Genomic DNA, 44,690 nt, shown 5'->3' with positions numbered 1-44,690 from the left:
TGGCACGCTGTTGAGTTCTCAAGGAACGGACGCTTCCTTCGTACTCACCCGAGAGACTCTCTCAGGCTTTCCTCCGGGCGCTTCCCTTCGGTGTTCCCGACTCTATCAGATCTTTTTCCGATCCGATTTCCTCGGCGCTTTCCAGGTTCCCGCTCTCGCGTTTCCCTTTCCGGCTTTCCCGACTTTATCAGAGATTCTGAGTCAGGTTTTCCGCCCTGCCGGGGCCGGTCCCTGACGCTCGGTGGCGCCGGGCTCCCCCGCTGGCGGAGCCGTAAACGTACTGGAGCGGGGCCCCTCGATGCAAATCGAGGGGCCCCGCTCCAGGTTCACCCGCGTGTGGACTTGACCGGGTGTCAGACCTCAACCACCACAGGCAGGATCATCGGCCTGCGCCGGTATGTGTCCGAGACCCACTTGCCCAGGGTCCGCCGGATCAGCTGCTGGAGCTGGTGGGGCTCGACGACCCCGTCCTGGGCGGAGCGCTCCAGCACCTCCGTGATCTTCGGGATCACGGCGCCGAAGGCGGAGTCCTCGATACCCGAGCCACGGGCGTGCACATGGGGACCGCCGGTGATCTTGCCCGTCGAGGCGTCCACCACCACGAAGACCGAGATGATGCCCTCGTCGCCGAGGATCTTGCGGTCCTTGAGCGCCGGCTCCCCCACGTCGCCGACCGAGAGGCCGTCGACGTACACGTATCCGGCCTGGACCTTGCCGGAGATCTTCGCCTTGCCCTCGATGAGGTCGACGGCGATGCCGTCCTCGGCGATCACGATCCGGTCGTGCGGGACACCCGTGAGCGCGCCCAGTTCGGCGTTCGCCCGCAGATGGCGCCATTCGCCGTGGACCGGCATCAGGTTCTTCGGGCGGCAGATGTTGTAGAAGTACAGCAGCTCGCCCGCGGACGCGTGGCCCGAGACGTGCACCTTGGCGTTCCCCTTGTGCACGACGTTGGCGCCCCAGCGGGTCAGGCCGTTGATCACGCGGTACACCGCGTTCTCGTTGCCGGGGATCAGCGACGAGGCGAGGATCACCGTGTCGCCCTGGACGATGCGGATCTGGTGGTCCCGGTTCGCCATCCGCGACAGCGCCGCCATCGGCTCGCCCTGCGAGCCCGTGCACACCAGCACGATCTCGTCGTCGGACAGGTCGTCCAGCGTCTTGACGTCCACCACCAGGCCCGGCGGCACCTTCAGATAACCGAGGTCCCGCGCGATGCCCATGTTGCGGACCATGGAGCGGCCGACGAAGGCGACCCGGCGGCCGTATTCGTGCGCGGCGTCCAGAATCTGCTGGATGCGATGGACGTGGCTGGCGAAACTCGCCACGATGATCCGCTTGCGGGCGCCCGCGAAGACCTGGCGCAGGACATTGGAGATGTCGCGCTCGTGCGGGGTGAACCCGGGAACCTCGGCGTTGGTGGAGTCGGTGAGGAGAAGGTCGATGCCTTCCTCGCTCAGCCGTGCGAACGCATGGAGGTCGGTCAGACGGTTGTCCAGCGGGAGCTGGTCCATCTTGAAGTCGCCGGTGTGGACGACCATGCCGGCCGGGGTCCGGATGGCGACCGCGAGGGCGTCCGGGATGGAGTGGTTGACCGCGATGAACTCGCAGTCGAAGGGGCCGACCCGCTCCCGCTGGCCCTCCGCGACCTCGAGCGTGTACGGGCGGATGCGGTGCTCCTGGAGCTTCGCCTCGATCAGGGCGAGGGTCAGCTTGGAGCCGATCAACGGGATGTCGGGCTTCTCCCGCAGCAGGTACGGGACACCGCCGATGTGGTCCTCGTGACCGTGGGTGAGGACGATGCCCTCCACGTCGTCGAGGCGATCGCGGATGGACGAGAAGTCCGGCAGGATCAGGTCGATTCCGGGCTGCTCCTCCTCGGGGAAGAGCACTCCGCAGTCGACGATCAGCAGGCGGCCGCCGTACTCGAAGACGGTCATGTTCCGGCCGATTTCCCCGAGGCCGCCGAGTGGGGTGACCCTCAGGCCGCCTTCGGGGAGCTTCGGCGGCGAGCCGAGTTCAGGATGCGGATGACTCAAAAGACTCTCCTCACCACGCACGCCACGTACCTGTAAGGGCACGTGGCGCGCGTGACGTTCGTGCAAAAGCAGTTGTCGTGTGGGATGCAGGCACCTGGGTCCTGCCTATTCAGTTGTGAAGTCTGTGTCAGAGCTCTACCCCGCCGACGGCAAGATCGATCTTGAGCTGGGCGGTCTCCTCGGGCGAGAGCTCGACCATGGGCGCGCGCAGCGGTCCGGCGGGCAGCCCCTGGAGCGCGAGCGCGGCCTTCGTGGTCATGACGCCCTGGGTGCGGAACATGCCGGTGAAGACCGGGAGCAGCTTCTGGTGGATCTCCAGCGCCTTCTGGACGTCACCGCTGACGTAGGCCTCCGCCATCGCGCGCAGCTCCGGAGAGACGACATGGCCGACGACCGAGACGAAACCGACCGCGCCCACCGAGAGCAGGGGCAGGTTGAGCATGTCGTCGCCGGAGTACCAGGCCAGGCCGGACTGGGCGATGGCCCAGCTGGCGCGGCCGAGGTCGCCCTTGGCGTCCTTGTTGGCGACGATCCGCGGGTGCTCGGCGAGACGGACGAGGGTCTCCGTGGTGATCGGGACACCGCTGCGGCCCGGGATGTCGTAGAGCATGACCGGCAGCTCGGTGGCGTCGGCGATGGCCGTGAAGTGCCGGTACAGGCCCTCCTGCGGGGGCTTGTTGTAGTACGGCGTCACGGTCAGCAGTCCGTGTGCGCCGGCCTTCTGCGCCTCGCGCGCCAGCTCGATGCTGTGGCGGGTGTCGTTCGTGCCGACACCGGCGACGATGTGGGCGCGGTCGCCGACCGCCTCCAGGACGACTCGTACCAGCTCCGATTTCTCCGCATCGCTGGTGGTGGGCGACTCACCGGTGGTGCCGTTGATGACCAGGCCGTCGTTGCCTGCGTCCACCAGGTGGGTGGCGAGCCGCTGCGCGCCGTCGAGGTCGAGTGCGCCGTCCGCCGTGAACGGCGTGACCATGGCGGTGAGGATCCGCCCGAAGGGGATCTGCGGAGTGGAGGTCGGAGCCATGGCATACACGCTACTCGCTGCTCAGGGCGAGGTCTGCCCTCGGGGTATGGGGAAAGATCCTGACAAAAGTGGAACCCGGCACTGCCTGCTCGGGGGTTCAAGCAGTGCCGGGTCCGTTTGATCAGGCTAGATGAACTTCTCGAAATGCCGCAATACGGACACTTCGCTCGGCTGACCGTACATCTGTGCCTGACCGGTGAACAGGCCCGCGATTACGGCGCCACGCGCCCGTTGGCATTGAAGGCGGCATGGGTGAGGGGCATGAGCCTGGCCCACTCCTCCTCCATCCTCTCGCCGACCATCTCGATCTCCCGCTGCGGGAACGACGGCACCTGGGCCAGCTCGTGCTGGGTGCGCAGGCCGAGGAAGTGCATGAGCGAGCGCGCGTTGCAGGTCGCGTACATCGACGAGAACAGGCCGACCGGGAGGACCGAACGGGCGACCTCGCGGGCCACGCCCGCGGCGAGCATCTCCTGATACGCCTCGTAGGCGTGCACGTACGCGTCCTCCATGACCCGGCCGACCAGCTCCTGCTGCGCCTGGGTGCCCTCCACGAACCGGTACTTGCCCGGGCGGCCTTCCTGGACGAGCTTGCGGGACTCGCCGGGGACGTAGAAGACCGGCTGGAGCTCGCGGTAGCGCCCGCTCTCCTCGTTGTACGACCAGCCCACGCGGTGCCGCATGAACTCGCGGAAGACGAAGATCGGGGCGCTGATGAAGAACGTCATCGAGTTGTGCTCGAAGGGGCTGCCGTGCCGGTCCCGCATCAGGAAGTTGATCAGCCCCTTGGAGCGCTCCGGGTCCTTCTTCGACTCGTCCAGGGACTGCTCGCCCGCGGTGGAGACACGGGCGGCCCACAGCACGTCGGAGTCGGCCGCGCTGTGCTTGACCAGCTCGACGGTGACGTCGCTGCGGAAGCTGGGCTTGAGGTCGTCGGCGGGGGTGTCGGTCACGGCGTGGAAGATCCTTCCCATCACAGGCTCGGGCGGCGCCCACTCTACGGCCCGGCACTGACAACGGGGCGTTCGGTGCCGGGCCACGACATTCACCTGCGAAGTTCGGCGAAATCGGCGAAACAGGGCACCTTTTGCCGATCTCGCGCGTCTGTATGGGTGACGACGCCCCGTTCGGGTCACCCGGTCGTCAGCAAGCCCCGGGTACCCACGAGCCACCAGAGGAGGAGCGCTCCCCATGTTCCGCCGGCGCGAACCCGTACCGTTCGCCTTCCTCGCCGAAACCGACTCCTTCCGCAGCAATGTCACCCGCCCGCCCCGCGAGCGGGCCACGGCCGGCCAGATAGCCGGGCGCTGGCTGATGGGGCTCACCATCGTGGCCGGGCTCGTGGGCGCGCTGGTCATCGGCATGCCCTCGATGTCGCACCAGTCGCCCGCGGCGACACAGCACTCGGAGGCCTCCGACGGACGCTGAGGCGTGCCCCGCCCACCGAGTGGCCCACAGGCGCACTCCCTCGGCCCCCCGAGGGTGGTGAGCCGGGACCCGGCTCGATAGCCTCACCGGGCACAGCCCCGTGACCGAGTGAGGATCAGCCGTGCCCCTGCCCTTCCTGACGGCCGACCGTGCTTTCCAGCAGGCAGCGGACGACACCCCGCTGCCGTACGACGACCGCGACCGCTGGCGACGCCCCTACCGTCCCGGCCCCTGGCGGGTGGGGGCGGCCGCGCTGCTGCTGCTCCTGGCCTCGTACGTGTTCTTCGCAGCCGTCATCATCGCGTTCACCGGCGCGGTGTCCGGCGCCGTCACGATCCTCGCCATCGGGCTGGTCATCCTGGCCGGGGCGCTGCGGCTGCTGCGCATGGGCATCTGGGTGAGCGCGCGCGGGCTGCGCCGGGTGAGCTTCGTCGCGACGCGTACGACGCCCTGGGAGCGGGTCGTCTCGGTGCGGACGGTGCAGCAGCCTGTGCGCTGGCTCGGGCTCCCGCGCACGGTGCAGGGACAGGCGCTGGTCCTCGTCCGCAAGGACCACGCGGCCGAGGGGCTGCCGCCCCTGCTGACCACGCACGGCGCCGACTTCCTGGCGCGTGCGCAGGCCTTCGACCGGGCGGCGGACACGGTCGAGGCATGGGCCGCGGAGTACAGCCGGGCCTGACCCCCTACGACACCGCCCCGGACGCGTCACGATGTCGGCCGAGGCGCTACCGGACCCGACGCTCGACGCCGCAGGGGCCGCCCGCGGATGGATGCGGGACGGCCCCTTCTGCGTCCGTACGGCCCCTCATCCGCCCCTACGGCCGTCGTCCCCCATCGGGCCGCGTCCCGCCCGTACGGCCGATCGTCAGGGTGCGACCGGCTTGCCCTCGTGCAGGGCGATCGCCCGCTGCATCGCCTTGCGGGCTCGGGGCGTGTCGCGGGCGTCGTGATAGGCGATGGCCAGCCGGAACCAGCTCCGCCAGTCGTCCGGGGCCGCCTCCGTCTCCGCCCTGCGCCTGGCGAAGACCTCGTCGGCCGAGTTGCGGTCGATCCGGCCACCGGGAGTGCGCCTGAGTTCGTCCACCGGCAGGCCGCCCTCGGCGTCCAGCTCGGCGGCGAGCCGGTTGGCCTTGCGGACGAACTGGGTGTTCTTCCACAGGAACCAGACGCCGATGACCGGCAGGATCAGCACCGCGATACCGAAGGGGACGGTGACCGCGGTGCCGGTCTGGATCAGGAGCACTCCGCGGCTGCCGACCAGGAGGAAGTAGACGACCAGGACGGCGGCCGTGATGGCGTAGGTGAGCTTCGCGCGCATGGCCGCCGTCTACTTCAGATCGAGGAAGTGTTCCAGGCCGAAGGTGAGGCCCGGAGCGGTCACGACACGGCGGACACCGAGCAGGATGCCCGGCATGAAGCTGCTGTGGTGCAGCGAGTCATGGCGGATGGTGAGGGTCTCGCCCTCGCCGCCGAGCAGCACCTCCTGGTGGGCGAGCAGACCGCGCAGCCGGACCGCGTGCACCGGTACCCCGTCGACGTTCGCCCCGCGGGCGCCGTCCAGCGCCGTCACCGTGGCGTCGGGCTGCGGGGCGCTGCCCGCCCTCTCCCGCGCGGCGGCGATCAGCTGCGCGGTGCGCGTGGCGGTGCCGCTGGGGGCGTCCACCTTGTTCGGGTGGTGCAGCTCGACGACCTCGACGGACTCGAAGTACGGGGCGGCCACCTCGGCGAACTTCATGGTCAGCACGGCGCCGATGGAGAAGTTCGGGGCGATGAGGACGCCCGTCTCCGGCGACTGCGCCAGCCGGCTCCTCAGCTCCGCGAGACGCTCCTCGGTCCAGCCCGTGGTGCCCACCACGGCGTGGATGCCGTGCCGTACGCAGAAGTCGAGGTTGCCCATCACCGAGGCCGGCGTGGTCAGCTCCACCGCCACCTGGGCACCGGTGTCGAGAAGGGTCTCCAGCTTGTCGCCCCGGCCGAGGGCGGCCACCAGTTCCATGTCCCCGGCGGCGTCGACGGCCCGTACCGCCTCCGCGCCGATCCGGCCCTTGGCGCCCAGGACCGCCACCCGCAGCTTGCTCATCTCTCGTGCTTCCTTACCGGAGGGGATTACGCGACCGCGTCGTGCAGACGGGACGCCTGCTTGTCCTTCAGCGGGCCGATGACCGACAGCGAGGGCCGCTGTGCGAGGACGTCCCGGGCCACGGACCGGACGTCGTCCGGGGTCACCTCGGCTATCCGGGCCAGCATGTCGTCGACGGACATCTGGTCGCCCCAGCACAGCTCGCTCTTGCCGATACGGTTCATCAGCGCGCCCGTGTCCTCCAGCCCGAGGACCGTGGACCCGCGCAGCTGACCGATCGCGCGGGCGATCTCGTCGTCGGACAGGCCCTGCTCGGCCACGTGGTCCAGCTCGTCACGGCAGATCCTGAGGACGTCGTGCACCTGGCTGGGGCGGCAGCCGGCGTAGACGCCGAACAGGCCGCAGTCGGCGAAACCGGACGTGTACGAGTACACGCTGTACGCGAGGCCCCGCTTCTCGCGGACCTCCTGGAACAGCCGGGACGACATCCCTCCACCCAGCGCCGTGTTCAGCACTCCGAGGGCCCAGCGGCGCTCGTCGGTGCGGGCCAGGCCGGGCATGCCGAGGACGACATGCGCCTGTTCCGTCTTGCGGGACAGCAGCTCGACCCGGCCGGCCGTGCGGATGGTCCGGCGGCCGTCGCGCGGCCCGAGGGGTACGGCATCCGACCGGGTGAGCGCGCCGGCCTTCTCGAAGGCGGCACGCACCTGGCGTACGACCTTGTTGTGGTCGACGTTGCCGGCGCACGCGACCACCAGGTGCGTGGGGTCGTAGTGCTTGCGGTAGAAGCGGCGGATCCGGTCGGCGGTCAGGGCGTTCACCGTGTCGACCGTGCCGAGGACCGGGCGGCCGAGCGGGGTGTCGCCGAGCATCGTGTGCGCGAAGAGGTCGTGCACGCAGTCGCCCGGGTCGTCCTCCGTCATCGCGATCTCCTCGAGGATCGCGCCGCGCTCGATGTCGACGTCCTCCTCGCGGATCATCGAGCCGGTGAGCATGTCGCAGACGACGTCGATCGCCAGTGGCAGGTCGGTGTCGAGCACGCGCGCGTAGTAGCACGTGTACTCCTTCGCCGTGAACGCGTTCATCTCACCGCCGACCGCGTCGATCGCGGACGAGATGTCCAGCGCACTGCGCCGTTCCGTGCCCTTGAAGAGCAGGTGCTCAAGGTAGTGCGTGGCGCCGTTCAGGGCCGGCGTCTCGTCACGCGAGCCGACGTGCGCCCAGATGCCGAACGTGGCGGAGCGCACCGAGGGCAGGGTCTCGGTGACGACGCGCAGTCCACCCGGAAGGGTGGTCTTACGGACGGTGCCGATGCCGTTCGCCCCCTTGATCAGGGTTTGGGTACGGGCGACGGCCCGCGCCTCCGAGGAGGTGCGGGCCGTCGCCCTGAGGTCACGGGACGTCACTTGTCGGTGTCGTCCTTCGCGTCGTCGCCCGCGTCCTCGCCCTCGATCACGGGGATGAGGGAGAGCTTGCCGCGGGAGTCGATCTCGGCGATCTCGACCTGGACCTTCTGGCCCACGGCCACCACGTCCTCGACGTTCTCCACGCGCTTGCCGCCGGCGAGCTTGCGGATCTGCGAGATGTGCAGCAGACCGTCCTTGCCCGGGAGCAGCGAGACGAACGCGCCGAAGGTGGTCGTCTTCACGACCGTGCCCAGGTAGCGCTCGCCGACCTCCGGCATGGTCGGGTTGGCGATGCCGTTGATCGTGGCGCGGGCGGCCTCGGCGGACGGGCCGTCGGCGGCACCGATGTAGATCGTGCCGTCGTCCTCGATCGTGATCTCGGCGCCGGTGTCCTCCTGGATCTGGTTGATCATCTTGCCCTTGGGGCCGATGACCTCGCCGATCTTGTCGACCGGGATCTTGACGGTGATGATCCGCGGGGCGTGCGGGGACATCTCGTCGGGCCGGTCGATGGCCTCCATCATCACGTCGAGGATGTGGAGACGAGCGTCGCGGGCCTGCTTGAGGGCCGCGGCCAGGACGGAGGCCGGGATGCCGTCCAGCTTGGTGTCGAGCTGGAGGGCGGTCACGAACTCCTTGGTGCCGGCGACCTTGAAGTCCATGTCGCCGAAGGCGTCCTCGGCGCCGAGGATGTCGGTCAGCGTCACGTAGTGCGTCTCGCCGTCGATCTCCTGGGAGATCAGCCCCATGGCGATACCGGCGACCGGGGCCTTCAGCGGCACACCGGCGTTCAGCAGCGACATGGTGGAGGCGCACACCGAGCCCATGGACGTCGAGCCGTTGGAGCCGAGGGCCTCGGACACCTGACGGATCGCGTACGGGAACTCCTCGCGCGAGGGCAGGACCGGGACCAGGGCGCGCTCGGCGAGGGCGCCGTGGCCGATCTCGCGGCGCTTCGGGGAGCCGACGCGGCCGGTCTCGCCCGTGGAGTACGGCGGGAAGTTGTAGTTGTGCATGTAGCGCTTGCGCGTCACCGGGGAGAGGGTGTCGAGCTGCTGCTCCATGCGCAGCATGTTCAGCGTGGTGACGCCCAGGATCTGGGTCTCGCCGCGCTCGAACAGGGCCGAACCGTGCACCCGCGGGATGGCCTCGACCTCGGCGGCCAGGGTGCGGATGTCGGTGACACCGCGGCCGTCGATGCGCTTCTTCTCCTTGATGACGCGCTCGCGGACCAGCTGCTTGGTCAGCGCGCGGTACGCCGCGGAGATCTCCTTCTCGCGGCCCTCGAACTCCGGCAGGAGCTTCTCGGCGGCGAGCTGCTTGACGCGGTCCAGCTCGGTCTCGCGCTCCTGCTTGCCGGCGATGGTGAGCGCCTGGGCCAGCTCGGGGCGGACGGCGGCGGTCAGCGCCTCCAGGACGTCGTCCTGGTGGTCGAGGAAGATCGGGAACTCGGTGGTCGGCTTGGCGGCCTTCGCGGCGAGGTCGGCCTGAGCCTTGCACAGCACCTTGATGAAGGGCTTCGCGGCCTCCAGACCGGCGGCGACGACCTCCTCGGTGGGGGCCTCGACGCCGTTCTGGGTGAGCTTGACGGTGTGCTCGGTGGCCTCGGCCTCGACCATCATGATGGCGACGTCGCCGTCCTCCAGGGCGCGGCCCGCGACGACCATGTCGAAGACGGCGTCCTCGAGCTCGGTGTGCGTCGGGAAGGCGACCCACTGGCCGTTGATCAGCGCGACGCGGACGCCGCCGATCGGGCCGGAGAAGGGCAGACCGGCCAGCTGCGTGGACGCGGACGCGGCGTTGATCGCCACGACGTCGTACAGGTGGTCGGGGTTGAGCGCCATGACGGTGGCGACGACCTGGATCTCGTTGCGCAGGCCCTTCTTGAAGGACGGGCGCAGCGGGCGGTCGATGAGCCGGCAGGTGAGGATGGCGTCCTCGGACGGACGGCCCTCACGGCGGAAGAAGGAGCCGGGGATCTTCCCGGCCGCGTACATCCGCTCCTCGACGTCGACCGTCAGCGGGAAGAAGTCGAGCTGGTCCTTGGGGTTCTTGGACGCGGTGGTGGCCGACAGGACCATCGTGTCGTCGTCCAGGTACGCGACGGCGGAGCCGGCGGCCTGCTTGGCCAGGCGGCCCGTCTCGAAGCGGATCGTACGGGTGCCGAAGGAGCCGTTGTCGATAACGGCCTCGGCGTAGTGGGTCTCGTTCTCCACTAGCGTTTTCTCCTCGTCTTCGTCCCTCTCTGCCCGTGTGACAGGGGGACGGTGGCGGAGAAGCGCGCCATCTGGGCGGGCCGGTCTTCGATCGAAGCACCCGGGGTTCGCTCTCTCCCGGGGGCCACTACCGAGGACCGGCGGCGGCGAGGTGCGCTTCTCCTCGTTCGGTGTGCGGCCGCGTCCGGGGCTCCGGACGCTCCTCGCACGGTGTCGTACGTCTTGCGTTGTGCTTCCACACTACAAAGCGGTGGTGACAGTCCGCACGTACAGCAAAGGGAGCGGTCCCCTTCCCTTGGGAACCGCTCCCTTCACGGCGTCTTACCTGGCGCCCGCCGCACCACGGCGGATGCCGAGGCGGTCGACCAGCGCACGGAAGCGCTGGATGTCCTTCTTGGCCAGGTACTGCAGCAGGCGGCGACGCTGACCGACCAGGATCAGCAGACCACGGCGGGAGTGGTGGTCGTGCTTGTGGATCTTGAGGTGCTCGGTCAGGTCCGAGATACGGCGGGACAGCAGCGCGACCTGGACCTCGGGGGAGCCGGTGTCGCCCTCCTTGGTACCGAACTCGGTCATGATCTGCTTCTTCGTAGCGGCGTCGAGCGACACGCGTACTCCTCGTAGTCTTTCTGATGCCACCGAGTGCCCCTGGTCTTCTTCTCAGGGAAGCTTCCGTGACTCGGGAGGCGGGGCTCGTGGGCGCGTCCTGTGGATCCCGGGCGCGCAACTGCTCGCGTAGGGATCCCGTAGGTGCGTACACACACGGCCGTGGCCCAGAGTACCAGCCGGGCAGCAGTGTCCCGGCCCGGGTCCGGCAGGGGCGGGGCGGGCGGGCGGTCCTCAGACGCCTCCGCGCACCGTGCCGTAGACGTCGAGGACGGCCAGGCAGACCGGGACGAGCGAGAGCAGCACCAGGGAGTCCGCGAGGTCCAGCATGCGGCCCCAGAACGGGGAGAGCCCCTTCTGCGGCACGATCAGTGCGATCGAGATCAGGAGCAGCACACCGACCGCGACCGAGGCCCCGAGCCACAGCGTCCGTACGTCGACGGGACCGGAGTTGCCCTTCGCCAGTTCGAGGAGGATGTCGGCCGGGGGCGAGATCGCCAGGCCGAGCACCAGCAGACCGAGGGTGCTGACGCCGGCCACGAACAGGCACGTGACCTGGGCGGTGTAGCGGAACAGGCGGGCCCGCAGCATCGCGGCGAGGCCGGTGCACAGGGCGAGCAGCTGGGCCCAGCCGCTGTCGCTGAAGCCGAGCACCGCGCCGCCCGCGCCGACGATGACGGCGGCGCAGCCGCCGACGAGCCCGAGGAGCAGTTCGTGGCCCCGGCTGGTCTGGGCGACGATGCGCTGGACGTCGACCGCCTCCAGGTCACCGTCCCGGCCCTCGCGACGGGCCCTGGCCAGGTCCTCCGGGTTGCGGAATCCGATCGGCAGCTTGGCGAAGCGGGCCGACCAGCCGGGCAGGAAGCCGACGACGGCCAGCGCGACGACCGCGGTGCCCGCGGCGATCTCCCGGGGCTTCGCGTCGGTGAGCACACCGCAGAACACGGCGAGCGTGCCGATCGCTGCGGCCAGCGCGGCGGCCACGAAGGGGGCGTCCCCCTGCGGCAGCAGCATGATCAGCACGATGGAGAAGAGCAGCACGGCGACGCAACCGACGAGGAACTGGATCCTGCCGGGGCCTTCCCCCGCGTGCTGGGGGATGACGCCGGAGCCCGCGATGAGCGCGTGCGGCAGGGCCGAGACGCCGAGCGCGACGGCCGCGCCCCGGTCGTCGTACACCCGGGCCCGCACACCGGCCAGTGCCGTCAGGGCGAGGGCCACCACGCCGGCGAGGATGCCTGTGAGGCCGTGCATGTCGTGCCGTATCGGGTCCGCGAACCAGAAGACGAAGCCGAGCATGACCAGCAGCAGCGCACCGGAGACGAGACCGGCCACCCGCATCAGGTGGTCGTTCCAGCTGCGAAGGTCCTGCTTGACCGCGGCGGCGATCGCGTCCACGACGTCGTCGTGGACGGCCGGCGGCAGCGAATCGGCGAAGGTGCGCAGCAGCAGCACTTCGCCGTCCCTGACCCGGTGCTCGAGCAACGACCGGCTCGCGTCGAGCACTTGCCCCTCGCGGCGGACGAGGTGGTAGCCGGCGGGGCTGGTGTCCGGCTGGACCAGGCCCGAGAGCCTGACGATCTCGGGAAAGAGGTCCTGAATCGGCAGGTCCTCCGGCAGCGCCACATCGACACGACTGTCCGGCGCTGCGATGGTGATTCGGCAGAAACCTGTCGAAGTCCCCGTGCTCACCTGGTAGTTCCCCCTGACAGACAAGGCTTCTTCACGTCTTTTTCACGTCGTCGCGTCGCTCGTACGACGCGGAGCGCCACCCTATCCGTTGCCGGGTCGCGCACAGGGCCTGCCTACCGCTTTTCCCCCAGGACCCGCCACGCTTCTCCATCGTCCTGCCTCCTTTGCGCACCGCGCGCATCAGTAGGATCGGCCTGCGCGTACGACGCCTGCGCGAACGAGAACAGGTCGCGGTACACGGGGGCGTCGGTACCAAGACGTATCAATCGCGAAGGATGAGTGCATCGGTGAGCGTCGTCATCATCAAACGGCCGCCGCGGACAGCGCCCCCGGTCGTCCCGGACGGCGAGGTCAGACTCGAGACGCCCCCCGAAATCCCGCGTGAGGGCGAAGAGGGCATGCTGATGACCCTGCTGCCCATGATGGGCATGGTGGGTTCCGTCGGCTTCTTCTTCATGCCGGGCCTGCCGTCCTACATGCGGGTGGTCGGCGGTCTCATGCTGGCCTCGACCCTGGCCATGGCCATCGCCCAGTTCACCAAGTCCCGTCAGGGCGGCGGCGCCGGGATGGCCCAGGACCGGCGTGACTACTTCCGCTATCTCGAACAGGTCCGCAAGGACGTGCACAAGACCGCCGACCTCCAGCGGCGCAGCCAGCTCTTCCAGCATCCCGAACCGGACCAGCTGTGGGCGCTGGCGGCCGACGGCAGGCGGCTGTGGGAGCGGCGCCCGACCGACGGGGACTTCGCCTCCGTACGGATCGGCCGCGGCATCCAGCAGCTGAACACTCCGCTCGTGGCCCCGGAGACCGCGCCCAAGGAGGAGCTGGAGCCGCTGACCGCGGCGGCCATGAAGGCGTTCCTCGACGCGCACGGCAGTCTGTCCGACCTGCCCGTCTCCGTCTCGCTGCGCGCCTTCTACCACGTGACGCTGTCCGGAGACACCGACACGGTCTACGGCAACGCCCGTGCGACCCTGGCCCAGCTGGCGACGCTGCACTCGCCGGAGGACCTGATGGTCGCGGTGGTGGCGCACCCCTCCGCGGCTGCGGACTGGGACTGGATCAAGTGGCTTCCGCACGGTCAGCACCCGAAGGCCAAGGACGGAGCGGGCTCGGCCCGGCTGCTCTTCGACGATCTCGGGGAGCTGGAGGAGGCGCTGGCGGACCAGTTGGCCGACAGGCCCCGCTGGAACCGGGACGCGAACCCGGTGTACGACCAGCCGCACCTGATCGTGGTGCTCGACGGCGGCACGGTGCCGCCGGACTCCGAACTCGCCAGTGTCGAGGGCCTCCAGGGCGTCACCTTCCTCGAGATCGCGCCGGGGGAGCTGGAGGAGGAGCTGCGCGCCGGCCTGACCGTCTACGCGAAGCCCAACGGCATGCGGCTGTTCGTCGGCCACGAGTCCGCGTACACCGGCAAGCCCGACGTGCTGAACGCGGCGCAGGCCGAGTCCCTGGCCCGGCAGCTCGCCCCCTTCCGGGTCGGCACCGCGGAGGAGGGCGAACCCCTCCTGTCCAACCTGGACTTCACCGATCTCATGGGGATCGGCGACGCGGGTTCCGTCGATGTCTCGCGCACCTGGCGCCCGCGCACGCTGCACGAACGGCTGCGGGTGCCGATCGGTGTCGGCGAGAACGGCGAGCCGGTGATGCTCGACCTCAAGGAGGCATCCCAGGAGGGCATGGGCCCGCACGGCCTGTGCGTCGGCGCGACCGGCTCCGGCAAGTCGGAGCTGCTGCGTACGCTGGTGCTCGGTCTCGCGGTGACGCACTCCTCGGAGACCCTGAACTTCATCCTCGCGGACTTCAAGGGCGGTGCGACCTTCGCGGGAATGGCGGACATGCCGCACACCGCGGCGGTCATCACCAACCTCGCGGACGACCTCACGCTCGTCGACCGTATGCGTGACGCGATCACGGGTGAGATGCAGCGCCGTCAGGAGCTGCTGCGCACGGCGGGCAACTACGCCAATCTGCACGACTACGAGAAGGCCCGGGCGGCGGGCGCGGCCCTGGAGCCGATGGCCTCGCTGGTGATCGTGCTCGACGAGTTCTCCGAACTCCTCACCGCCAAGCCGGACTTCATCGACATGTTCATCCAGATCGGCCGCATCGGCCGCTCGCTGGGTGTGCATCTGCTGCTGGCGTCGCAGCGCTTGGAGGAGGGCAAGCTGCGCGGTCTGGACACCTATCTGTCCTACCGGATCGGTCTGCGCACCTTCTCCGCCGCCGAGTCCCGTACGGCGATCGGCGTCCCGGACGCCTACCACCTGCCGTCGATCCCCGGCTCGGGCTACCTGCGCTACGACACCGACACCATGGTCCGTTTCAAGGCCGCGTACGTGTCGGGGCCGTACCACGGCGAGGGCCCGTCCCGGGTGCACCGCTCCACGCAACTGCGGCCCGCGCTGTTCACGGCGGAACACGTGGCGCTGCCCGTGCAGCCGGTGGTCGAGGAGCCGGAGGCCGACAACACGGTCGACGACGCGCTCGCCGACACCGTCCTGGACGTCATCGTGGGCCGGATGGTCAGCCAGGGACCGCCCGCCCACCAGGTATGGCTGCCCCCGCTGGAGGAGGCGCCCTCGCTGGAGCAGCTGCTCCCCCAGCTCGCCGTCACCCCGGACCGCGGCCTGACCGCGCCCGAGTACACGGCGCTCGGCCGGCTCAATGTGCCGGTCGGCCTGGTGGACAAGCCGTTCGAGCAGCGCCGCGACGTGCTGTACCGGGACTTCTCCGGCGGTGCGGGCCACGGTCTGTTCGTCGGCGGCCCCCAGTCCGGCAAGTCGACGCTGCTGCGCACCCTGATCTCCTCGTTCGCCCTCACGCACACACCTGCCGAAGTGCAGTTCTACTGCCTGGACTTCGGCGGTGGCAGTCTGATCGCGATGGAGGAGCTGGCGCATGTGGGCGGAGTGGCCAACCGGCTCGACGCGGAGAAGGTGCGCCGTACGGTCAGCGAGGTCGAGGGCATCCTGAACGCGCGCGAGGAGTACTTCCGCGCGAACAACATCGACTCGATCCAGACGTACCGGCAGCGCAGGGCCTCGGGGATGCTGCCCGACCAGCCCTGGGGCGACGTCTTCCTCGTCGTCGACGGCTGGGCGACCTTCAAGATGGACTACGAGCTGCTGGAGGCCGCCGTCACCGACATCGCGACGCGCGGTCTCGGCTTCGGTGTGCACGTGATCCTCACCGCGAGCCGCTACACCGAGGTGCGGCCCGCGCTCAAGGACATGCTCCAGAACCGCATCGAGCTGCGGCTCGGCGACCCGACCGAGTCGGAGATCGACCGCAAGGTCGCCCAGAACGTGCCCAGCGGCATGCCGGGCCGCGGTCTGAGCCTGGACAAGCTGCACTTCATGACGGCGCTGCCCCGCGTCGACGGCTCCTCGGAGACGAAGGACCTGTCGGAGGCGACGGCGATCCTCGTCCGCGGCGTCAACGACAACTGGCAGGGCGCACACGCTCCGGCCGTACGACTGCTGCCCACCCTGCTGGCGGCGGACCGGCTGCCCAAGGGGTACGAGCACCCGGAGCGCGGTGTCGCCATCGGCATCGACGAGTCGGCGCTCGCGCCGGTCTTCGTGGACTTCGAGACGGACCCGCACTTCATCGTGTTCGGTGAGAGCGAGTCCGGTAAGTCCGCGATGCTGAGGCTGCTCATCAAGCAGATCACCGAGCGCTACACCCCGGACCAGGCGAAGATCGTCATGGGTGACTACCGGCGCGCCCACCTGGAGGGTGTGCCGGAGTCGCACCTGTCACGCTACTGCGCGTCGGCGCCCGCCCTGACGGAGACGCTGGAGGGCCTGGCCGGTTCGATGAGCCGTCGTATGCCGGGCCCGGACGTCACGCCCGAGCAGTTGCGCAACCGCAGCTGGTACAGCAGCCCGGACGCGTTCGTCATCGTCGACGACTACGACCTGGTGGCGACGGGCGTGAACCCGCTGGCCCCGCTGCTGGAGTACCTTCCCTTCGCCCGTGACATCGGCCTGCGCGTCATCGTCGCGCGCTCCTCGGGCGGTGCCAGCCGGTCGCTGTACGAGCCGGTGATGCAGCGCCTGCGTGAGCTGGGCGCCCAGGGCGTCGTGCTCTCCGGCGACCGCACGGAGGGCGCGCTGCTCGGCAACATCACCCCGTCGCAACTGCCGCCCGGACGCGGGTACTTCCATACGCGGCGGCGTGGGGGGCAGCTGATCCAGACCGGGTGGCTTCCGGCGCGGTTCTGAGCCCCTGTCCGAGCCGGCAGAGCGATCGGAGGGGCGGCACCTGAGGGTGCCGCCCCTTCGGCATGTGCGGGGTCGGCGGGGATGAGAGGCACGGGGGTGGGGCTGACCCTGGTGCGCCCGCTACGGTTGTCCGGCGAACACATGTCGATTCACGGGGGGCAGTTGTGGCCGACGACGGGCTGCGCGCCGATCCTTCGGTCCTCAAGGCCGAGGGCTACACCATGTTCACGGTGGGACAGAACTTCGGCAAGGCGGTGGAGCGCCTGAGCAAGGGGCTGGGCGCACTGGAAGCTGGCAGCACCCCGCCGTGGGGCGACGACGACATCGGCGAGAAGTTCGGGGTCGTCTACGAGGGTCTGCGCGACGGCATGTACCAGTCGATGGGCAGCCTGGCGGAACGGCTCGCGGGGATGGGCCTGGCCTTCACCGAGATGGGCGTACGGCACGAGCAGAACGAGGCCGCCGAGGACACCGCCTGGCGGGACATCACCTCTCAGTACGACGGCCAGGTGGAGATGCCGACGGGGCCGCACCATCTGCGTCGTCGTCAAGAGGGCTGAGCCATAGCCGTAAGGCGGCTGGATCTGCTGGGTGAAGCGGCTTGATCCGGCCGGCGATACGGCTTGTCCGGCTGGCGATACGACGTGATCGGCCGTGGTCAAGCAGGCGGGCCTGCAACAGATTTGTGACAGCAATCCTCTGAAGTTGCTTGCGGGCCCGTACATAAGCTGTGCGTACGGCTGTCCCCAGCACGCTCTCCCTTGATGGGTGGGGGGAGTTGGACGCCGGTTGCAGACGGGGGTGTGTGCGCTGTGTCGATGATGCTGCCGAACGAGCTCGAATGGGTTCTCGAGATGCTCGGTTACCGCTGGCCGACGGCAGACGAGGACAAGCTCAGAGACTGCGCGGCCCTGTGGCGGACGTTCGGCGACGACGTCACGGAGCTGCACACATCGGCGAACACCAGCGCCAGGACGGTGGTCGCCCACAACGCCGGCGAGTCGATCGACGCGTTCACCAAGGCCTACGCCAAGTTCGACGGCGGCAACGGCTCCGACGGCTACCTCGCGAACGCGGCCCAGGCCGCCTACACCGTCGCAAACGTGCTGGAAGCCTGCGCGTACATCGTCGAATTCGCCAAATGGGCGGTGATCGCCCAGCTGATCGCCCTGGCCTTCGAGATCGCCGCAGCACAGGCCGCCGCGCCCTTCACCTTCGGCCTGTCCGAGGTCGGCGCACTCGGCGCCACCCAGGTCACCCGGCTGATCGTGCGCCGCCTCCTCGACGAGCTCAAGGAGGCGCTCATCGAATCGATCGTCGAGGCGATGAAGGAACCCGCCATCTCGGCGATCGAGGCGATCATCACCGACCTCATCCGGCAGACGGTGAACGTCGGCTTCGGCGCCCAGCAGGGCTACGACCTCGGCCAGACCGTCAAGGCCGGCACCGACGCCAGTTGGGAGGCCATCAAGCAGACCCCGCAGACCCTGGCCGAGGGCGTGCGCGACAGCCTGGGCCAGAAGGCCGGCCACCGCTTCCACCACGCCATCGACAGCCGCGTCGACGGCTCTCACGCGTCGGGTACGGGGGGCGGGGACGGCGGGCACGGGGAAGGTGGCGGCGAAGGGGACTCCGGCTCTTCGTCAAGGTCGTCGTCGGACTCGCGCACGAATACGGACTCGGGGTCCTCGTCCGACTCCTCGTCGTCGACACACTCGGACACGAGCGGGCACTCGGACCGCACGAGTACGGATTCGGGTACGGGTACGGGTACGGGTACGGGGAGGAACATAGGCGGCGGTATATCCGCCGACACGGGAAGTGCCGGTGTTCACACGCCGGACGTGGGCGTGGGCCCCGGTTCGGACTCCGGTTCTGATTCCGGCTCCGGCTCCGGCTCCGACCCGGGTTCCGGGTCGGCGAATCCTTCCTCCTCGGACACACCGCCCCCGCGGCACACACCGTCGCTGGCGGACTTCGACGACCCCGCGCCCAGCGGAACCTCACACAACCCCTCGCACACCGACGTCTCGTCCGGTGCTCCGAGCGCGTCCGGCCCCACCGGCACCGGCCACTCCTCCGTGTCCGGCCTCTCCTCACCGACCCCGCACACGGCACCCACCCATGCGTCGCCCGACGGTACGGCGCCCTCCTCGGGCGGCGGCAGGGGCGGCGGCATCGGCACGTCGATCGACAGCCTGGCCGCCAGCGTCCCCACCCAGTCCCACGCCTCCCCCACACCGACGCCCACCGACCACTCCCCCAGCGGAACCGGCGGCCGCTCGGACGCCACCTCGGCCATGCCTACCTCGCCCGCGCCTCCGCCCACCACGGCCGGCGGCCCGGGCCCGCGCCCCACGGCGAGCACACCCGGCACCACGTCCTCCACGGCCGGCCCCACCAGCCCGACCACAACCCCGGGCCCGACAAGGAATCCTTCCTCCACCACCCCGGCCGCAACGGGAACGGGCCCCGCGTCCACGCCGAGCCCCACGTCCTCGACGACGCCCCGGACGCCCCGAGCCGCGATGCCGGAGGGCCGCATAACCGCTACCGGTGAGGACCGAATATCCAACGCGGGTACCGGCCGAATACCCGGCGCTGGTGACGGCCGAGTGTCCGGCGCTGGTGACAGCCGAGTGCCCGGCACGAGCGACGGACGCACGCCCCGTACGACAGAGGGCCGGGCGCCCGGTACGCCTGACGGCCGCATCCCGACGCAGCGCACGCCCGGCACGACCCCGGAGAGCCGGACCACGCCGCGGGAAACGCCGGACGGACGTACGACGCCCCGCACCCTTCCGGGGGACCGTACGACGCCCCGCAGCCTTCCGGGGGACCGTACGACGCCCCGGCCGGAGGACCGCGCCACACCCAGGACGGACGAGCGGTCGACACCCCGCACGGACGAGCGGGCGACCCCTCGCACGGACGACCGGACGACACCGCGCACGGACGACCGGACGACACCCCGCAGCACCCCGGAAGACCGGTCCGCACCCCGCAACGCCCCTGGCACCACACCGGGCGACCGCACCGCACCCCGGAACACCACGGACGCGACCGACGCCCGCACACCCACCCGAGGCCAAACCCCGAACTCGGACGCGAACTCGACCTCCAACGCGCCCACGAGTCGCCCCTCGAACCCCAACTCGACGCCGCCCCCGAACCGACCCACGAACCAGAGCCCAAGTCCGTCCACCCCGCCCCCCACCTCAACCAGCACGGGCACGGGCCCAGGTGCGGGCAGCGGCACCGGTCCGGAACGAACCTCGAACCCGAACAGCAACACCCAGACCCCGAACTCCTCACCACAGCCCGGGTCCACCCAGGCCCCCCGCGGTTCCGGCACGCCGGGCACTCAGAACCAACCGGGCCCCCGTCCCACCCCCAACAGGCCGCACCAGCCCGCAGGCACGGCACCCGCGACCCCTCATCAGCCGGCCGCGCAACACCACTCGTCACAGACATCCGAAGCCGGGACGGACAAGCCCCACGACCGACAGCACGACCATGTGACGCCCGTTCCGATCCACACAGTCGCCCCCGCCACGACACCCTCGACCCCGCCGTCGCACGCGGGTCACGCCACACCGCAGCCACCGGGCGCGCCGCACGCCGAACCGGGCACGTCGCCTCAGCAGCACCCGCACCAGGACAGCCTGAACAACATCCGCAACGACCTGCACCATTACCCGGGCGGCCTGACCGAACCACACCCCCACGACCAGCAGGCACTGGTCAACGCGGTGCCGCACGAGCCCGACGGCACCCCGCAGCGTTTCCCGGACCCCTTCGGCCACTGGTCCCAGCTCCAGAACGACGGCGGCAACCAGGTCCCCGGCCGCAGCAACAACTGCGCCGACTGCTCCCGCTCCTTCCTGGAGACCTGGTACGGAAACCCCCAGGTCTCAGCCCCGCGCACGCTGGACGTCGACCAGCACGGCAACCTCGACCCCTGGTCCCCCGAGCACAACGCGAACGCGAACCAGATCCGGTGGACAGGCGCCGCGCACACCTACGCCGGCACCGGCAGCGACCCCGAAACCCCCCACCGCATCGCGTCGGACCTCCAACAGGCCGGCCACGGCGCCGCGGCCATCGTCCAGGTCGACTGGCCCGGCGGAGGCGGCCACGCCTTCAACGCCGTGAACCACCACGGCGACATCATCTGGATCGACACCCAGAGCGGAGAGGTCAGCCACCAGCCCCTCCACATCCCCAACGCGGAACACGTCTGGCACATCCCCCTGGACGCCAACCGCAACCCGATCCACCCCACCACCCCTCCGGACTCCAGCACCTCCCACCACGAGACGGAAACCCCGGAAGAGGGAACCGGCACGTCCCACAAGGATCCCGATAACTCCCCCGAGGAGACCGAGAACCACAAGGCTCCCGAACCGAACTCGTCGGAGACCCCCTCGAAGAAGACCCCCGACGAGCACACCCCCAACCCGGAAGCCAGAACCACCCCGCACAACCCACCCTTCACCGGTTCCGACAACCACAACGGGGAAAGCCCGTCCCACGCAGAGCCGCAACCGCCTCACGCGGACACACCGAAGAACGAAGGCTCGTCAACACGCCATCCGTCCGACGCCACAGCGGAGCCGGACTCCAGGTCTCCGCATACCGCTGGCGAAAGCAGGAACGGGAACGAAGGCGACCGAGTCACACCCCCCGCGCGGGACAACGCGCTGACGTCACACAACAGCACCCAAACCGACTCGACCCACACTCACGACCCCCATACCGCCGATCCGGCCCCTTCCTCGACCAACCGCTCCGGCAACAACGACACTCATCCCGTCACGGACAGGGTGTCCACTAACGCGCCCGATGCACCTCCGAGCGACCCGCGCAGCAATCGGAGCAACCCTGATCAGGCACCCACTCCGGACACGCACACGCCCCGGACGGATCGGCACACAGCTGCCGGCCACTCGCTGGCCTCCCCCGCCGACACGAATCACAGAGGACCCGAGGAACCCGCCGGACCGAAATCCGAGAACGGAAAGAAGCCCGACGACCTCACAGACACCTCGGACAAGAAACAGGACCCTGATGATCGCCCGTACACCGATCCTCACGATCGAGGCACGAGCGATACATCAGAGCAAAGCCGCTCTGTCACACACGATGGCCCGGATAGCGACGCATCACGCACTCTCGAAAGCGAGTCGGAAACCTCAAAAGAATACGGCCTACTACCAGATGAGCTTCAGGGAAATCTTCGAGCGGACCAGAGCGTCCACCGCGTGGAGTTGGACCGGGTCCACCACCGGCTTGACCAATGGGCTGACTCCGGTGCACTCGCGCATGTGCTGCAGGTGACATCTGGTGACAGGGAACATCCTGATACACCCGGCGATAGCCGCAGCTTCACGAGATCCCAACTCAGCAGGCATCTGCCTGGGTTCGAAGCACTGTCCCGCGGCGAACAGCAAGCAGTCGTGGCCTCGCTCGCCAGGCTCGACCTCTCCTACCATCACCAGCACAGTGTGGGCCGGAGCCCCGAAGCCGTTGCACATGCTTATCGAGCGTCCGGAGAAGGCGACCCCGAACCGGGCACTACGGATTCTGGCGCCAAGAAGTCCAAGGAGTCCCTTGGTGTACGCCTGCACCGTAAATTCGCAAATAATTTCCTCAAGGAAACCCTGAAGGGCCTTCCAGAAGACGCGACGAAAGCGCTGAAGAAGCATGGCCCCGACTTCACCGATAAGAACTTTGCCGTTCTCGAGGTGGAGGGACCGCCACCCGACAGGGAGGTCCATTATGTGGTGGACTCCTCAGTGCCGGCAAATATCCCCAAGGTCACGCCACGACACTCGGAGAAGCATCTGTTGGAATGGCTTAAGCGCGTAGACCCGGATGGCAGCCATTACAAACCGTTGGGGCTTTACACCGAACGCGAACCCTGTGGCGAAGGAAAGGGGCACGCGAAGTGCTCCCAAATCCTTGGCGACGAACGACTTGCTGGTATCCCCATTCACTACAGCGCCACATATCGAGAGGACCCTCAAGCCGTACAAGAACGCTCGGCTATGATCAGCGCGAGGGATGAGGCTGTATCAGCTGTGGACGGGCTGACCGACCACGAAGTCAAAGCCGAGCTCGAACGGCGCCTGCGTGACCGCCTTGTTCCTCATTCAAAAATCCTCCCTGGAAGCCTGGAGAGGCTTACAAAGATGAGCACGGAGGAGGCCAGGGGAGAACTCCGGAAGTCCATCACAAATGAGCACAATAGGCTACGCGATGCTGCGCGAAGCCATAAAGAACAAGCCATTACAGCAGAGATGACCCGCCACATTGACGCCCTGCAACGAACATGGGAGAAGCTGCATTCTCAGCCCCATTGAGGCCTATGAGGAGAGATCGTCCGCTATCCCTCGGCCTCTCAACTAGGATTCTCCCCATGCCAAAACCCATCGATGCCCTCGTTCAAGACCTGACCTCCCCGCACCGAGAGACGAGGAAGGCCGCGGAGGACGCCCTGGTCGCCTTCGGCGCCAGCGCGGTGGATCATCTGTTGCCGTTCCTGCGCAAGGGGCAGTCGCCCGAAGGCACTGTGCGTACCAAGTCCTTCTTCCGACGGACAGGGGAGTCGGCGCTTCCCCGTCTTCAGGAGATCCGCCGCTGGGGGCCCGGCTCCTTGCGAAGGCCGGCACTTCAAGCCCTAGCCGACATGGGTGGCGAAGCACTCCTCGATACAGCGGACCGCCGAGCCATCCAACGCCTGGTGAAAATCAAGCTGCTGGACGAGCGTCCTGTGTCCCTCCCGATCGAGACACGCTGGATGGCACTCCCAGCAGCTCGACTCGACGCTGCGGTATCGGCACTCGGGCTGCATGACCTCAGGACAGTCACTTCCGTCATGGGTGTTGCCGCAGCCACCGTCGCCACGGATTCCATGGAAATCGAGACCTCGGAAGGCCTACGAGTGACGGCCTACCGCGTCTTCATCACTCCCGAGTTCAACGGTTGGCGCCTCCTGTTCGGCAACTCGTACCTGGATGAACTCGGTGGCGCCGATCTCGCCGAAAAGGCCAGCGAGCAGTGCGGCGAGGCCCATTTCTATAGCATCGACACATACCACAATGCCAACTTCTGGTGGATCGCCCGGGATGGTGACGTAGTACGCGGTCACAGCACCTACGGAGAGCCTGAGTGGGTGGGAGACCCGCTTCCCTTTGAAATCGAGTACATGGACGGCGAAGACGACCCCTTCATCGACCCCTACTTCGTCGAGAAATACGCCGAGGGGGTCACCGACGCGGATGTCGTCGCGGACGCTCTGTCGATCAGACCTGGCCCGATGCCCAAGTCGGCGACGCATGGGCACGGTTGGTTGGCTACCACACGACCTGAAGCCCCAAACTCGCACTTCAAGGGGGCTCTGCCGATTTGACCTGAACCCCGGGTCTTCAGCTCGAGATGACACCTGTGGCCCGGACCTTTGCTAGGACCCTGGAGCAACGGCGTTCCGGAACCAGGACAGTCGGAACCACTCTGGCCTCGCGGAAAAGACGTGGAGTTGATGCAGCCCTGGCTGGAGCTCGGCATCCCGGAGCTGCGCGACGCAGAGTTCCGCACCGCCCCGGAAGCGTCTACGCCAGGTCGTCGGCAGGACTGGCGTTGCCTGATGCGGCGCTAGAAGCCGTCCACGCCCAGTTCGGTGATGCCTGCGTAGAACCAGCTCCACACCTGGCCACTCGGCGTCTTCAGGTCGAACAGACCCGGGGCCAGCCCGTCCACCTCGTCCACGAACACCCGCGCCACTGCCTCCTGGTCCTGCTCCACCGGGTAGGGGTGCCAGCAGGCGTTGCTGTAGCGGTAGACGGCCTCAAGGATGCGAGTGAAGGCACCCAGGTCCGGTGCGAGCGGCACCAGCGTCCGGTTCGTCGGATCCTCCAGGCAGCTCCAGATGTGCACGGACCCGTCGTGGCGGTGCAGATACAGGTCGCCGTACTCACATGTGCCGAAGGCGATCAGGTCCGTGGCGGCCATGCCGCTGGGCAAGCCGTCCTCGGGCAGGACGTCGTCGGCCGGGGGACGCATGGCGTCGGCCGAATGGGTCGTGTACTCGGCCGCGTGACACCCCCACCACGCGGGCAGGCCGATGTCCCGCAAGTGTCGTCTGGTTGCCGGGTGTTCGAGCCCCTCGGGCAGGGCACTCTCGAGTATGCGCACCACGTGTCGTTCGCCGAAGGCGTCGTCGACCCGGGCCGCGCTGAGCGGGCCCGTCGGCCGCCGCTGCGTCGGTTCGGGGCCGGGCGACGCTTCTTCGGACGACGTCGACGCGATCCCTCCGTCGCGCGGCCACTCCCGCAGCACCTCCGCGTCCGACTCGAGCACCGCTATGCCGTGCGCGTCCTCGACGAGGTAGCGAGTCCTGCCGCCCTCGACGGCGAACACGACGGCGCCTGCCCAGCTCTTCGGGGCGGTCAGCTCCCAGTTGTGCAGCTCGGGCGCATCAAGCGCCTCCGGCGGGCGGGGTGCTTCCGTCAGCGCTGCGTCGTCCCGGACCTTCACCCTCCGGCCGGTCTCCGCGTCGAGCCGGAGCGGGCCGCGCTGGTCGACCACCTCGATGAGTTCGCGCCCCTCGTACAGGCGGCGGTGGACCTGGTAATAGTCGCCGTTCAGGCTCGGGTGGGCCATGAACCAGTTGGCCGGCCGCCACCAGGCCCACACCGTTCGCCACGGCATCCCCGGCTCGACCGTCGCGATCCGCTCGGCGTACTCCTCGTGACCGGTCGCCTTCGCCGCGAAGTGCAGCCAGGAAGCGAACTCGGCGGGCGTCACGTCCGCGACTCCGAAGATCGCTTCGGCTTGTAGGAAGACCTCACGCCCCACGCTCTCCGCGCCCTTCGCAGCGGCGATGCGGTCGCGCACCGCCGCGCGGTCGGCGCTCAACAACCGGGCGGGGTCGGCCAGTACGTCGTCCAGTGCCTCACTCATGCGGGCATCGTCACCCGCCGCTGACACCCCTCCCCCGTGGTTCGGGAACCGACGCCACCACTTCCGATGTCGTATCGATCATGATGGCGGCCGCAGACGAGCTCATTCACGACCGGGGCTCGTGCCAGCGGCTCAGCACCGCGTCCCGGCGCGGGCCGCGGCCGGGAGCCGGTCGGCACAGTCCTCTCACTGCGCCGGCATGCCGGCCGACGCCGGATCGGGATACCGTCCCAGGCACCTGCTCCAAGAACAGGCGTGAGCCGGGTGCGCGAAGCCGCTGACGAACAGCGGAGGAAGAGCTCGGCCGCCCGCTCCGCCACACGCCCCCGACAAGACCACCACGACAAGGAGATCGGCTCCATGACCCCGGACCACCCGGCTCCCCCCACCACCCCCGAGGAAGCCCTGGCCATCGTCCGCAGCCGCTACGCCCAGCCGAAGCTGCCCGACGGCACCCCGGCTGCCCTGAACGTCCACGAGTTCGACATCGGCTATCTGGTCTACGCGACCTTCCCGCCCACCACCGACGCCGAAGGCCGGCCGCAGCCCTCGTCACCGGGTGGCAGCAAGATCGTGGTCGCCAAGGACACCGGTGAGACCGTGACCGTACCCAACTACCCGACCGAGGCCGCCATCGCCCTGTACCGCCGTCAGCGCCAGGCGCAGCGGCCGAACGCATAGCGCACGACGGCCCCGGCCCCGCACATCGACTGGCGATCAGGGTGCTCGACAAGCACTCCTCGGCATCGCGGGTCGTACGAAAAGTGGGACCCGTGCAAGGCCGCAGGCAGGCCCCGGCCCCCCTGCGATCGGCACCTAGGATCGACATGAGATCGACGTCGTACGCACATGCGACCGCGAACGCGGAGGACGGGGAACGGGGAGCCATGACCGGCGCGACCGAGGACTACGCACCGCACCCCCACATAGGCGGCCGGACCGCCGCATTGCGCGCGCTCGCCGCCTGGCGCGGGTCCGTGCCCGGCGCGCCGCGCGTGGTCGTGGTCACCGGCGGTTCCGGCAGCGGGCGTTCGCGGCTGCTCACCGGGTTCCTGATGCTGTGCGAGCCGGAGTTCCGCAAGCAACTGCCGTTGGACGCGATGGATCCGTCGACGGTGCCGCCGGAACTGCCGCCGCCGGCGGTACCGGCCCCCGACGGGCTGACCGCCGCGCAGGTGCTGTGGCTTCTCGCCGACCACTACGAGCTGGACGCCACGAGCACGCAGGACGTGTTCACCGAGTTGGCGGCACTCGACGAGCCGGTGACCGTCGTCGTGCCGGATGTCGACCGGGCCGGTCCGGTACGGGCCGCGGGCGAGCCGGCCCGGCTTGTGCGGGAGGTGCTCGCGCCCCTCGCCGCCACCGGAACCGTACGGCTCCTGGCCGAGGTGCCGCGTCCGCTGGTCGTCGAACTGGCCGCGGGTCTGGCGCCCGGCACCGTACAGATCATCGATCTCGACGAGCCGGAGTGGGCCGACCCGGAAGGCCTGGTGCTGCACGCTCAGGCGGCGCTGAGCCCGGAGTTCGGCGCGCCCGAGCTGCCGTTCACGGTCGATCCCACCGCCCGCCTGGCCCTCGCCGCAACCATCGGCCGCCGGGCGGGGACCAGCCCGCTGGTCGTTCAACTCGCCGTTCAGGGCGTGCTGATGGCGCCCGAGGGCTTCGATCCTGCCGACGAGAGCTGGTTGCCGACGTCGGTCGGCGAGGCCCTCGATCTGCATGCCGGACGGCTCGGCGCCGATCCCCGGACGCTACGGCTGATGCTGGCGCCGCTCGCCCTGGCCGAGGCCGACGGCCTGCCCGTCCAGCTGTGGGCGCGGCTGGCGAGCGCGGTCGCCGGACAGGACATGGGCCAGGCCATCGCGGAAGGGATGCTGCTCGCCGGGCCCTTCGTACAGCCCGAGCGGCAGCAGGAAGAGCAGCTCGTACAGCCCGACGGGCAGCGGGGCGGCGGACGTACGGTGCTACGGCTGCTGCACCCGGCCCTCGGCGACGAGATCCGCGCCGGCCTGCCGAACGCCCGCGCCGCTCAGTCGCGGATCGCGATGGCGCTGCTGGAGGCCGTACCCGAGCAGGACTGGAGCAAGGCCGACCCGTATGTGCGCGACCACATCGCGGGGCACACGCTCGAGGCCGGCCTGCTGCCCCAACTCCTCACGGATCCGGGGCTGTTCGTCCACGCCGACCCGGTGTCGCTGCGTGCCGCCATCGAAGCGGTACCGGTGGAGGCGCTCGGCGGTCCGGCCCGTACGTACCTGCGCACGGCTCCCCTGCTGACCCGCACCCAGGTGCCCGCCGCGCTGCGCGCCGCCCTGCTGGAGACCGCGTTCGTCGAGGACGGCCTGCCCGAGTACGCCGACGCCATCCACCGGCTCGGCTTGAAACTGCCCTGGCGGACGCTGTGGAGTCTGCCCGTCGCCGGCGTGAGCGCCGTGACCGTCGGCAGCCTCCCCCGCCCCGAAGGGCCGGCCACGTCTGTCGCAGTCGTCGTCGTACCCGCGGACACCCCTGGCGCGCGTCCGATCGGAGGAACGGGTGAGGTCGAGATGAACACGAGCGGCGAGAGCAGCGAGACCCGTAATGCGGACGAGGCGACGGGCCGTTCCGCGGTACTCGTTCACGATCTCGTCCATCCCCATCCCCTCGCCGACGTCGATCCCGCGCAGCTCCTGCGCCCGTCCGAGGACGAGCGGGCCGCCGCCCCGCTGGGGCTCAGCCGGGGTGCCGACTATCTGCGCGTCTGGGACCGGGCGAGTGGGGAGGTCGTGACCGCGCTGATCTCCGACACACCCTTCACCGCCGCCGACCTCTCCCCTGACGGCATCCTCCTCGTCGCCACCGAGCGCGGGGCGAAGGCCCTCCACATCCGCCCGGCGGCCTCGGCGATAGCCTCGTAGGCACACCCAGACCCTTGCTGCCCCTCCTCTTCTCTCCCCTCCACCTCGACCGACCTCGAAGGAGCCTCCCCGTGACCAGCCAGGAGCAGGCGCTCGCCATCGCCGACCGTTGGCTCAACCCGGAAGGCTCGACGGCGCCGCGTCGTGAGGTCAGGATGCGGGAGTTCGACCTGGGCTGGGTCGTGTGGGCCGCGCCCGGAGCCCCCGGGCACGACCCGGCGACCGGGGTCGTGGACCGCCGTACCGGTGAGCTGACGGTCTGGCCGTCGGTACCGGTCGAGGAGGTCGTACGGATGTACCAGCAGAAGCAGGGCGGCGGCACGCAGGGCGGGGCCCCGGCAGGGGGTGCCCGTCCGGTCACCGGCCCCGGCAACACCGCCGTCTTCACCTACACCGACCCGGCAGGCGGCGAGGAGACCACCCTCTTCCGCACCTCGGGTCCGGGCCTGCCTCCCGCGGAGTACCAGGCGTGGGCCGACCTGCGGCGCATGAACGTCCCGGAGAGCAGTGTCCTCGCGATCCACACCGATCTGCGTCCCAGCCTGCTCCCCGGCGGCTACACCGCCGAACTCCTCAGCCGGTTCCGCACTGCCGAACTCTCCTACGCGCAGAACTACGGCGCCCGTCCCGAGGACCGCGCCGAGGGCATCGCCGCCCTGGTCGAGCAGGTCGAGATCATGCACCGGATGGCCGGCCAGCAGCCGCCGCCCCGCCCCCACCGCCTCCCCGCCCCCACGCAGGTGAGGCTCGCGGAACCGATGCGTGACGTGGCCCTCGGCCGCCATCTCGTGGAGGTCTTCGGGCAGAAAGGCGTACGCCGCCACGACGCCGACGACGTCGCCGACAGCCCGCTGCCCGAGACCACCAAGTCGACGCTCACCTGGGCAGGGCTGCCTGCCGACCTCCCCCTCTTCTTCACCGCCGACCGGCCCGACGCGCCTCCGGCCGGGGGCCTGTTCACCGACGTCGCCACCAACCTGCGCGAGCGCCGCAGCCAGGCCGGCGAGGAGAAGATCGACTCCCTGGCCCACCTGGTGCGGATCGGGTTCGACGGGGTCGCGGTGGTCGCGGTGCAGTGCCTGCCCGGTACGACGCAACCGGACGGCCTCGGCGCGGTGTGGGCGGTGGACCCGGTCACCGCCGACGCCCGCTACATCAACGTCTCGGCCGCCGCCTTCGCTCGCTCCCTGGCGCTGCTCGCCACCACGCGGCAGCGGATGCAGGGCCTGGACCCGGCCGCGGCGGGGGCGGCGGTGGCGGCCCTGCAGGAGCAGCTCGCCGCCATCGATCCCTCCTCGCTGGGGAACCCGGACACGTGGTGGTCACTGATCGTCGAGCAGATGTGGCACGGGCTGTTCTGACGGCAGGGGCCCTCGGTACGCCAGGGGTCAGTGCCTGGCGCGAGCGAGGACGCCTGCCTGCGCCACCAGCAAAAGCGCTGGTGGCCGACCTCAGAGGTTCTGCTCGAGACCGCGCGCCCGCGGAAGCGTGCGGTCTCGGGCTCACTGCCGGTCGAGCGATTCCAGCGCGTCGCGCAGCGCCGCGCGCGAGGTGATGCCGAGCTTCGGGAAGAGCTGGTAGAGGTGCGTGGAGACGGTCCGCGGAGAGAGGAAGAGTCTCTCCCCTATCTGCTTGTTGGTCAGTCCCGCCGCGGCCAGGTCGGCGATCTCCCGCTGCTGAGGGGTGAGCGCGGTGGCGTCGGATCTCATGGGCCGGCGTCGTACCGGGCCGCCGCAGGCGCGCAGTTCCTTCGCGGCTCGGTCTGCCCAGGGCGCGGCGCCGAGTCGGGTGAACATCTCCACGGCGGTCCGCAGGTGCTCTCGCGCCTGGGCTGAGGCACGGCCGCGTCGCAGCCGTTCGCCGTAGTAGAGGTGGATGCGGGCGCGTTCGAAAGGCCAGCGTTCGGATCCCTCGACCGACAGGGCCGTGCCGAAGCGCAGTTCGGTCTCTTCGTCGCTTCCGGCCGCCAGGGCGTCGGCGCCGAGCAACACGAACTCCAGCCGCGGGGAGGCGTCGGGCAGACCGGCGTCGCGGGCAGCCGCGATGTGGCGCAGAGCCTCGTCGCGTCGTCCGGACCGCACCGCCGCTTCCACCATGTCCAGAAGGACCCACAGCGCATTGCGGACGAAGGGCGGCAGAGAGCCGGCCGGTGCGATCGTCGACAGGTGCCGGTGCGCCGCCTCGAAGTCCCCCTCGCCGAGTGCGACCAGTGCGCGGACATGTGCGGCGTAGAAGCGGACGGTGTGCGCGCGTCGCGATCCGGCCCACTGTTCCATCTGATCGGCGAGCCGCCGTGCGGCCGTGAAGTCGCCGCCGACGGCGATCACGCTGGCCAGGAGGTACGTCGCGGGCCAGGTACGCAGCGAGTAGTGGTGCTCCTCGGACAGGTCCAGCGCATCGCGGGCAACGGTGCGCAGCTCGTCCCAGCGTCCCGCGAACCACGCCTGGTGACAGAGGAGGACCAGGGCCTGGATGGCCGGGAAGACGTTGTCTCCGGCGCGTTCGCCGTAGGCGATGCGCCACAGCGGCTCCTCCAGAGGGCCGAGGCGGTCCAGGTACGAGGCGGCGATGCCGACCCGCACGACCCGCAGCGGGTCAGCGGTGCCGAGTGCCGCGTCGACAGCCGCGTCCAGCCGGGCCCGGTCGGCGGGCCGGGCGCGGGCGGGGTCGCCGAAGGTGGCCCTGGTCACCTCCAGGATCTCCGGGGCGGCGGTGAACTCTGCCAGGGCTTTGTCGAATACGGTCCACAGCTCGGCCCGGCCGCCGTAGAAGCACACCATCAGCAGCGTGAACAGCGCTTCCAGCAGCGTGGCGTCGGCAGGGTCGTACGGCTTGCGCTGCGCGGCAATCGCGCCGCCGAGCACGCGGTGAGCGGTGTCGATGTCGCCGTAGCTGTTCAGCAGGTGGGCCGCGGTGGCGACGGCGGCGGGCAGCGAATCAGCGTCGGGAAAGGCCTGACGCGCGGTGTCGAGCAGCCGCGGCACGTCCCGCAGATTCCCGGTGAGCGTGGCCCCCAGGAACGCGGCCTTCGTCAGGCGCCGGGCCTGCGCCGTCCCCTCCGGGCTGAGGTCCGCGGCCCGCACCAGCGCCGCCACGGCGCTGGGCCCGTCGCCGCGTGTGGTGCTCAGGCCGGCGACCTCCTCCAGAAGGGCGGCGACCCGCTCGTCAGGGCCGATGGCGGCCTGAGCGAGATGCCACGCGCGCTGTTCGGGCACGCCGGCCCACGCTTCCGCGAGCATGTGGTGCACGCCGCGGCGCTGCTCGCCAGTGGACAGCTCCACCACCGCCGAGCGGATGAGCGAGTGCCGGAACTCCAGGCGGCCGGTGAGCTCGTCGACGCGGACGAGCCCGCCCCGCTCGGCCGGCGCCCAGTGCTTCATGCCGCACCTGCCCGCCGCGGCCCGGCGGAGGACCTGCATGGTGCCGCTGCCCTCCAACGCCGCGATGAGCAGCAGGTACTGCGTGGCCGCGGGGAGGTGCCGGATCCGGGAGGCGAAGGCGGCTTGCAGGCGCTGGGTCAACGGCAGGCGTCGCGGCATGGCCTGCGACGCGGCCTGCTGAGGGCCGGTGAGCGTGGTCGGAAGTTCCAGCAAAGCCAGCGGATTGCCCTCGGCGTCGGCCATCAGACGGTGCCGGACCCGCGGCGCCAGCGCCGGGAAGCGGCAGACGAGCAATGCCTCCGACGCGGCTTCGCTGAGCGGACCGACCTCGTGGAGCGGAAGCCCGCTGTAGTCGAAGAAGCTCTCCTCCCCGGCACGGGAAGCGACCACCATGCCCGTTCCCGTGCCGAGGAGCCGCCGGGCGACCTGGGCCAGGACGTCCGCGCTGGCCCGGTCCAGCCACTGCGCGTCGTCGAGGACCAGGAGCGTGGCTCGACGTCCGCGGGGGTCCGTGAGCAGGGACACCACCGTGTCGGCGACCGCCTCGTGACCGAAACCGCCGTCGAGGCCTGGGCCGGCTGCCGCATCGGAGGCGAGTGCCATGCCGGAGGCGAGGCCGAGAGCGGCGGCAAGGCCTGGGGTTTGCGCGGCATCGGCCCGGGTCTGTGGCGTCGACGTCAGCAACTGCCGCAGCGCGCCGTAGCCGGCTTCGGCCCGGTACTGCACCCCCGCCGTGCGCAGCACGCGCATCCCCGCAGCCTCCGCATCCTGGGCGACCTGCGTCAGCAGTGCGGTCTTGCCGACTCCCGGGTCCCCGAGCACCACCAACGCGCCGCCCGCGCCGGGTACGTCGGCCAGAAAGTCGGCGAGCCGCGCCAGGTCGTACTCACGACCGATCAGCGATGCGTCCATGCCCCAAGTCAAGCTTCAGCACGGCGAAGCCACAACGCCGCAGGGAGCAGTAGGGAGCAGTAGGGAGCAGTATCGCGCGCGGCCCTGCAGGCTCAAGGCGAGGCCGAGGCCGGGCCGGGCCGGCTTGACGCGGCCCAGCGCGGGCAGCGGAACGGCGGGGCCGAACCGGGCGGGTTATGAACGCCGGTGGGCTGGATGCGCGGCCGCGGCGGGCAGCCCCGTAGCCCCGAATCCCCGCACCTCAGCCCCAGCCCCCAACCCCCGGCCCTCAGTCCTCAGTCCTCAGCTCTCAGTAGAGCGAGAATCCGCCACTGTGCCGCCCTTGGCTCTTCTTCCCGGACTGCGAGGACTGCCCCTCCTCCTTCCTCGGCTCGGACTGCCCCGAGGAGGGGTCACCGCTCGTCAGCGCCTCCCCGTGCCTGATCTGCTCGCGCTCCTCCTCGGAGAGCGACTCCCACTGGCCGCGCAGCGGGGCCATGCCCTCGCCCAGGGCGCGCGCCGTCGCCGGATCGTCCAGGGCGTCGCGCAGGGCGAGCCGGCCGGAGAGCATTCTCTTCGCCGCGTCCTGCAGGTCCTTGTTCACGCCACTGTTCTCGGACAGTGAGCGCAGAGCCGAGTTCAGAGAACGTATCTGCTCCGGTTCGAGCGCCTCGTCCAGCACACCGCGGTCCTGCGAAGAGCCCTGCGGGGTAGGTGAGTTGTCGGGTCGCCTGGTCATGTCGCGTCTCCTCGCTGCCCTCGTTTCTCGGACACCCGAAGTATCTCCCGTCACGTACGGCTGCCATGCTGACCCTCCACCGGCCGAAGAGGAGATGGACCTCATCGTCATGGCTCAGACGCAGGGCACAGGACAAGGCACAGGCAAAGGGAAAGGCAACGGAATCGACCGTTCCGCCACCGGTCTCGTCGGCAGAGCCTTCGGCCGCCTCGGACGCGCGGGCGGTCTGGTCTTCCTCCTCGCGGGCCTCGCCCTGAGCGGATGGGGCGCGTACGAGGGGGCGTACCTGGCGGGTTGGGCGGGCACGCACGGCACCCTGACCGTGAAGCAGTGCGAGGTGAGCTACCCCAACAACGCCTCCCGCAGCCACCGCAAGAACCGACGCCCCATCCGCTGTGCGGGCAGCTTCGTGTCCGACGACGGCCAGAGCAAGGACGCGGGGGCCGCGGTGCAGGTCAGGCAGCGGTACGCGCCGGGCACCGAACTGTCGGTGCAGCAGACCGACGCGCCCACGACGGACTTCTCCGCCGACGGGGACTACGTCCAGGACGGCATGGACCGCGCCTGGCGCTTCTTCGGCGCCTTCTTCGGCGGCTGGGTCCTCACGGGCCTCGGCGTCTTCTGCCTCGCCACCGGTTACGCGCCGTTCGGCCGGAGCCGCGTCTCGTACGACGCGGCGTGGGAGGCGGCGGGGCGGGGAGTGACGCGCCCGATCGTGATCGGGATGATGGGTGTGGGGCTCGTCGGAGCCGGGGTGTCGTTCCTGGTCAGCTACGTCGTCTGACCTGACCCGGTGGCGGCCCGGCTGCCGTCGAGGGGATGGCCTGCGGCGGTCAACTTTTCGTCGGTGTCCGCTCGTTCAGGTCCCCCGGCTATGGCTCGGCGAGACCGAGCGTGAGACCGGCTACGTGGGCGTTCCGGATCGCAAGGGGCACCAGGAGCGTATGCGCGCATCCTCGCGCTGAACAACCGTGGGCCGCCCGCCCCGGGGTTCGCCCCGGCCGCACTCCGGGATGGACAGCTGACCGTGTCGGCGCCACCGCCGAGGGCCGGGCTTGCCGAATCGGCAAACGAACTCGTCTCCGCGGCAGGGCCTCCGCATGATCGGCGTTGGGCCGACGGACCGGCGGAAGAGTGCCATCGTGGCCCACGGCAGACCAACAGTCCCGAAGGAGTGGCACATGTCGCAGCACGTCGCCGAGATCACACACCGGCTGGTCCCCGCGCCGGGAGGCCGGATTCACCTCGTGGAGCAGGGAACCGGACCGCTGGTGCTGCTCGTCCACGGCTTCCCGGAATCCTGGTACTCCTGGCGCCACCAGCTGCCGGTACTCGCGGCGGCGGGATACCGCGCCGTCGCCCTCGACGTCCGCGGCTACGGCCGCTCCTCCAAGCCGGCCGCGACAGACGCGTACCGGATGCTCGACCTGGTGGAGGACAACGTCTCGGTGGTGCACGCCCTGGGCGAGGAATCGGCAGTGGTCATCGGCCACGACTGGGGCGCGACCATCGCCGCGAACTCCGCCCTGCTCAGGCCTGAGGTCTTCCGCGCAGTGGGCCTGCTCAGCGTTCCCTACGCCCCGCGCGGCGGGCCCCGCCCCAGCGACGTCTTCACCCGGATCGGCGGGGATGAGGAGTTCTACGTCTCGTACTTTCAGGAGCCGGGCCGCACCGAGGCCGAGATCGAACCCGATGTACGCGGCTGGCTCGCGGGCTTCTACGCGGCCTTCTCCGCCGACACCATGCCCGCACCCGGCGCTCCCGATCCGCACTTCGTCAGCGCAGCCGGGACGCTGCGTGACCGGTTCCCCATCGGCCGGCTGCCCGCCTGGCTCAGCGAGAGGGACCTCGATGTCTACGCCGGGGAGTTCGAGCGGACCGGCGTGACCGGAGCGCTCAACCGCTACCGGAACATGGACCGCGACTGGGAGGACCTCGCCGCCTTCGACGGTGCTCCCCTCACCCAGCCGTCCCTGTTCATCGGCGGCACCCTGGACGCCTCCACGACCTGGCTGGCCGACGCGATCGAGGCGTACCCGGTCACGCTGCCGGGCCTGGTCTCCTCCCACCTCCTCGACGGCTGCGGCCACTGGATCCAGCAAGAACGCCCCGCCGAGGTCAACCGGCTCCTGACCGACTGGCTCGCCGCCCTGCCCGCCTGACGCACTCGCGCGCACCGCCCGGTGCTGTCGGCACACGTGGACGTCCGCACCACTCGGAAAGGACCCCAAGCCTCAGCGCTCGGTCTCCGGCCACCCTCCCCGGCCGGAGACGCTCACCGGCGCGTCCCGCTCGGCACGTTCACGGTCCAGCTCCGCCTGCTGCCGTGCGTCCCAGTCCGCGAACTGGGCCTCGGACTGCCGGCGTTCCGCGTACGTCTGGTCGTCGGCCGCCCGGCGGATCTCATGAAGTCGCTGGTAGACGGCCTCGGTGTAGCGCGGGTCCTGGAAGGCGTCCCTGACGTCGACACGCCCGCTCAGCACCGCACGCGCCATGTCGCGCATGCCCGGGCCGAGCGATGTCGCGCCGGCGATGGTGCGCAGGGAGCGGTGCAGCCGCAGGGCCTGCTCGGGGTCCTGGGCGACCCCCATGAGTTCCTCGTCCTGGATCTCCCGGTCCGCGGTCATGAGGCCGGCACATCCTTCCTGTCGGCGGTGAGGGCAGTGAAGGTGGCGACGAAGGTGAGGGAGGTGAAGGTGGCGAAGGAAGTCAAAATGAAGAAGGAAGTGAAGGCGGCGAAGGCGACGCACAGCAGCAGCGGCGGCGTCATCCGAACTCGCTCCGAGCCCACTCGTCCGTGCTCCCCGCGGCGTGCGAGGAGCCGGAGCGCGCCGCGGAGGCGGTGGCCGCGGTTCTGTTGGACGCATGCGGGGTGCCCGACGAGCCGAAGCCCTCCCCGGATGTGGCGGCCTCGGCCCCATCGGATGCCGGCGTCGTACGGGCATCGTGTCCGGACAGCGCGTCGACACCGTGCTGTACGCGCTCCTCGACCTCGCTGGTGACTTTGTCCGTCGCGGTGTCCACGACCTTGTCCCTGTGCGAGTTCAGATCCGTGTAGTCGGCGAAAGCCGATCCCTCGCCTCCGGTGACCTCCTTCTTGAGGTCGTCCTTGTACTCGCCGGCCGCGGTTTTGGCGATGTCTGCCGTCTCTGAGAGGTCGATGCCGGAGCGTGCGTCGAAGTAAGTCTCGATGCTCTGCTGGCCGACGTTCTGCGCCATTTTGATGGCGGCCTCTTTGGCCTTGTCCTTGGCGGCGTCGACCACCCGCTCCTGGACGAACTGCTTGGCCTGCTCCTTGATCTGCTCCTTGGCGTACTGCTTGACCTTCTCCTTGGTGATCTTCTCGAGCTGCTGCTTGGCGATCTTCTTGAGGGCGTCCATGGTGGCGTGCTCCATGGCCTTGGTGATCGCCTCCATGACCTCCCTCTTGAGCTTGTCCAGCAGTTCCCGGACGATCACCCGCGTGGCCTGTGTCGCGCCCAGCGCGCCGACCTCGGACAGTCCGAAGGTGAAGGGAGCCGATGCCTGTGCCGCGATGATCTCCATCGCCAGGGCGATGAGTTGCGCGATCACGGACAGCTTCGCCGTGAGGACCGCCACCGCGGCCGCGTCGAAGGCGAGGGCGATCACTTCGCACGCTGTCTTCGCGTCCGGGAGGTAACTGTCCTCGCCGTTCGCGCCGGTGTAGGCACCCCAGGCCTTGCTGAAGCCGTCGACGGCCTCACCGACGTTGCCGGATACGACGATGCGGGCGAAGCCTTCGCCCCGTGACTGGATCCCTTCGAGTTCCGTGCCGAAACTCCGCCAGGTCTCGGCGACCTCGTGCAGTGCTTCTTCGTCGGCGTCGGGCCAGCTGTAACCGAGAAGGTCGAGCACCCAGACAAGCTCGTCGGGCAGTGTGAGCGACATGCCAATAGCCCCGTATGTGATGTGATCAGAGTTGGCCGGAAATCCCGTTCAGCAGGCCACTGTTCGATGCGTCCGAGCCGTCGTAGTTACGCGCCATGTCCTGGAGGTTGTGCCCGATCTGCTGAAGCCGTTTCGCAAGGCTGTCCATCGATGTGAGGATTCCGTCGCGAACCGGCGTGTAGACCTGGCCGAAAAGCTCCCCGAAATCCGCATCCTCCCATGGCTCTCCAAGCCCTTCGAGGGTGTCCTGAAGCCGCTTGGAGGCATTCGCAAAATCGCCCCCGAGGTCGACGAAGTTCAGCCCCTGCGTCCGGAGTGCCGCCGTCTCCACGTTAAAAGAGTCGTACCCCATCGATCTCCCCCGAACTGCCCTTGTTGCAGGCCATATTGGACGACAGACCGATACCTTAGACTCCTCTCGCACGGCCCGGCCAGCCCGTCAGTCAAGAGATCGTCAAGTCACTCAGGGGGAAGACCGACAGTGGTGACAGCACAACCGCGTTACGGCAGCACAGGGAGCCTGTGGGTGGGAAGACTCCTCGGCGTGGGGCTGCTTCTCCTGGCCGCGTTCATCGCCGCGGTGACCATTCCGAAACTGCGCAGCGAACTCGCCGGTGAGGGCACCGACGGAACCCTCACGGTTTCTTCATGCGAAACACACAAACAGATCCATCACAGCACGTACCGGCGTACCACCGAACTCAAATTCAGCTGCACCGGAACCTGGACCGCACAACACGGGGAGGCCACCTACCAAGACGTGGCGGTGACTACCTCATCGCGCTTCGAAACCGGTGCAAAATTCCCGGTGGTACAGGTGGACGACACCTTCGCCCTGCCGCAGGACCGGGCGCCCGGAAACGACGCCGCGGTTCTCGCGATCTGCCTCTCCTTGCTGGCATGGGGCATCTACTGCCTTCTCACCGGTTTCGGCGCCCGCCGCGGCCCAGGCTTCGTGGCCTCCTGGCAGCGCCTGCCGGCCCCGGCCGTCACCGGTCCTGTCCTGGGCGGCATCTTCGCCCTGGGCATCCTGGCAGCGCTCGTATGCTCACTCGTTTGGTGATGCCCGAATCCGCATTCTGAGGAGTCACTCCCCATGGCACAAGTACCCGGGAACGCCGCGACGAACGCCGCCGCCCCCGGAGAGCGGACGGGCCTCGGCCGCCTCATCGGCGCAGGCCTGATCCTCGTAGGCCTGGTCCTCCTGGCCCTCGGCGCCTACCTAGGCCCGTACACCTACGCCACGTCCACACCGGGCAAGCTCACCGTCCAGACCTGCACCGTCGACTACAAGTACCGGAAGACATCGAGCAGTTCACGGAGCCGGACCAGGACCAGGTGGTGCTACGGCACCTTCATCGCCAACGACGGCACCGTCAAGGACCTCAACGCCGACCTCAAGAGCGATGCCCTGTACCAGCGCGGCCACGTCCTCGAGGCCCGCAAGACCGGCGACTTCTCTTACGAGCTGGACCGCGGCTGGGTCCATGCCATCGCCGTCGGCTTCGCATGGGGGTTCGGCGCCCTGATCCCCCTCGCCCTCGGCCTGTTCTTCACCGCCACCGGCTTCGCCTTCGGCGGCCCCTCCGACGTCCACCGCGCCGGGCAGGCAGCGAGCCAGGGCCTGCTCCGCACCGTCTACGCACTCGGCATCGTGGGTGTGATCGGCTTCGCCGTCAGCATCCTGGTGGCGTTCTTCACGTGACGGACACCCCGGCGCACCCTCGGGAACACGGGGCGCGCCGGGACCGACGTGCCCACCACGGCACTGTCACCGCACGCCAACCCGGCCCCTCTACGCACTTTCAAGGGACGCCAGCGCGAACATCAACGGCAGAGCGATACCGGCGAGCGCCAGTGCCGCCGCCGACATCCCCGCACGGATCTCCCGTCTGCCGCGAACCCCGAGGTAAGCGGCAACCGGAGGGAGGACGCCACAGACGAGAAAACTGAAATGCCAGCCCTCTTCCTTGACGAAGAAGACCATGGCGCACCAACAGACGGGAACCGACCCGAGGCTCAAGTAGGCGCACCGCGTGAGGAAACGCTCGAGCCCGTCGGCCCTGTCGAAGAAATCCATGGCTCGGACCACCTTGTCCACTGCACCGCGCGGTGGTCGTAGCCACCGCCCCCCTGGGGAAAGCCGTCCGTCGCCGAGAACCCGTTGACGACCGTCGACATGACCGCGCCCAGCGCGGTCAGTTGAACATCACCAGGAACTGGCGTCGCCGGCCGCCGCCGCCGGCACAGTCTGCTGCGGACACTCGACAGCAAGCAGACCTCGATGAGCAAGCCCCAGATTCACCGTACGGGGTCACGGTTCTCTGGTGCCTCCTGCTTACAGTTGCCAGCCACGGGCCTCGTGCGGCGCTGACCCGCCTCTCTTGCCCCTCCCCCCGCCCCCCTGCCGCTCAGCTCGCTCCCGGTCGATCTCCCTCTCGTAATCGTCCAGTTGCCGCAGGCCCTCGGCTTCTGCGGCGCTCCGCTCTTCAGCACTCATCTGCTCGTACGCGCGCATCCCGATCTTGGCACTCTCCTGCAGTGCTTCCCGGTAGGCTCCCGTCCGCATCGCTTGGCGCAGCCCGACCCGGCCGGCAAGGACTTCGCGAGCCATCTCCCGCAAGGTTTCGTCTTTGCTGTCGGCCAGCCTCTGCAGCGACTTGCGCAAGGCCCGCGCCCGAGCAGGGTCCTTGGCGATATCGAGGAATTCCTCGTCCCCGACTTCGTGGTTGTCCATGCGCTCTGCTCCTCGCGAGGGTTTCCCGACGGCGCTAGGGTAGTCGACGGAAGTGGAGCAGGCGTGCGACGACGGGGTGAGGGATGACGTTCGAGGTCAAGCCGGAGGACCTTGATGGATACAGCCGTCAAGTGGAGCGTGCGGCTGAGGACATGCATCAGGCGCAGGAGTACATCAAGAAGTACGGCGACATGGGAGCCTTCACCGGGCAGGGGCTGTTTCTGTGGGCGACCGGCATGCATTCCCAAGCAATGGACGGGGTCAAAGATGTGGTCACCCGACTCCACGCTCTCCTAGCGGCCAGCGCAAAGGAGCTGGCGAAGTCCGCGGACCACTATCGGTCAACCGACCAGGACCAAGCATCCAAGCTGGATGCCACTTACCCACCGAGCAAGCGCTAACTCACCTGGAGACCTCACTCGCATGAGTTTCGCAGATGCTGTCGAGCCCGTCAGCAATCTCAAAGCCCCAAGCAAGCCAGATGATTTCTCCAAGGGAGTTATCACTGACACTGTCAGCACCGTCAGCGATTTCCTTAGTCCCAGCGAGTGGGCGCTGGAGATAATTCAGTTCGTCTTCGGCATCAATCCTTTGGAAGAGGCCATCTCGTGGTTCACGGGCGACTGGGAGTCGTACGTCAAATGTGGCGAGATGTGGGCCAACACCGGATCGTTCGCCCAGGACGTAGCCTCAAATCTGAAGTCCGGCAACAGGGCGCTGGATTCGACTTGGAACGGCAACGCGGCAGATTCTGCCTATGTCTACTTTGACGAATTGGCGAAAAAAATCGGCTCCTTGGAAGGGGACTTGAAGGAGCTTCAAGGCGCCTACAACGACGTCGGCCTCGCCGTGTCAAGATCCGCTGACCTCATTAAGGGCTTGCTTGAGCAGCTAGCGGATGAGGCAATTATCGCGGAGGTCGAGCTCAGCGCGGGTACACTGCTGGCCGAGACGGGGGTGGGCGCCGTCATGGGCTACGCGGCTGCCGCTCTGGAAATCGCCGAAATGATCAAGACGTGGGGTCGCGCGACTGAAGTCTACAGCGCTGCCCAGAACGCTGTGGATGCGGCAACGGCCGCTTCCGGGTTGGTGGTTGGCAGGATCAGCGTCGCTCTGCAGAGTTTCCCTGAGCCGGGGCAGAGCTACGACAATCCCGCGGTGTAGTTGCTGTCAGCCAGCCAGTAGCCAGGCCAGTAGCGTCAGCAGGAGGCAGACGCCAGAACCGGCGAGGCCTACGCGGACGAGCCACTTTCGCACCATGCCTACCTGGGTTCCTGATACCGCCCGTGTGATCACGACTACCTGCATACCGCTGCGGGGGAACATACCTGTGGCAGCGAATGACATACCGAACGCCACCACAAGCCAGCCGAGGAAGAACATCGCGATCCACCGGGTCGTCTCACCGAAGCCGACCTGCACGTACCAGTCGCCGGCCTGCTGAACGGAAACCTTGCTACCCGGCTTCACCTCCGCCCGGATGCTCGCCTCGTCATCAAGGATCTTGCCGTCGTCGGACCGGAAGGTACCTCCGCACACCGTGGTGTCACTGGAGCTGCGGCTGCCTTGTTTGACCCAACAACGCTCCACCGCCAGAGTGCCGTGGGTACCGGCGATGCCAGCCGCGTGGGCCGCGTTGTAGAGGCCGAACCCGAAGATCACCAGGGCGACAACGAAGAACAGACCTCCGAGAGCGCGACCCATGACGCCAGGTTGAGGAAGCGATGCAGTTGGTACGAGCGGCATCAATTCCGGCTGCCTCACAACGCGCTCTCCCCCATGTCGCACTTCTCAACCAGCTTGCGGCCATACCTCAAGCCGTCCCCCAGCGTCGGATCCACATGTGCGCCGACCCTGGCGCGCTCCTTCATACTGCCCAAGTAAACCAGGACGTCGCCGGGGACACGCGGCCGAAGGTGACCAGGGACCCGGTCGGCAAGTGCGTTGCGGCAAAGGGAGTCCCTGTTCGATGAGCAGGGGCTTCTTCGTGTGCGGGGCGTGATCGTGGAGGGGTAGGGGCAGGCGGCGGACGGCTTGTCGTTGATGGAGGAGGGTGTGATGCCGTCGATGCTGGGGTTGATGGAACGGCGTGAGGCGCGGGCGAGGCAGGAGCTGGAGTCCTGGACGGAGGTCTTGGAGCAGACTCAGGCGGAGGTGGATGCCGCGCGGGAGCGAGTCGAGCGGGCCCGGGTGGGGCGTGAGGAGCTCGTGTCGGTGCTGGCCGAGGAAAGCGCGGTGAATACACCGGTTTCCGTGCCTCTGGTGGTGTGACGGCTGCCGCTGGGGGATCGAGCGGCTTGGGCGCGGTGCGTGGCGAGCGGCCGCCGGTGTGGCGGTCGGGCATGGGTGAGGAGGTGCTCAGTGGCCTGTATCGGGAGGTGTTCGCCGCGGTGGCGGCCGCTTCGGGGCCGGTGAGCGGGGTGGAGTTGACGCGCATGGTGGGCCGGGAAGCGGAGATCAAGAACGAGGTGGAGAAGATCCGTCACCGTGCCTACGTGCTGGAGAAGCGGGGCTGGCTGCTGCGGGCGAAGGACGGACGGTTCATACCCGCGCCCGGGGCCGTCGGCCGGGACGCTTCTCCGGCCAACGCGGAGCGTCTTGGGCCAGGCGCCGGGACAGCCTGATCGTGGCTGCCCACCACACGATCTGCTGGTGGTGATCGGGGCGGCGTTCGTGGTCGCGGTTGAGGCGGCGTGAGCGGGAGAGCCAGCTCAGCGTTCGCTCCACGACCCACCTGCGGGCCAGTACGACAAATCCGCGTTGCCCGTCGGACCGGCGCACGACCTCGACCCGGACTCCGTGACGGGCGAACGCCCTCGTCGGCGCCGGACCTTGGTAGTCACTGTCGACCCACACCAGCTTCAGCAGCCGGCCCGACTGCTCCATGAACGTCTCCAGCAGTGCGGGGGCGGCCTTGGAGTCGTGCACATCGGCCGTGGTCACGGTCACCTCCAGGAGCAGGCCCTCCATGTCGGTCAGGATGTGACGCTTGCGCCCGTCACGTGACGTGCCGCCGTCGTATCCGCGGCTGTCCTCGCCGACGGTCTCGGAAGCCTCCACCGACTGACTGTCGATGATTCCCGCACTGGGCTCGGCGTTGCGGCCTGCGCTCTTTCTCGCCGAACGTCACAGGCGTTCGTACAGCTCACGCACGTAGTCGTAGGACCGCCAGCGGCGGAAGAAGTCGTAGACCGCCCGCCAATACGGGACATCGACCGGCAGAGCCGTCCACTTCACGCCGTTGTCGACGAGGTAGCGCACCGCGTCCAGCATCGCCGAGTAGCCGAGGGGATTCTCACCCCTCGGCCCTCACAGATCCGTACGTGACGATCTCTCGTCATACGGCTCTTGTCGTTCTGGTCACCAGACGCGGGGGGCGTGGGTGGTCCAGGCCCAGTGGGCGAAGAACCGGGGTCGTCGTGCGACGGCCTGGTTCCACGCGGTCTGGGCTTTCTTCCTGCCCCGCAGCCGTTTGAACTTCTTGCGCATCCACCGCATCACGTAGGCGTTGACGCGCTCCAGGAGGGGATGGAGGGCCGACGGGTAGAAGGCCCCGTAGTACGCCATCCACCCGCGAATGATCGGGTTGATGAACCGTGCGAGGTCCGCTTCGGTCAGGTTGGTGCGGTGGTGCAGCCGCCAGGACCGCACCTCGAAACTGATCCTGCGCAGGGCTTCCCCGCTGATGGCGGGGATGAACGACCTGAACATCTGGCCGTCCTTGCGCACCGCGGAGCGTGTGCGGAAGGTGTACCCCAGGAAGGTGAACTCGGTGTGCTCGTACGAGGCACGCCGGTTGGCATCCTGGCAGTAGACGATCCGTGTTTTCTCCGGGTGCAGTTCAAGCCCCACCTCCGCCATCCGCTTCTCGATCGCCGCGAGCACGAAGCGTGCCTGGCGTTCGCTGACGCAGTGGACCACCGCGTCGTCCACGTACCGTTCGAACCCGATGGCGGGGAAGTTCCGCGCCATCCAGGCATCGAAGGCGTAGTGGAGGAAGAGGTTGGCGAGGACCGGCGAGACGGAGGAGCCCTGGGGCGTCCCCCGCTCCCGCTCGCGCTGTGTCCCGTCGGGCAGTTGCAGCGGTGCGGCCAGCCAGCGGCGCACGTACAGGATCACCCAGGACTGGGACGGATCAGTGTGGGCGGCGACCGCCTTGAGGACCAGGTCCCACGGAACGCTGTCGAAGAACGCGCGGATGTCCAAGTCAATGACCCAGTCCGCTTTCCAGCAGCGCTCCCGGCACCGACCCACAGCATCGATCGCCGACCGCCCGGGACGATAGCCGTAGGAGTCCGGATGAAAGACCGGCTCGGCCTTCGCCTCCAGGACCCCGGCAACCACCGTCTGGGCGTAAACATTCACCGGGTAATCGGGGAGCGCTGGTCTGCTGACGCCCTGTGAGCGTCCTGGTGGTGGTCTGTGGTTGGATCATGGTGTGTCTGAT

At 68.9% G+C, this 44,690-nt stretch carries 39 protein-coding genes and 2 pseudogenes; 17 read left to right on the top strand and 24 right to left on the bottom strand.

What is annotated here, in order from left to right; all coding sequences use genetic code 11:
* Positions 1-353 precede the first annotated feature (353 nt).
* From ACWD5Q_RS29360 to thyX, 3 genes are all read right to left on the bottom strand, one after another.
* The gene (locus ACWD5Q_RS29360; protein ID WP_451430084.1) at positions 354-2,039 is read right to left on the bottom strand and encodes a ribonuclease J; all 1,686 of its coding nucleotides are present in this window, start codon (positions 2,037-2,039) and stop codon (positions 354-356) included.
* 127 nt (positions 2,040-2,166) lie between these two features.
* Positions 2,167-3,066 (bottom strand): 4-hydroxy-tetrahydrodipicolinate synthase, encoded by a 900-nt coding sequence (gene dapA / locus ACWD5Q_RS29355; protein WP_451430083.1) that lies wholly within the window; start codon positions 3,064-3,066, stop codon positions 2,167-2,169.
* A 212-nt stretch (positions 3,067-3,278) separates the two neighbouring features.
* Positions 3,279-4,019 carry an FAD-dependent thymidylate synthase gene (thyX, locus tag ACWD5Q_RS29350; protein WP_451430082.1) on the bottom strand — a complete coding sequence of 247 codons (741 nt, stop codon included), beginning with the start codon at positions 4,017-4,019 and terminating at the stop codon, positions 3,279-3,281.
* A 238-nt stretch (positions 4,020-4,257) separates the two neighbouring features.
* Here thyX and ACWD5Q_RS29345 point away from each other — a divergent pair, with 238 nt between their 5' ends.
* The gene (locus tag ACWD5Q_RS29345) at positions 4,258-4,494 is read left to right on the top strand and encodes a hypothetical protein (RefSeq protein WP_451430081.1); all 237 of its coding nucleotides are present in this window, start codon (positions 4,258-4,260) and stop codon (positions 4,492-4,494) included.
* Positions 4,495-4,615: 121 nt separating this feature from the next.
* Positions 4,616-5,173: a hypothetical protein gene (locus ACWD5Q_RS29340; RefSeq protein WP_451430080.1), complete on the top strand. Its 558-nt coding sequence runs from the start codon at positions 4,616-4,618 to the stop codon at positions 5,171-5,173.
* Positions 5,174-5,359: 186 nt separating this feature from the next.
* Here ACWD5Q_RS29340 and ACWD5Q_RS29335 read toward each other — a convergent pair whose 3' ends face one another.
* The 6 genes from ACWD5Q_RS29335 to eccD form a co-directional block, all read right to left on the bottom strand.
* Positions 5,360-5,812, bottom strand: coding sequence for a hypothetical protein (locus tag ACWD5Q_RS29335; RefSeq protein WP_451430079.1), 453 nt, complete (start codon positions 5,810-5,812; stop codon positions 5,360-5,362).
* 9 nt (positions 5,813-5,821) lie between these two features.
* Positions 5,822-6,574 carry a 4-hydroxy-tetrahydrodipicolinate reductase gene (gene dapB / locus ACWD5Q_RS29330; protein ID WP_451430078.1) on the bottom strand — a complete coding sequence of 251 codons (753 nt, stop codon included), beginning with the start codon at positions 6,572-6,574 and terminating at the stop codon, positions 5,822-5,824.
* Positions 6,575-6,600: 26 nt separating this feature from the next.
* The gene (locus ACWD5Q_RS29325; RefSeq protein WP_451430077.1) at positions 6,601-7,980 is read right to left on the bottom strand and encodes a M16 family metallopeptidase; all 1,380 of its coding nucleotides are present in this window, start codon (positions 7,978-7,980) and stop codon (positions 6,601-6,603) included.
* Positions 7,977-10,196 carry a polyribonucleotide nucleotidyltransferase gene (locus ACWD5Q_RS29320; RefSeq protein WP_451430076.1) on the bottom strand — a complete coding sequence of 740 codons (2,220 nt, stop codon included), beginning with the start codon at positions 10,194-10,196 and terminating at the stop codon, positions 7,977-7,979. Before ACWD5Q_RS29320 ends, ACWD5Q_RS29325 begins: the two co-directional genes overlap by 4 nt.
* Before the next feature lie 321 nt (positions 10,197-10,517).
* Positions 10,518-10,805 (bottom strand): 30S ribosomal protein S15, encoded by a 288-nt coding sequence (gene rpsO, locus ACWD5Q_RS29315; RefSeq protein WP_451430075.1) that lies wholly within the window; start codon positions 10,803-10,805, stop codon positions 10,518-10,520.
* A gap of 231 nt (positions 10,806-11,036) precedes the next feature.
* A complete protein-coding gene (gene eccD, locus ACWD5Q_RS29310; protein ID WP_451430074.1) occupies positions 11,037-12,494 on the bottom strand; it encodes a type VII secretion integral membrane protein EccD in 1,458 nt (485 codons plus the stop codon).
* A 287-nt stretch (positions 12,495-12,781) separates the two neighbouring features.
* Here eccD and eccCa point away from each other — a divergent pair, with 287 nt between their 5' ends.
* The 3 genes and pseudogenes from eccCa to ACWD5Q_RS29295 form a co-directional block, all read left to right on the top strand.
* The gene (gene eccCa / locus ACWD5Q_RS29305; protein WP_451430073.1) at positions 12,782-16,726 is read left to right on the top strand and encodes a type VII secretion protein EccCa; all 3,945 of its coding nucleotides are present in this window, start codon (positions 12,782-12,784) and stop codon (positions 16,724-16,726) included.
* A gap of 164 nt (positions 16,727-16,890) precedes the next feature.
* Positions 16,891-17,286 (top strand): hypothetical protein, encoded by a 396-nt coding sequence (locus ACWD5Q_RS29300; protein WP_451430072.1) that lies wholly within the window; start codon positions 16,891-16,893, stop codon positions 17,284-17,286.
* 204 nt (positions 17,287-17,490) lie between these two features.
* Positions 17,491-17,928: pseudogene (locus tag ACWD5Q_RS29295) on the top strand (WXG100-like domain-containing protein); the annotation flags it as partial.
* Here the strand turns inward: ACWD5Q_RS29295 and ACWD5Q_RS29290 are convergent.
* Entirely contained in the window at positions 17,814-18,089 is a 276-nt protein-coding gene (locus ACWD5Q_RS29290; RefSeq protein WP_451430087.1) for a hypothetical protein, read from the bottom strand. The pseudogene ACWD5Q_RS29295 and the gene ACWD5Q_RS29290 sit on opposite strands and share 115 nt — an antisense overlap.
* A 468-nt stretch (positions 18,090-18,557) precedes the next feature.
* Positions 18,558-19,271, bottom strand: coding sequence for a hypothetical protein (locus ACWD5Q_RS29285; RefSeq protein ID WP_451430086.1), 714 nt, complete (start codon positions 19,269-19,271; stop codon positions 18,558-18,560).
* A gap of 973 nt (positions 19,272-20,244) precedes the next feature.
* Here ACWD5Q_RS29285 and ACWD5Q_RS29280 point away from each other — a divergent pair.
* Both ACWD5Q_RS29280 and ACWD5Q_RS29275 read left to right on the top strand, forming a co-directional pair.
* Complete coding sequence (locus tag ACWD5Q_RS29280) at positions 20,245-23,091, top strand: toxin glutamine deamidase domain-containing protein (protein WP_451430085.1); 2,847 nt, start codon at positions 20,245-20,247, stop codon at positions 23,089-23,091.
* 56 nt (positions 23,092-23,147) lie between these two features.
* Entirely contained in the window at positions 23,148-24,140 is a 993-nt protein-coding gene (locus tag ACWD5Q_RS29275; RefSeq protein WP_451430071.1) for a hypothetical protein, read from the top strand.
* Positions 24,141-24,382: 242 nt separating this feature from the next.
* On the opposite strand, the gene ACWD5Q_RS29270 is transcribed toward ACWD5Q_RS29275, so the two are convergent.
* Entirely contained in the window at positions 24,383-25,690 is a 1,308-nt protein-coding gene (locus tag ACWD5Q_RS29270; RefSeq protein ID WP_451430070.1) for an SUKH-4 family immunity protein, read from the bottom strand.
* 360 nt (positions 25,691-26,050) lie between these two features.
* Between ACWD5Q_RS29270 and ACWD5Q_RS29265 the strand changes: the two genes are divergently transcribed.
* From ACWD5Q_RS29265 to ACWD5Q_RS29255, 3 genes are all read left to right on the top strand, one after another.
* Positions 26,051-26,371, top strand: a complete 321-nt coding sequence (locus tag ACWD5Q_RS29265) for a hypothetical protein (RefSeq protein ID WP_451430069.1) — start codon at positions 26,051-26,053, stop codon at positions 26,369-26,371.
* A gap of 146 nt (positions 26,372-26,517) precedes the next feature.
* Complete coding sequence (locus tag ACWD5Q_RS29260) at positions 26,518-28,587, top strand: ATP-binding protein (RefSeq protein WP_451430068.1); 2,070 nt, start codon at positions 26,518-26,520, stop codon at positions 28,585-28,587.
* 71 nt (positions 28,588-28,658) lie between these two features.
* A complete protein-coding gene (locus ACWD5Q_RS29255) occupies positions 28,659-29,948 on the top strand; it encodes an SUKH-4 family immunity protein (RefSeq protein ID WP_451430067.1) in 1,290 nt (429 codons plus the stop codon).
* 141 nt (positions 29,949-30,089) lie between these two features.
* Here the strand turns inward: ACWD5Q_RS29255 and ACWD5Q_RS29250 are convergent, their stop codons facing one another.
* Both ACWD5Q_RS29250 and ACWD5Q_RS29245 read right to left on the bottom strand, forming a co-directional pair.
* Entirely contained in the window at positions 30,090-32,879 is a 2,790-nt protein-coding gene (locus tag ACWD5Q_RS29250) for an ATP-binding protein (protein WP_451430066.1), read from the bottom strand.
* Between the two features lie 289 nt (positions 32,880-33,168).
* On the bottom strand, positions 33,169-33,597 hold the full coding sequence (locus ACWD5Q_RS29245) for a hypothetical protein (RefSeq protein ID WP_451430065.1): 429 nt from the start codon (positions 33,595-33,597) through the stop codon (positions 33,169-33,171).
* 109 nt (positions 33,598-33,706) lie between these two features.
* Between ACWD5Q_RS29245 and ACWD5Q_RS29240 the strand changes: the two genes are divergently transcribed.
* Complete coding sequence (locus tag ACWD5Q_RS29240) at positions 33,707-34,381, top strand: hypothetical protein (RefSeq protein ID WP_451430064.1); 675 nt, start codon at positions 33,707-33,709, stop codon at positions 34,379-34,381.
* Positions 34,382-34,778: 397 nt separating this feature from the next.
* Positions 34,779-35,759: an alpha/beta fold hydrolase gene (locus ACWD5Q_RS29235; protein WP_451430063.1), complete on the top strand. Its 981-nt coding sequence runs from the start codon at positions 34,779-34,781 to the stop codon at positions 35,757-35,759.
* 72 nt (positions 35,760-35,831) lie between these two features.
* On the opposite strand, the gene ACWD5Q_RS29230 is transcribed toward ACWD5Q_RS29235, so the two are convergent.
* Genes ACWD5Q_RS29230 through ACWD5Q_RS29215 form a run of 4 tightly spaced genes read right to left on the bottom strand, consistent with a single transcriptional unit; the run spans position 35,832 to position 37,837 of the window.
* Complete coding sequence (locus ACWD5Q_RS29230) at positions 35,832-36,224, bottom strand: hypothetical protein (RefSeq protein WP_451430062.1); 393 nt, start codon at positions 36,222-36,224, stop codon at positions 35,832-35,834.
* A complete protein-coding gene (locus tag ACWD5Q_RS29225) occupies positions 36,221-36,367 on the bottom strand; it encodes a hypothetical protein (RefSeq protein WP_451430061.1) in 147 nt (48 codons plus the stop codon). Before ACWD5Q_RS29225 ends, ACWD5Q_RS29230 begins: the two co-directional genes overlap by 4 nt.
* Positions 36,364-37,506 (bottom strand): WXG100-like domain-containing protein, encoded by a 1,143-nt coding sequence (locus ACWD5Q_RS29220; protein WP_451430060.1) that lies wholly within the window; start codon positions 37,504-37,506, stop codon positions 36,364-36,366. The genes ACWD5Q_RS29225 and ACWD5Q_RS29220 overlap by 4 nt, the downstream gene beginning before the upstream one ends.
* 25 nt (positions 37,507-37,531) lie before the next feature.
* The gene (locus tag ACWD5Q_RS29215) at positions 37,532-37,837 is read right to left on the bottom strand and encodes a WXG100 family type VII secretion target (RefSeq protein ID WP_451430059.1); all 306 of its coding nucleotides are present in this window, start codon (positions 37,835-37,837) and stop codon (positions 37,532-37,534) included.
* A 213-nt stretch (positions 37,838-38,050) separates the two neighbouring features.
* On the opposite strand from ACWD5Q_RS29215, the gene ACWD5Q_RS29210 reads away from it, so the two are divergent.
* Positions 38,051-38,569, top strand: coding sequence for a hypothetical protein (locus ACWD5Q_RS29210; RefSeq protein ID WP_451430058.1), 519 nt, complete (start codon positions 38,051-38,053; stop codon positions 38,567-38,569).
* Positions 38,570-38,602: 33 nt separating this feature from the next.
* A complete protein-coding gene (locus ACWD5Q_RS29205; protein ID WP_451430057.1) occupies positions 38,603-39,211 on the top strand; it encodes a hypothetical protein in 609 nt (202 codons plus the stop codon).
* Positions 39,212-39,301: 90 nt separating this feature from the next.
* Here the strand turns inward: ACWD5Q_RS29205 and ACWD5Q_RS29200 are convergent, their stop codons facing one another.
* Positions 39,302-39,586 (bottom strand): hypothetical protein, encoded by a 285-nt coding sequence (locus ACWD5Q_RS29200; protein ID WP_451430056.1) that lies wholly within the window; start codon positions 39,584-39,586, stop codon positions 39,302-39,304.
* Between the two features lie 258 nt (positions 39,587-39,844).
* Positions 39,845-40,243, bottom strand: a complete 399-nt coding sequence (locus ACWD5Q_RS29195) for a hypothetical protein (protein WP_451430055.1) — start codon at positions 40,241-40,243, stop codon at positions 39,845-39,847.
* Between the two features lie 83 nt (positions 40,244-40,326).
* On the opposite strand from ACWD5Q_RS29195, the gene ACWD5Q_RS29190 reads away from it, so the two are divergent.
* Both ACWD5Q_RS29190 and ACWD5Q_RS29185 read left to right on the top strand, forming a co-directional pair.
* A complete protein-coding gene (locus ACWD5Q_RS29190) occupies positions 40,327-40,644 on the top strand; it encodes a WXG100 family type VII secretion target (protein WP_451430054.1) in 318 nt (105 codons plus the stop codon).
* Positions 40,645-40,666: 22 nt separating this feature from the next.
* Positions 40,667-41,407: a hypothetical protein gene (locus ACWD5Q_RS29185; protein ID WP_451430053.1), complete on the top strand. Its 741-nt coding sequence runs from the start codon at positions 40,667-40,669 to the stop codon at positions 41,405-41,407.
* Between the two features lie 6 nt (positions 41,408-41,413).
* On the opposite strand, the gene ACWD5Q_RS29180 is transcribed toward ACWD5Q_RS29185, so the two are convergent.
* A complete protein-coding gene (locus ACWD5Q_RS29180; RefSeq protein WP_451430052.1) occupies positions 41,414-41,947 on the bottom strand; it encodes a hypothetical protein in 534 nt (177 codons plus the stop codon).
* Between the two features lie 354 nt (positions 41,948-42,301).
* On the opposite strand from ACWD5Q_RS29180, the gene ACWD5Q_RS29175 reads away from it, so the two are divergent.
* Positions 42,302-42,514, top strand: a complete 213-nt coding sequence (locus tag ACWD5Q_RS29175) for a hypothetical protein (RefSeq protein WP_451430051.1) — start codon at positions 42,302-42,304, stop codon at positions 42,512-42,514.
* A 270-nt stretch (positions 42,515-42,784) separates the two neighbouring features.
* Here ACWD5Q_RS29175 and ACWD5Q_RS29170 read toward each other — a convergent pair.
* The 3 genes and pseudogenes from ACWD5Q_RS29170 to ACWD5Q_RS29160 form a co-directional block, all read right to left on the bottom strand.
* Positions 42,785-43,324: pseudogene (locus tag ACWD5Q_RS29170) on the bottom strand (transposase); the annotation flags it as partial.
* Positions 43,325-43,369: 45 nt separating this feature from the next.
* Positions 43,370-43,516 carry a transposase gene (locus ACWD5Q_RS29165; protein WP_451430050.1) on the bottom strand — a complete coding sequence of 49 codons (147 nt, stop codon included), beginning with the start codon at positions 43,514-43,516 and terminating at the stop codon, positions 43,370-43,372.
* 87 nt (positions 43,517-43,603) lie between these two features.
* The gene (locus tag ACWD5Q_RS29160; protein ID WP_451430049.1) at positions 43,604-44,587 is read right to left on the bottom strand and encodes a reverse transcriptase domain-containing protein; all 984 of its coding nucleotides are present in this window, start codon (positions 44,585-44,587) and stop codon (positions 43,604-43,606) included.
* Between the last annotated feature and the right edge of the window lie 103 nt (positions 44,588-44,690).

This window comes from Streptomyces sp. NPDC002513, from assembly GCF_053595355.1.
This window is presented reverse-complemented; position numbering and strand designations above follow the sequence as displayed.

Bases quoted from the DNA above. Each gene is read 5' to 3' on its own strand.
- ACWD5Q_RS29195 (WP_451430055.1), bottom strand. From the start codon at position 40,243: ATGGACAACCACGAAGTCGGGGACGAGGAATTCCTCGATATCGCCAAG.
- ACWD5Q_RS29240 (WP_451430064.1), top strand. From the start codon at position 33,707: ATGGCTCAGACGCAGGGCACAGGACAAGGCACAGGCAAAGGGAAAGGC.
- ACWD5Q_RS29345 (WP_451430081.1), top strand. From the start codon at position 4,258: ATGTTCCGCCGGCGCGAACCCGTACCGTTCGCCTTCCTCGCCGAAACC.
- ACWD5Q_RS29200 (WP_451430056.1), bottom strand. From the start codon at position 39,586: ATGGATTTCTTCGACAGGGCCGACGGGCTCGAGCGTTTCCTCACGCGG.
- ACWD5Q_RS29230 (WP_451430062.1), bottom strand. From the start codon at position 36,224: ATGACCGCGGACCGGGAGATCCAGGACGAGGAACTCATGGGGGTCGCC.
- dapB (WP_451430078.1), bottom strand. From the start codon at position 6,574: ATGAGCAAGCTGCGGGTGGCGGTCCTGGGCGCCAAGGGCCGGATCGGC.
- ACWD5Q_RS29285 (WP_451430086.1), bottom strand. From the start codon at position 19,271: ATGCGGCCCTCCGGCATCGCGGCTCGGGGCGTCCGGGGCGTCGTCGAG.
- ACWD5Q_RS29235 (WP_451430063.1), top strand. From the start codon at position 34,779: ATGTCGCAGCACGTCGCCGAGATCACACACCGGCTGGTCCCCGCGCCG.
- ACWD5Q_RS29220 (WP_451430060.1), bottom strand. From the start codon at position 37,506: ATGTCGCTCACACTGCCCGACGAGCTTGTCTGGGTGCTCGACCTTCTC.
- ACWD5Q_RS29165 (WP_451430050.1), bottom strand. From the start codon at position 43,516: ATGCTGGACGCGGTGCGCTACCTCGTCGACAACGGCGTGAAGTGGACG.
- ACWD5Q_RS29190 (WP_451430054.1), top strand. From the start codon at position 40,327: ATGACGTTCGAGGTCAAGCCGGAGGACCTTGATGGATACAGCCGTCAA.
- ACWD5Q_RS29290 (WP_451430087.1), bottom strand. From the start codon at position 18,089: ATGATCGCCTCGATCGCCGAGATGGCGGGTTCCTTCATCGCCTCGACG.
- ACWD5Q_RS29180 (WP_451430052.1), bottom strand. From the start codon at position 41,947: ATGGGTCGCGCTCTCGGAGGTCTGTTCTTCGTTGTCGCCCTGGTGATC.
- ACWD5Q_RS29185 (WP_451430053.1), top strand. From the start codon at position 40,667: ATGAGTTTCGCAGATGCTGTCGAGCCCGTCAGCAATCTCAAAGCCCCA.
- ACWD5Q_RS29225 (WP_451430061.1), bottom strand. From the start codon at position 36,367: ATGACGCCGCCGCTGCTGCTGTGCGTCGCCTTCGCCGCCTTCACTTCC.
- ACWD5Q_RS29250 (WP_451430066.1), bottom strand. From the start codon at position 32,879: ATGGACGCATCGCTGATCGGTCGTGAGTACGACCTGGCGCGGCTCGCC.
- ACWD5Q_RS29205 (WP_451430057.1), top strand. From the start codon at position 38,603: ATGGCACAAGTACCCGGGAACGCCGCGACGAACGCCGCCGCCCCCGGA.
- ACWD5Q_RS29175 (WP_451430051.1), top strand. From the start codon at position 42,302: ATGCCGTCGATGCTGGGGTTGATGGAACGGCGTGAGGCGCGGGCGAGG.
- ACWD5Q_RS29245 (WP_451430065.1), bottom strand. From the start codon at position 33,597: ATGACCAGGCGACCCGACAACTCACCTACCCCGCAGGGCTCTTCGCAG.
- ACWD5Q_RS29275 (WP_451430071.1), top strand. From the start codon at position 23,148: ATGCCAAAACCCATCGATGCCCTCGTTCAAGACCTGACCTCCCCGCAC.
- ACWD5Q_RS29260 (WP_451430068.1), top strand. From the start codon at position 26,518: ATGAGATCGACGTCGTACGCACATGCGACCGCGAACGCGGAGGACGGG.
- ACWD5Q_RS29335 (WP_451430079.1), bottom strand. From the start codon at position 5,812: ATGCGCGCGAAGCTCACCTACGCCATCACGGCCGCCGTCCTGGTCGTC.
- ACWD5Q_RS29265 (WP_451430069.1), top strand. From the start codon at position 26,051: ATGACCCCGGACCACCCGGCTCCCCCCACCACCCCCGAGGAAGCCCTG.
- dapA (WP_451430083.1), bottom strand. From the start codon at position 3,066: ATGGCTCCGACCTCCACTCCGCAGATCCCCTTCGGGCGGATCCTCACC.
- ACWD5Q_RS29270 (WP_451430070.1), bottom strand. From the start codon at position 25,690: ATGAGTGAGGCACTGGACGACGTACTGGCCGACCCCGCCCGGTTGTTG.